The sequence below is a fragment of the Terasakiella brassicae genome, from assembly GCF_014641495.1.
GTDB lineage: Bacteria > Pseudomonadota > Alphaproteobacteria > Rhodospirillales > Terasakiellaceae > Terasakiella > Terasakiella brassicae.
Genome location: NZ_BMHV01000002.1, coordinates 57,672 through 115,342 on the forward strand (window position 1 = coordinate 57,672; position 57,671 = coordinate 115,342).

General features: G+C 49.5%; 51 protein-coding genes and 1 other RNA gene (2 of these 52 cut by a window edge). 18 read left to right on the forward strand and 34 right to left on the reverse strand.

Going from position 1 to position 57,671, the window contains the following annotated elements; genetic code table 11:
* Nucleotides 1-887 carry the 3' portion of a zinc-ribbon domain-containing protein gene (locus tag IEW74_RS01505; protein ID WP_188660446.1) on the forward strand. The gene continues 79 nt to the left of window position 1, outside the view, so the window shows 887 of its 966 coding nt (coding positions 80-966); its start codon lies off the left edge, out of view; its stop codon occupies nt 885-887.
* 425 nt (nt 888-1,312) lie between these two features.
* Here IEW74_RS01505 and IEW74_RS01510 read toward each other — a convergent pair whose 3' ends face one another.
* The 4 genes from IEW74_RS01510 to IEW74_RS01525 form a co-directional block, all read right to left on the reverse strand.
* A complete protein-coding gene (locus tag IEW74_RS01510; RefSeq protein ID WP_188660449.1) occupies nt 1,313-2,338 on the reverse strand; it encodes an aspartate-semialdehyde dehydrogenase in 1,026 nt (341 codons plus the stop codon).
* 366 nt (nt 2,339-2,704) lie between these two features.
* Nucleotides 2,705-3,337 carry a cation efflux transmembrane domain-containing protein gene (locus IEW74_RS01515; protein WP_188660452.1) on the reverse strand — a complete coding sequence of 211 codons (633 nt, stop codon included), beginning with the start codon at nt 3,335-3,337 and terminating at the stop codon, nt 2,705-2,707.
* On the reverse strand, nt 3,334-3,633 hold the full coding sequence (locus tag IEW74_RS01520) for an ArsR/SmtB family transcription factor (RefSeq protein ID WP_188660455.1): 300 nt from the start codon (nt 3,631-3,633) through the stop codon (nt 3,334-3,336). The genes IEW74_RS01515 and IEW74_RS01520 overlap by 4 nt, the downstream gene beginning before the upstream one ends.
* A gap of 91 nt (nt 3,634-3,724) precedes the next feature.
* The gene (locus IEW74_RS01525) at nt 3,725-4,894 is read right to left on the reverse strand and encodes a DNA recombination protein RmuC (RefSeq protein WP_229734202.1); all 1,170 of its coding nucleotides are present in this window, start codon (nt 4,892-4,894) and stop codon (nt 3,725-3,727) included.
* Between the two features lie 128 nt (nt 4,895-5,022).
* On the opposite strand from IEW74_RS01525, the gene IEW74_RS01530 reads away from it, so the two are divergent.
* A complete protein-coding gene (locus tag IEW74_RS01530) occupies nt 5,023-6,432 on the forward strand; it encodes a DUF4139 domain-containing protein (RefSeq protein WP_188660457.1) in 1,410 nt (469 codons plus the stop codon).
* Here IEW74_RS01530 and IEW74_RS01535 read toward each other — a convergent pair.
* Both IEW74_RS01535 and IEW74_RS01540 read right to left on the reverse strand, forming a co-directional pair.
* Nucleotides 6,429-7,739, reverse strand: a complete 1,311-nt coding sequence (locus tag IEW74_RS01535; protein ID WP_188660460.1) for a DUF2336 domain-containing protein — start codon at nt 7,737-7,739, stop codon at nt 6,429-6,431. The genes IEW74_RS01530 and IEW74_RS01535 overlap by 4 nt on opposite strands.
* A 31-nt stretch (nt 7,740-7,770) precedes the next feature.
* Complete coding sequence (locus IEW74_RS01540) at nt 7,771-9,417, reverse strand: sensor domain-containing diguanylate cyclase (protein ID WP_188660474.1); 1,647 nt, start codon at nt 9,415-9,417, stop codon at nt 7,771-7,773.
* Nucleotides 9,418-9,764: 347 nt separating this feature from the next.
* Between IEW74_RS01540 and IEW74_RS01545 the strand changes: the two genes are divergently transcribed.
* On the forward strand, nt 9,765-10,781 hold the full coding sequence (locus IEW74_RS01545) for a glucosaminidase domain-containing protein (RefSeq protein WP_188660477.1): 1,017 nt from the start codon (nt 9,765-9,767) through the stop codon (nt 10,779-10,781).
* Between the two features lie 38 nt (nt 10,782-10,819).
* Here IEW74_RS01545 and mutS read toward each other — a convergent pair whose 3' ends face one another.
* Nucleotides 10,820-13,429, reverse strand: coding sequence for a DNA mismatch repair protein MutS (gene mutS, locus IEW74_RS01550; RefSeq protein ID WP_188660954.1), 2,610 nt, complete (start codon nt 13,427-13,429; stop codon nt 10,820-10,822).
* A 364-nt stretch (nt 13,430-13,793) separates the two neighbouring features.
* Here mutS and IEW74_RS01555 point away from each other — a divergent pair, with 364 nt between their 5' ends.
* Together IEW74_RS01555 and IEW74_RS01560 are read left to right on the forward strand one after the other, a co-directional pair.
* Nucleotides 13,794-14,285, forward strand: a complete 492-nt coding sequence (locus IEW74_RS01555) for a hypothetical protein (protein WP_188660480.1) — start codon at nt 13,794-13,796, stop codon at nt 14,283-14,285.
* 51 nt (nt 14,286-14,336) lie between these two features.
* On the forward strand, nt 14,337-16,613 hold the full coding sequence (locus IEW74_RS01560) for an NADP-dependent malic enzyme (protein ID WP_188660484.1): 2,277 nt from the start codon (nt 14,337-14,339) through the stop codon (nt 16,611-16,613).
* A gap of 62 nt (nt 16,614-16,675) precedes the next feature.
* Here the strand turns inward: IEW74_RS01560 and IEW74_RS01565 are convergent, their stop codons facing one another.
* Nucleotides 16,676-18,241, reverse strand: coding sequence for a methyl-accepting chemotaxis protein (locus tag IEW74_RS01565; protein WP_188660487.1), 1,566 nt, complete (start codon nt 18,239-18,241; stop codon nt 16,676-16,678).
* A gap of 339 nt (nt 18,242-18,580) precedes the next feature.
* On the opposite strand from IEW74_RS01565, the gene IEW74_RS01570 reads away from it, so the two are divergent.
* Both IEW74_RS01570 and IEW74_RS01575 read left to right on the forward strand, forming a co-directional pair.
* Complete coding sequence (locus IEW74_RS01570) at nt 18,581-19,201, forward strand: hypothetical protein (RefSeq protein WP_188660490.1); 621 nt, start codon at nt 18,581-18,583, stop codon at nt 19,199-19,201.
* 21 nt (nt 19,202-19,222) lie between these two features.
* Entirely contained in the window at nt 19,223-20,128 is a 906-nt protein-coding gene (locus IEW74_RS01575; protein WP_188660493.1) for an OmpA family protein, read from the forward strand.
* Between the two features lie 90 nt (nt 20,129-20,218).
* Here the strand turns inward: IEW74_RS01575 and IEW74_RS01580 are convergent, their stop codons facing one another.
* Nucleotides 20,219-20,647, reverse strand: a complete 429-nt coding sequence (locus IEW74_RS01580; protein ID WP_188660496.1) for a MarR family winged helix-turn-helix transcriptional regulator — start codon at nt 20,645-20,647, stop codon at nt 20,219-20,221.
* A gap of 227 nt (nt 20,648-20,874) precedes the next feature.
* Here IEW74_RS01580 and IEW74_RS01585 point away from each other — a divergent pair, with 227 nt between their 5' ends.
* Nucleotides 20,875-22,641 (forward strand): SulP family inorganic anion transporter, encoded by a 1,767-nt coding sequence (locus IEW74_RS01585; protein ID WP_229734203.1) that lies wholly within the window; start codon nt 20,875-20,877, stop codon nt 22,639-22,641.
* A gap of 17 nt (nt 22,642-22,658) precedes the next feature.
* Nucleotides 22,659-22,946, forward strand: coding sequence for a hypothetical protein (locus IEW74_RS01590; RefSeq protein ID WP_188660499.1), 288 nt, complete (start codon nt 22,659-22,661; stop codon nt 22,944-22,946).
* Nucleotides 22,947-22,976: 30 nt separating this feature from the next.
* Here the strand turns inward: IEW74_RS01590 and ccmI are convergent, their stop codons facing one another.
* The 8 genes from ccmI to IEW74_RS01630 form a co-directional block, all read right to left on the reverse strand.
* Nucleotides 22,977-24,158, reverse strand: coding sequence for a c-type cytochrome biogenesis protein CcmI (ccmI, locus tag IEW74_RS01595; RefSeq protein ID WP_188660503.1), 1,182 nt, complete (start codon nt 24,156-24,158; stop codon nt 22,977-22,979).
* The gene (locus IEW74_RS01600; RefSeq protein ID WP_188660506.1) at nt 24,155-24,640 is read right to left on the reverse strand and encodes a cytochrome c-type biogenesis protein; all 486 of its coding nucleotides are present in this window, start codon (nt 24,638-24,640) and stop codon (nt 24,155-24,157) included. Before IEW74_RS01600 ends, ccmI begins: the two co-directional genes overlap by 4 nt.
* Nucleotides 24,637-25,179, reverse strand: coding sequence for a DsbE family thiol:disulfide interchange protein (locus IEW74_RS01605; protein WP_188660509.1), 543 nt, complete (start codon nt 25,177-25,179; stop codon nt 24,637-24,639). The genes IEW74_RS01600 and IEW74_RS01605 overlap by 4 nt, the downstream gene beginning before the upstream one ends.
* Entirely contained in the window at nt 25,176-27,164 is a 1,989-nt protein-coding gene (locus IEW74_RS01610; protein ID WP_188660512.1) for a heme lyase CcmF/NrfE family subunit, read from the reverse strand. Before IEW74_RS01610 ends, IEW74_RS01605 begins: the two co-directional genes overlap by 4 nt.
* A gap of 1 nt (nt 27,165) precedes the next feature.
* Nucleotides 27,166-27,660: a cytochrome c maturation protein CcmE gene (ccmE, locus tag IEW74_RS01615; RefSeq protein ID WP_188660515.1), complete on the reverse strand. Its 495-nt coding sequence runs from the start codon at nt 27,658-27,660 to the stop codon at nt 27,166-27,168.
* On the reverse strand, nt 27,657-27,827 hold the full coding sequence (ccmD, locus tag IEW74_RS01620; RefSeq protein ID WP_188660518.1) for a heme exporter protein CcmD: 171 nt from the start codon (nt 27,825-27,827) through the stop codon (nt 27,657-27,659). Before ccmD ends, ccmE begins: the two co-directional genes overlap by 4 nt.
* An 18-nt stretch (nt 27,828-27,845) precedes the next feature.
* Nucleotides 27,846-28,577, reverse strand: coding sequence for a heme ABC transporter permease (locus IEW74_RS01625; RefSeq protein WP_188660521.1), 732 nt, complete (start codon nt 28,575-28,577; stop codon nt 27,846-27,848).
* 189 nt (nt 28,578-28,766) lie between these two features.
* A complete protein-coding gene (locus IEW74_RS01630; RefSeq protein ID WP_188660962.1) occupies nt 28,767-29,561 on the reverse strand; it encodes an enoyl-CoA hydratase-related protein in 795 nt (264 codons plus the stop codon).
* Nucleotides 29,562-29,830: 269 nt separating this feature from the next.
* On the opposite strand from IEW74_RS01630, the gene IEW74_RS01635 reads away from it, so the two are divergent.
* The gene (locus IEW74_RS01635; RefSeq protein WP_188660524.1) at nt 29,831-30,415 is read left to right on the forward strand and encodes a hypothetical protein; all 585 of its coding nucleotides are present in this window, start codon (nt 29,831-29,833) and stop codon (nt 30,413-30,415) included.
* Nucleotides 30,416-30,464: 49 nt separating this feature from the next.
* Here IEW74_RS01635 and IEW74_RS01640 read toward each other — a convergent pair whose 3' ends face one another.
* The 4 genes from IEW74_RS01640 to IEW74_RS01655 all read right to left on the reverse strand — a co-directional run bounded on the left by IEW74_RS01640 (nt 30,465) and on the right by IEW74_RS01655 (nt 38,051).
* Nucleotides 30,465-30,965 (reverse strand): DUF4410 domain-containing protein, encoded by a 501-nt coding sequence (locus IEW74_RS01640; protein WP_188660527.1) that lies wholly within the window; start codon nt 30,963-30,965, stop codon nt 30,465-30,467.
* Between the two features lie 65 nt (nt 30,966-31,030).
* On the reverse strand, nt 31,031-31,699 hold the full coding sequence (locus tag IEW74_RS01645; protein ID WP_188660530.1) for a glutathione S-transferase family protein: 669 nt from the start codon (nt 31,697-31,699) through the stop codon (nt 31,031-31,033).
* Between the two features lie 376 nt (nt 31,700-32,075).
* A complete protein-coding gene (gene gltB, locus IEW74_RS01650; RefSeq protein WP_188660532.1) occupies nt 32,076-36,593 on the reverse strand; it encodes a glutamate synthase large subunit in 4,518 nt (1,505 codons plus the stop codon).
* Between the two features lie 21 nt (nt 36,594-36,614).
* The gene (locus IEW74_RS01655; protein WP_188660534.1) at nt 36,615-38,051 is read right to left on the reverse strand and encodes an NAD(P)-dependent oxidoreductase; all 1,437 of its coding nucleotides are present in this window, start codon (nt 38,049-38,051) and stop codon (nt 36,615-36,617) included.
* 337 nt (nt 38,052-38,388) lie between these two features.
* Between IEW74_RS01655 and IEW74_RS01660 the strand changes: the two genes are divergently transcribed.
* Nucleotides 38,389-39,189, forward strand: coding sequence for an undecaprenyl-diphosphate phosphatase (locus IEW74_RS01660; protein ID WP_188660537.1), 801 nt, complete (start codon nt 38,389-38,391; stop codon nt 39,187-39,189).
* Nucleotides 39,190-39,231: 42 nt separating this feature from the next.
* Here IEW74_RS01660 and ffs read toward each other — a convergent pair.
* Nucleotides 39,232-39,331, reverse strand: an RNA gene (gene ffs / locus IEW74_RS01665) — signal recognition particle sRNA small type.
* 88 nt (nt 39,332-39,419) lie between these two features.
* Between ffs and IEW74_RS01670 the strand changes: the two genes are divergently transcribed.
* Both IEW74_RS01670 and nudC read left to right on the forward strand, forming a co-directional pair.
* Nucleotides 39,420-39,755 carry a hypothetical protein gene (locus IEW74_RS01670; RefSeq protein ID WP_188660540.1) on the forward strand — a complete coding sequence of 112 codons (336 nt, stop codon included), beginning with the start codon at nt 39,420-39,422 and terminating at the stop codon, nt 39,753-39,755.
* A gap of 25 nt (nt 39,756-39,780) precedes the next feature.
* Nucleotides 39,781-40,704, forward strand: a complete 924-nt coding sequence (gene nudC / locus IEW74_RS01675; protein ID WP_188660543.1) for an NAD(+) diphosphatase — start codon at nt 39,781-39,783, stop codon at nt 40,702-40,704.
* A 2-nt stretch (nt 40,705-40,706) separates the two neighbouring features.
* On the opposite strand, the gene IEW74_RS01680 is transcribed toward nudC, so the two are convergent.
* Nucleotides 40,707-41,621 (reverse strand): LysR family transcriptional regulator, encoded by a 915-nt coding sequence (locus IEW74_RS01680; RefSeq protein ID WP_188660546.1) that lies wholly within the window; start codon nt 41,619-41,621, stop codon nt 40,707-40,709.
* 123 nt (nt 41,622-41,744) lie between these two features.
* Here IEW74_RS01680 and IEW74_RS01685 point away from each other — a divergent pair, with 123 nt between their 5' ends.
* Complete coding sequence (locus IEW74_RS01685) at nt 41,745-42,680, forward strand: DMT family transporter (RefSeq protein WP_188660548.1); 936 nt, start codon at nt 41,745-41,747, stop codon at nt 42,678-42,680.
* 65 nt (nt 42,681-42,745) lie between these two features.
* Here IEW74_RS01685 and IEW74_RS01690 read toward each other — a convergent pair whose 3' ends face one another.
* The 6 genes from IEW74_RS01690 to IEW74_RS01715 form a co-directional block, all read right to left on the reverse strand.
* Nucleotides 42,746-43,099 carry a YdbL family probable chaperone protein gene (locus IEW74_RS01690; protein WP_188660550.1) on the reverse strand — a complete coding sequence of 118 codons (354 nt, stop codon included), beginning with the start codon at nt 43,097-43,099 and terminating at the stop codon, nt 42,746-42,748.
* Nucleotides 43,099-43,320: a YnbE family lipoprotein gene (locus IEW74_RS01695; protein ID WP_229734204.1), complete on the reverse strand. Its 222-nt coding sequence runs from the start codon at nt 43,318-43,320 to the stop codon at nt 43,099-43,101. The genes IEW74_RS01690 and IEW74_RS01695 overlap by 1 nt, the downstream gene beginning before the upstream one ends.
* Entirely contained in the window at nt 43,317-45,476 is a 2,160-nt protein-coding gene (locus IEW74_RS01700) for an intermembrane phospholipid transport protein YdbH family protein (protein ID WP_188660552.1), read from the reverse strand. The genes IEW74_RS01695 and IEW74_RS01700 overlap by 4 nt, the downstream gene beginning before the upstream one ends.
* Complete coding sequence (locus tag IEW74_RS01705; RefSeq protein WP_188660553.1) at nt 45,476-46,147, reverse strand: nucleotidyltransferase family protein; 672 nt, start codon at nt 46,145-46,147, stop codon at nt 45,476-45,478. Before IEW74_RS01705 ends, IEW74_RS01700 begins: the two co-directional genes overlap by 1 nt.
* Before the next feature lie 51 nt (nt 46,148-46,198).
* Complete coding sequence (locus tag IEW74_RS01710) at nt 46,199-47,086, reverse strand: DMT family transporter (RefSeq protein ID WP_188660555.1); 888 nt, start codon at nt 47,084-47,086, stop codon at nt 46,199-46,201.
* Between the two features lie 69 nt (nt 47,087-47,155).
* Nucleotides 47,156-48,520, reverse strand: coding sequence for a TrpB-like pyridoxal phosphate-dependent enzyme (locus IEW74_RS01715; protein WP_188660558.1), 1,365 nt, complete (start codon nt 48,518-48,520; stop codon nt 47,156-47,158).
* A 206-nt stretch (nt 48,521-48,726) separates the two neighbouring features.
* Here IEW74_RS01715 and IEW74_RS01720 point away from each other — a divergent pair, with 206 nt between their 5' ends.
* Nucleotides 48,727-49,452: a Crp/Fnr family transcriptional regulator gene (locus tag IEW74_RS01720; protein ID WP_188660561.1), complete on the forward strand. Its 726-nt coding sequence runs from the start codon at nt 48,727-48,729 to the stop codon at nt 49,450-49,452.
* Between the two features lie 29 nt (nt 49,453-49,481).
* Nucleotides 49,482-50,897 carry an ankyrin repeat domain-containing protein gene (locus IEW74_RS01725; RefSeq protein ID WP_188660564.1) on the forward strand — a complete coding sequence of 472 codons (1,416 nt, stop codon included), beginning with the start codon at nt 49,482-49,484 and terminating at the stop codon, nt 50,895-50,897.
* A 145-nt stretch (nt 50,898-51,042) separates the two neighbouring features.
* Here the strand turns inward: IEW74_RS01725 and IEW74_RS01730 are convergent, their stop codons facing one another.
* The 4 genes from IEW74_RS01730 to hflK all read right to left on the reverse strand — a co-directional run bounded on the left by IEW74_RS01730 (nt 51,043) and on the right by hflK (nt 54,929).
* The gene (locus tag IEW74_RS01730; RefSeq protein WP_188660567.1) at nt 51,043-52,521 is read right to left on the reverse strand and encodes a DegQ family serine endoprotease; all 1,479 of its coding nucleotides are present in this window, start codon (nt 52,519-52,521) and stop codon (nt 51,043-51,045) included.
* 157 nt (nt 52,522-52,678) lie between these two features.
* Nucleotides 52,679-52,864, reverse strand: coding sequence for a DUF2065 domain-containing protein (locus IEW74_RS01735; protein ID WP_188660570.1), 186 nt, complete (start codon nt 52,862-52,864; stop codon nt 52,679-52,681).
* 104 nt (nt 52,865-52,968) lie between these two features.
* Nucleotides 52,969-53,826 (reverse strand): protease modulator HflC, encoded by an 858-nt coding sequence (hflC, locus tag IEW74_RS01740; RefSeq protein WP_188660573.1) that lies wholly within the window; start codon nt 53,824-53,826, stop codon nt 52,969-52,971.
* The gene (gene hflK, locus IEW74_RS01745) at nt 53,826-54,929 is read right to left on the reverse strand and encodes an FtsH protease activity modulator HflK (RefSeq protein ID WP_188660576.1); all 1,104 of its coding nucleotides are present in this window, start codon (nt 54,927-54,929) and stop codon (nt 53,826-53,828) included. Before hflK ends, hflC begins: the two co-directional genes overlap by 1 nt.
* A 175-nt stretch (nt 54,930-55,104) precedes the next feature.
* Between hflK and apbC the strand changes: the two genes are divergently transcribed.
* A complete protein-coding gene (apbC, locus tag IEW74_RS01750) occupies nt 55,105-56,211 on the forward strand; it encodes an iron-sulfur cluster carrier protein ApbC (protein ID WP_188660580.1) in 1,107 nt (368 codons plus the stop codon).
* A 6-nt stretch (nt 56,212-56,217) separates the two neighbouring features.
* On the opposite strand, the gene IEW74_RS01755 is transcribed toward apbC, so the two are convergent.
* Nucleotides 56,218-56,838, reverse strand: coding sequence for a substrate-binding periplasmic protein (locus tag IEW74_RS01755; RefSeq protein ID WP_188660582.1), 621 nt, complete (start codon nt 56,836-56,838; stop codon nt 56,218-56,220).
* Nucleotides 56,839-57,015: 177 nt separating this feature from the next.
* Between IEW74_RS01755 and IEW74_RS01760 the strand changes: the two genes are divergently transcribed.
* Nucleotides 57,016-57,671: the 5' portion of an MFS transporter gene (locus tag IEW74_RS01760; RefSeq protein ID WP_188660585.1), read on the forward strand. Its footprint extends 604 nt past the window's final position; only the first 656 of its 1,260 coding nucleotides appear in the window; the start codon lies at nt 57,016-57,018; the stop codon falls past the right edge of the window.

The window sequence follows — 57,671 nt, forward strand, 5'->3', positions numbered from 1 at the left end:
GTTGTGCGAAATGCGCACATACATGGGAGCAACCGCCCTATGAAGATAGCATCCTAGAGTTGGATGAACACGAGGTAACGACGGCCCCGCCGCCGCCGCCGCCAGCACCGGAACCTATGCCGGAACCGGAACCCGAACCCATGTTCGAACCGGAGCCGATGTTTGAACCTGAGCCAGAACCAAAACCGGAGCCAATATCCGCAAGCGATCGATTTGACGCAGACGATATGCCCAGTGACGAGGAATTAAACGATATCTTCGGTGATGATGATATCGAACCGGTTCAATCTATGACCGAGTCAATGTATAGCAAGGACGATATCCTTGACGATCTGGATGATCTGGATGACCCGGAACCAATCCCGGAAGTCTTTACAGCCCCCGTGCGCCATAAAGAGAAGAAGAAAAAGAAAGGTGGATTTTTTAAACTCCTCTTCTGGCTGGTTGTCATTATTGCCTTACTTGGCAGTACGGTCCATTTTGGCCGGGGTATGATTATGCAATTCGTTCCCCAAGCCGCCCCGGTTTACAAAATTTATGATGACTATTTCGGGATGGTTCAGGGCATGCTTGGCATGAAACCTGAATTGCGTGATTTGATGGAAATCCGCGATGTCCATTCATCACGACGCACAGAAGGCAACGACAATATTTTGATCGTTGCCGGCGATGTCGGCAATATTTCTGAAACAACTCAAACCGTCCCACAAATCCGGGTATCCCTGTTTGATGCAACGGATGCGGAAGTTCAGTTCCTGATTGTCGACACCAAAGACAAAGAAGTTGCCGCAGGCGGGACAACACCGTTTGAAGCCCAAATCAAAAACCCGGCAGCCAGCGCACGCCGTCTGGAAGTCACATTTGTTGACCCGGAAACAGAGCAATAAAGAAGATTTAAATCTAACCTGAAAAAGCCCTGCCCCAATCAAACGGCAGGGCTTTTTATATCAAATCTTGACACATCACGGCCCACCCTTTCTGGCGCGCAAAGATTACAGAAATTCATTTTGCCCCTTAAATACAAAAGCACCCCGACAACATGTCGCTGCCGGAGTGCTTTTTTTAAGAATACGCTTTTAAGATAAAAGCTCAGATTATTGACAAAGCCCCTAAACTGTCATCCCCGACCCTGATCGGGGATCCATCTTTGTCCAATGAGTAACATCTAATCCATTGATTTTAAATGGATCCCGCATCAAGTGCAGGATGACGGCTTTTGGTCAATTATTTACTGAAAACACTTTGTCAGCAGTCTGAACCCCCACCAAAAATGATGGGGGTTGTCAGCCGTCTGCGCTTTTAAGATATAAGCTTATTTTTTCAAGTGGTCACGGACCAGAACTTCTGCGATTTGAACGGTGTTCAACGCCGCACCTTTGCGCAGGTTATCGGACACACACCAGAAAGACAGACCGTTTTCAACAGTATCGTCTTTGCGGATACGAGAGACATAAGTCGCATCTTCACCCGCACATTCAACCTGAGTAACGTAACCTTCGTCTTCGTGATGATCGACAACAACCAAACCATCTTGGGCCTGCATCACTTCACGTGCACGGGCAACATCAATCGGCTTTTTGGTTTCGATGTTGATATATTCAGCATGACCAATGAACGCAGGAACACGGCAACAGTTGGCGTGAACCTTGATATTCGGGTCGAGAATTTTTGCAGTCTCCACCTTCATTTTCCATTCTTCCTTAGTCGCGCCGTCATCCATAAAGACATCAATATGCGGGATGCAGTTAAACGCGATTTGTTTGGTGAATTTCTTTTTGGTTTCAGACGCCGGCTTATTCATAAAGATGCCTTTTGTCTGTTCAAACAGTTCATCCATCGCATCTTTACCACCGCCGGAAACGGACTGGTAAGTGGAAACGATCACGCGCTCGATACCGAATTCGTCATGCAACGGCTTCAACGCAACCATCATCTGAATGGTCGAGCAGTTCGGGTTCGCGATGATGCCTTTTTTCTTGTAATCCGCAATTGCTTCCGGGTTTACTTCCGGAACGACCAACGGAATGTCCGGATCCATACGGAAATGGGATGTATTATCCACCACAACCGCACCGGCTTCAGCAGCGCGCGGGGAATATTTCGCAGAAATTGCACCGCCCGGTGAAGACAGAACAATGTCGGTCCCGGTGAAATCAAACGTATCCAGATCCTGAACTTTCAGGATTTGATCTTCCCCATAGGAAATTTCACGTCCGACCGAACGACGAGATGCCAATGCGACAACTTCGTCCGCCGGAAAATTACGTTCCGCCATAATCTGGAGCATTTCACGGCCTACATTACCGGTGGCGCCCATAACTGCAACTTTATAACCCATCTTGCTTTCCTTTGTATTGTGGCCCAGCGGTGTCTTCCGCCTGTTCCATTTCCCGATTGATGTTGCACATACGAAAAAAGGCCCGAAGCGGTCATTCCCCGCGAGGGCCTTTTTTCGAATATACGATCCGTTTTCAGTCCCCGCAGGCTACGCTTTAGTCGTCGTAGTCGTCTTGGTTTTCGTGAAGCCGGTGAAGAGCGTGCATGCAACATCACCCGCAAAACCTTTTGCGGTGGTCTTTTTCACAGACATGATGTTTTGTGCGTTCAACATTTAAGGACACTCTTCAAAAAAATCGTAGCCCCTTCATACTGAAATTTGCACCATTTGTCTAGGGGCTGTTTTCGCAAATGCACAAAAGTTCTTCTAAACGTTTTGATCGGACAGTCGCATTTCCGCAAGGGAGCGCGCAATGATTTGAGCAGCCCCCCATAGGCCCAAACCGGCAATTCCCAAACCAACAACAATATCCGGCCAGCCCGTCTGCGAAACCCAAACACCGGCACCGGCCAGCATGACCGCAATATTGCCAATGGCATCGTTGCGCGAACAAATCCAGATAGACTGGCGATTGGCATCCCCGCTGCGATGTCGAAACAAAAGCAAGGCCACAACAACATTGGTGATTAGCGCCATAAAGCCAATAACACCCATGACCTCTGCGCGTGGAACCGTACCATTTATGATATGGGAAACCGATACAAACAAAACATAAGCCCCGACCGCACCCATGCAAATGCCTTTAAACAAAGCGGCCTTGGATCTGGCTTGCAAGCTCATACCCAGCACAATCAAGGTAATGGCATAATTCGCCCCGTCAGAGAAAAAGTCCACCGCATCCGCTGTCAACGCCAGAGAATTCCCCATTGCCCCGGCGATGATTTCGATAAAGAACATCCCCAAATTCACCACCAGCGAAAACCACAGAATTCGTCGATATGTTTTATCAACAACGGGCGCATCCTGAGAAGAACAACAACTGGAACATCCGGCACTCATAGTTCATCTTCCTCATGGACGTGGTCAATCATATCTTTCAAGGTGCAGCTGATATGGGCATCATGGGCCTTGTAAAACACTTGCCGACCCGCCCGACGCGGGCGTACCAAACGCGCCCCGCGTAACAGGCGCAAATGGTGAGACACCAGAGATTGCGACGCCTGTGTCATCAAAACAATATCACCAACGGACTTTTCTTCTTCCATACAGGAAATCAAAATGGCCAAACGGGTTGGATCCCCCAGCAGTTTGAAAACTTCGGACAGTTCTATAAGCTGGTCTTGCTCAATCTTCATATCAATAACTCCAATTAATGAATATGTATTCATGTATTTGAATTATGTCAAGACTGACCTGCAAACTGGATTGGAAAACAGGTTCGTTTCCTTAAGAAGATTCAATTCTGTCTGTCGGCGGAGCAAGGTCTTCTGCCGGGCTTTCATCGCCGATCTGAATTTCCTCGATCTTCTCGCCCCGTCTGGTGATTTTGCCGGTCGTGATTTGGATATCGCGGATATCTTTTGCCGTCTGGCCGAAATGGCGATCCAGATTCTCGACCCGTTTGTCCAGACGTTCCACATCTTCCAACAAGGTCATCACTTCTTTTTGGATGCGCCCGGCTTCTTCGCGCATGCGTGCATCTTTCAAGACCGCCCGCACCGTATTCAAGGTCGCCATTAAGGTTGTCGGGGACACAATCCAGACTTTTGCTTTATAGGATTTTTCAACCACATCCACGAAATTAGAATGCAATTCCCCATAAATGCTTTCACTGGGTAAAAACATCAACGCGCTTTCCGCCGTTTCCCCGGGGATGATATATTTTTCGGAAATATCTTTAATATGTTTCAGCAAATCCGCCTTAAACGTGCGTGTCGCCAAAAGTTTATCCTGATCGTTTTCCGCATTTTGTAAGGCCTGATAACTTTCCAACGGAAATTTCGAATCGATACAGATGGACCCCGGTGGATTGGGTAGATGCAGAACACAATCGGCCCGTTTGGTATTGGACAAGGTCACCTGAAAAGCATAAGCCGAAGGCGGCAAGGCATTGGTCACCAGCATTTCCAACTGCACTTCCCCAAACGCCCCACGGGTTTGTTTATTGGACAATATATCCTGCAACCCGACCATTTGTTGGGACAAGTCCATAATATTTTTCTGAGCAGTGTCAATAACCGCCAAGCGTTCCGTTAAATTTGACATATGCTTGGCTGTTGATTTTGTCTGTTCCAACAAGCCTTCCCCCATCCGGTGTGTCAAATTCGCCAAACGCTCATCCAAAGTCTTGGTTATAGCCCGTTCCTGTGCCTGCAAACGTTCGTTCACCGCCTGCTGGGCACGGTCTTGCGTTTCATGCAACTGAGCAAGACGGCCTGTCAATTCGCTGTTGGCCCGGCTGAGTTCCATCATATGTCGGCTCAGCACATCGGCTTGTGACTCGTCCTCTTCCTTTGCCGGTTTGCGTAAAATCGCCCAAAGCGCAAGAATAAGGCAAAAGGCTGAGAACCCGGCAAGTCCCGCGATCAACAGATCGTTATTTTGCAAAAAATCCAAGTGAATATTCCCTATCGTCTATCAGTGTCAGACATCCATAGCATGTTTTTTTCGATGCGCAAGCTTGCCCCTTTTCCACAGAAGAGGCAACATGCAGAAAAAGAGATTTCATACTGGAGTTGTCAGACATGTCCTTTTCACGCCCCTTTTTGTTAAGTGCCGCTGTTCTTGCCCTTGGTGCCGGTGCCCTGCATGCCGAAACCGTTCTTGATCAACGACAGCGCAATGATCTTTCCTTGACCCTTTATCAAAACGGTCTGGGGTTTGTGCGCGATGTCCGCAAAGCAAACTTGACAGGCGCTGAACAGACCTTTGTGTTTGAAGATATCAGCACCCAGCTTACACCGGACAGCCTGCTCATTTCCGGGAAGGGCTTTCGTGTGTTGGAGCGCCGTTTTGATTTTGATTTGCTGACTCCCGGCGCCCTTTTGGAAAAATCTGTCGGTCAAACCGTTCATTTTCGCCGATTTAACAGCGTCAGCGGGAAAGATGATCTTATTGAAGCAAAGATTCTTTCCGCACAAGGCCAAACCATTATCGAACGCGATGGTCGTATTGAAGTTGGGCAACCCGGACAATTGGTTATTGAAAGCCTGCCCGAAGGATTACGCGCCAAACCCGCTCTAACCGCCAAAGTTGATGCGGCAGAAAAAGGCGAAACCACAATGGCTTTGGCCTATCTGTCATCCGGTTTGAAATGGCATACCTCCTATAGTGCGGAATTGGCAGGCGATGGCAAAAGCCTCGTCCTGCAAAGTTGGGCCAACCTGACCAATACAAGTGGGGTCAGTTACCGTGCCGCCAATCTCAGCTTGGCTGCCGGGCAAGTCAACCGCCAAACCGTCACACGTAATTTTGAACGTATGGTCCGTGCCGAAGCCGCCCCGATGATGGATATGGCGGGTGCCGCCGCAAAAACCGCTGAAGCCCCACAAGCCTTGGGCGCCATTCATTTATATAACCTGTCAGATAAAGTTGACCTCAACGACAACGAGACCAAACAAGTCGCGTTAATGCAACCACTTAGCTTTAAAAGTACACGCGAGCTTGTCCAGCGTTTTGGCCCCACCTATGGCGAAATGAATTTTGACAGTCCGCCAGTACATCCACAAGTCGAGCTTACCTTCAACAACACATCTAATAATCCGCTCCCTGACGGCATTTTGCGCCTCTATAGACGGGACACGCAAGGCCAGCTTCAGTTTGTCGGTGAAGACAACCTAACCCGCACCCCGAAAGACGGCGAAGCCACCTTGCACCCCGGCGAAAGTTTCGATGTGACGGTTGAACGCAATCAAACTGCTTTTGAACGCAAAGGCAAAGACAGTTTCGAAGCCGCTTATAAAATCGTCATCAAAAATGCCAAAGACAGTGCAGAAACGGTACGGATTGAAGAAGTCTTCCCCGGTCAATGGTCCTTAAGTGACACAAGCACAAAACCGGACAGCCAGAAAAACAACACTGCGACTTGGAAAATTAACGTGCCGGCTGGAAAGGAAAAAATCCTGACTTATCAGGTCAGTGTCCGGTTACGTTAAACTGCCATATTATTAAAGAAATCGATCTGCCACTGCATTTCATCATCTGACAGGGCGTAATTTCCATCGTTTGCGCGCAAAATATCATCCGCTGCAATATGGGCAACCTTCGCCTGAATAAAGGCGGCGGTTTGCGCATCCATACCCGCTTTCCAACACAGCGCAACAACCCCGCGCGCGCTGCGCATGGCAATCATACGCAAGGCAACAGAAAGATGGATATGCGCACATTCCGACAAACCCGCAACGACAAAATCATTATCGCCTTCCATCAGGGCATTAATGATCACCTGTGGGGTCAACCTGTGCATCCGTTTCAGGTTTTTGGCAATGACGTGGGGTGGCTGTTGAAACAGCCATGCATATTCGCGTCTTAAATCCGCGTTTCCGCCTTCATCGGGTTTCGGCGTTGCCAATTTGTTATTATTGGCATTATGGGTTTGCTTGATCCGGCGATTGACTTCCTCGCGGACAATCGACAAGGTTTTGGCGCTCAAGTCTTTGCGGTGTTTCAGGCTATCCAGCAGATTACCCGCAACAAATTCCGCCAGTCGTTGCGCGGCATATTCGCTCAGGACCGGGCGATACACCAGCGGGCCTTGCCAGTCTTCAACATTGCGCGATTGTTCAACCAGTTGATCCAGCGTTTCTTCGCGGATTTGGGCGCTTTCGTTACAAAGCAGTGTCGTAATCGCCGCGACATCGTGGGTATCCACAATCGCATCGGAAACCTTGATACTGACGGTTTTCCGGTTGGAAATTGCCCCAAGCGCCCCTGAAGAAATCCCGCTGGAAATAATATCAAGAAGGTCTTCATCCCTTAAAACCGGCGAATGTTCCAGAACCGGGCAGGCAACCGATAATTCAGAATCGCGCGCCAATCGGTTGATCAATTCTTCCGGGGCCTGTGCAACGTCTTTTAACGTTTCGGCCAAAATGGTTCGCACGTTGGATAACTGATCGGAGGCGAGAATTTCCAGGGCTTGAAAGGCATAACTTTGCACCCGGTCCACTTCATAAGCGGTCAATTTAGGGGCAAGGCGCGCAATTTTCTCCGCAAGGTCCGAGCGGATTTCATCGCTGCTGTCTTTGGCAAGTTCGATATAGGCCCGCGCTGGCGTTGCCTTGTTATGGGCAATCGCTTTGCGGACTTCCGGTGCGGGATCACCGGCAAGGTAAAAGAGAATTTCCGGGCGAATATCCTCACGTTCAGCCAAAGATTTGCGCACAGCCACATCCTGATGGCGCGCAAGCTCTTTTGCCTCCTCGTATGTTAAAGGAGCATCATGCACCGGGTCTCGCTTCATCTGTTCAGGGCACCTTGTTTATTCATTCTCATTACTCGGCATCCGTGGGTGTATAATCTTCAGCGACGCAAAACTTACCCCGACCGGAACGCTTGGCCTCATACATAGCCGCATCTGCGCGCCCGATCAACATTTCAACAGATTCATGTGTATCCGGGCGGTAGATTGCCAACCCCAAAGAAACGCCCAATGGTTTATTAGGCAACCCTGAATAGTCCTTCAAAAACCGGCTGGCTTCCAAAAGGCGTTCACAACGACGAGACGCAGCATCCGTATCGATCTCATTCAACCAAATCGCAAATTCATCTCCGCCTAATCGGGCAACCACATCGCCCGGTCGCACCTGATTGAGCAAAAAGTCGCGAATCAGCAAAAGAACATCATCGCCTTTTTGATGGCCAAAGACATCGTTCACCTGCTTAAAATGGTCCAGATCAACATAGATCAGGGCCGCAGGACTGTTGTTAAAGTGCAAACGATCAATATGGCGGGGCAGTTCATCTTCAAAAAAGGCCCGGCGATTTAACAACCCGGTTAAGGCATCGGTGCGCGACAGCTCCACAATCCGTTCATGCCCGGAAATCTGTTCATTGGCGATTCCCAACTGGTTGGCAACGTCGATGGCAAGAATTTTGTCATCGTCATTCCAGGACCCACGCACATTTTCGCGCCACAGACATATGGCCCCATTCACCGTGCGCCGATACCGGGTTGCAGAATAAATCGCCAGCCAGTCCTTAATTTCAAAGACACCGACTTCATTTTCACCCAATTGTTCCAGCCGCCCAAACAAGTCGGGAATTTCATCGGGAATTTCGCCAAAGGCCGCACTAACGATCATGCCGCTTTCCGGCTTGCTTCTGAAAATCTGACATCCATTTGCACTGAGTGCACGTGCCGTGGCATTGGCTGCCGCACTCAACATATTGCTGGGTTCGACCTCGTCGCGAATGGTTTTCACAATATAGGCCAGCAACTGATCGCGGTGATAAGCCCGCGCCAACGCCGCATCGCGTTCACGTTCTTCGGTAATATCACGGCAGACCCCGCGTGCCCCCACCCAGTTATTTTTTTCATCAAACAACGGGACACACGACACCATCAGGCAGGCGGGTTCCCCATTGGGGCGCAAAACCCACGTTTCTTCACGTTCCAATTTGGTTTTGGATAAAAAGGGATTCTGTGAATGTTTTTTATCCCGCTTTAAAACAATGTCGTCACAGTGCTTGCGGATCAATTCATCTGGTTCATATCCAACCGCGCCCCGTTGAGAAACGAAAATAAAATAGCCGTCCGCCCCGACTTCCCAGGCAAAATCACTGGAAATTTCCACCAAATCCTTAAATCGTTGGCGAGAATCCATTAAAGCCGCGCGCAAATTATGTTCAAGGCTGACATCTTTTGCGAAAAGTAAAAAGCCGTTTTGACAAGGACTCAGTGTCAAATCATAAAACACCACACCTTTGTCCGTTTCCACACCCGCTGTTTGTATATGGGGGGCATTCTTGGCATTTACTTTATCAAACAGGTCCGAAATATTCGGAAGGTTAATATTTTTAACCAAAACTTCAGCGGCGGCACTATGAGCGGCAACACTGCGATCCTCATGCAACAATACCGCAGGAAAAGGCGCATTGCTCACCCAGTCCGCAGATATTATAGCCGACGTATCAGACATGATTTTTCTTTTCGTTTTTAATGTTACACAACAAAACGTCTATCCCCCAGAGTGACGTACCCTTTATCCTATTAGGGTTTTGGATGGAAATCAAATAGAGACTTTCGCCTGAAAGTTAAATAGGACAATAATCTTATATCATGCCTTCCCCCCTTAAACTGCTGATGAATCCTGTGGTTTTCCTAAGAATATTATCAACTGGATTAAAAACGCCAAATCTGTAGAATCCGGCTCACAGCATGTCGATCCATAGGCTGAGAAAACATGATCGACACTGCGCGTGAAAATAGCCGTAAAAGCTGAGACAGGCTTGGGCCGCGCTTTTGTTAACAGATTTTGATTTTAGTATGGCTGATATGAAGGAAAGCAAGGGCTTCCAATGGACTGTCCTCACGCTTATGGGCTTTTGTCTGGCATTACTGATTGCCTTGCATATTAGTGCCCCGACCAATACAACCAGCAAAGCACCGAAAGCTGTTTTGAAGCTGCCGGACGAAGTTGCAAAACGCCCGGAAAATACAGAAGAAGACCTCAAGCCTTTGCAGGGTGGTAACACCCCGAAATCATTAAGTGCCAACGACTTGACGACTGCCTTTGACAAACTTGGCTATCGTCTGAAGGATGTCCGCGAGGGCGAAATCAGCGTTCCGCGCCTTTTCCTTGCGAGCTTGCCGCACGATTTGGCAAACCTCACCCAAACGGAAGAACGCAAGACGCTCTTTTTCAAAGCTCTGCTTCCTCTGATCCTTAAAACCAACGAAGAAATCCTTGCAGAGCGCGCCCGTATCCTTCGTCTGCGTCACCGCTTGAATTTGGGCCTTGATATCATTGCCCAGGATCAAATCTGGCTGAAAGCAACCTTTGAACGCTATAAAGTGCGCGGACAGAAATTTGATCAACTGCTGCAAAAGGTTGATATCGTACCACCATCACTGGCCTTGGCACAGGCGGCGGAAGAAAGCGGATGGGGGACATCGCGCTTTGTGCGTGAAGGCAACGCCCTTTTTGGTCAATGGACATTCAACGAAAATGACGATGGCATTGTGCCCGCCCAACGCGGTGACGACCAAAACCACCGCATCAAAGCATTTGACAGCATTAAAGACAGTTTACGTGCCTATGTGCATAATCTGAATACACATACAGCTTACAAGTCATTGCGGGTCAAACGGGCCTTTATGCGCAACACACGACGACCGATCAAAGGAAGTATCCTTGCGACAACCTTGGATAAATACTCCGAACGCGGCGAACAATATATCGTATCGCTAAAAGCCATTATGGATAAGAACAACTTGTCGCTTTATGACACAGTGACATTGGCAGATAAAATGATGCTCGCCAGCGCAGAGCCCGTTATTTAAGCTTAAGCAAGCAACCACACCTCAAAGCACTGAGGGGGTCAACCTCTCAGTGCTTTTAATTTATAAAGGGCTTCCAAGGCTTCACGCGGGCTGAGATCATCGGGCTGGATATCATCCAATGCCAGTTCCACATCGCATGGCCCGCTTGGTTCTGATACTGGATCTGGTTTGTCGGCAAGGGCGGCAAACAAGGGCAAATCATCTGCCAGTTTGGTGACGGCACTGCTCTGTTCGCCTTTTTCCAAAGTTTCCAGAACTTGTTCTGCCCGTTTAATAACGGCCTTGGGCAAGCCTGCCAGACGGGCAACATGAATCCCGTATGACCGATCCGCTGCCCCGGCCCCGACTTCATGCAGGAAAATCACTTCGCCTTTCCATTCTTTCACCCGCATGGAATGGCAAGACAAGCAATCAAGCTTGGACGTCAATGCTGTCAATTCATGATAATGGGTGGCAAACAATGCCCGGCATTTATTCAACTCATGTAAATGCTCCACCACCGCCCAGGCAATAGACAAGCCATCAAATGTTGCTGTCCCGCGCCCAATTTCATCCAGAATGACCAGTGATCGATCACTGGATTGATTGAGAATCGCTGCGGCCTCGACCATTTCCACCATAAATGTTGATCGCCCACGGGCCAGATCATCCGCCGCCCCCACGCGGGAAAACAAACGATCAACCACCCCGATATGGGCAGAAGCCGCCGGGACAAAGCCGCCCATTTGCGCTAAAATGGTAATCAGGGCATTTTGGCGCAGGAACGTCGATTTACCAGCCATGTTCGGACCGGTGATTAACCACAACCGTTGATCTTGTGAAAGATCACAATCATTGGCAACAAAGGCCGCTTCGTTGGCGGCTTCAAGGGCGGCTTCCACAACCGGGTGGCGCCCGCCCTTGATATCAAATTCGTAACCTTCACTTAAAACCGGGCGATTGTAATGACGTTCCACCGCAATTTGTGCCAAGGCGCTCAAAACATCCAGACGGGCAAGGCTGTTGGCGGCCAAGGCAATGACATCCGCATCCTGTTTGACATCTTCGATCAATTCATCAAACAGGCGGGTTTCCAATGCAAGCGCCCGGTCTGCTGCGGAACTGATTTTGCCTTCCAGTTCCGATAGTTCCACCGTTGAATAACGAATGACGTTTTTCATGGTTTGACGGTGAATAAAATCCCCGTCCGCCGGCATACGTTCAGCCTGTTTTGCCGTCACTTCGACAAAATAGCCTAAAACATTGTTATGCTTGATCTTCAAGGTTTGAATGTCGGTAAGATCTGCATATTTGGCTTGCAGGTTCAGGATCAGACGTTTGCTTTCCGAACGCAGACTGCGCAATTCATCCAGTTCCGGGGCATATCCGGGTGCAATAAAATCACCATCACGCGCCATCAAGGGCAAATCTTCGCCTAAGGCCCGGCGCAGTTTATCCACCAGTTGTCCATGATTGCCCAGATCATGGATACAGGTTTCCAAAATCGGTGGCGGTGTTAAGGAAATCAAATGTTCGCGCAAATCAAAGCTGGCGGCTAATCCATCACGAATAGCCGCCAAATCACGCGGCCCGCCCCGGCCCAATGTGATACGCGAAAGGGCACGTTCCATATCCGGGCATTTTTTTAAGGCCTGTCGGATATCTTCACGTGCGCCCAAATCTTCGCTAAAGAACTGCACCCCATCCAAACGGCGATTAATATCGTCAACATTGGTTAAAGGGGAAGAAAGCCAAACGGACAAAAGACGTGCACCAGCACCGCTGACGGTCCGGTCAATCACATCCAGTAAACTGCCCTTGCGTTGACCGTTTAAGGTGACGGTGAGTTCCAGATTACGCCGCGTTGCCGCGTCAACTTCAAGGGTCGCCCCCTGTGCCAGTTGTTTCGGAATTTCAAGACGCGGTAATTTGCCTTTCTGCGTCAATTCCACATAATCAACCAACGCGCCTGCCGCCGATGTTTCGGCGCGTGAAAAATTGGCAAAGGCATCCAGTGTTTTCACCGCAAACAATTTTTCCAACCGTTTGGCCGCATTGGCACTGTCAAACCGACTGTTAGGTTGCGGTGTCAGGATGGATTTAAAATCGCTGAACGTGTCAAAATGTTCCGGTGCTTGTAATAACTTATCACCAACCAGCAATTCCCCTGGATTTAAACGGGCCAAGACAGCAGGTAACATCACCGATGGACAGGCTTGTGTATAAAACGCACCGGTGGAAATATCCAGCCAGGCCACTCCGGTTTCGGTGCGATTTTGTGCCACAGCCGCCAAAAAATTGTTCCGCCGCGAATCCAGTAACGTGTCTTCGGTAATGGTTCCGGCGGTAAACAGACGGACAACTTCGCGCTTCACAACGGCTTTTGATCCGCGTTTTTTAGCTTCTGCCGGGTCTTCCATTTGTTCGCACAAGGCAACACGAAACCCTTTGTCCACCAGCTTGGGCAAATAGCTTTCATAGGCTTTAACCGGCACACCGCACATGGGAATGTCATCCCCATTATGATGCCCCCGCTTGGTCAGTGTGATTTGCAAAGCTTCGGATGCCGCCACCGCATCATCAAAAAACAATTCGTAAAAATCACCCATCCGGTAAAACAGAAGATAGTCGGGGTGACGTTCCTTGATCGCCATAAACTGCGCCATCATCGGGGTCGCCCCGTCACGCATGCGGGTTTCGATCTCTTCCTGTGTGACGTCTGCGGGCAGATGTTCTGTGGCGGCAACAAGGGTGGTCATGGGTAAAGTTCGATTGCTGATGTAATTTTAAGAGAAGGGCAATACTGATAGCACATCCCCTAGGCCCGAATGAAGCCCCTCAAGTGACTCTTTCGCCTGATTTCTATAATTTCAGGAAATTGCCTTAGATTTGACATGGTAGCCTTGCTATACATGCATGGCACCGATGCACAGATTAGTCTGTTCTTTTTCCGCAATTGAGGCTAGTAATCTGTCCCCTTTTGGTGCATATTGCGCAATATAAATACTCAACTCACCATACTGGTTAAAATAAATGAACTCAAATACCGTAAATACAGAAGTCGTCGGCCTGCTGAACAGCCGTGAAACTTTCGAAAAAACAATCGAAGCCCTTTTGAAAGAGGGATTTGAGCGTACGGATTTGAGTGTCCTGAGCTCGCATGAATCCATTGACGCCGCCGGAAAGCCTGCAAAACCGTTGAAAGACGTGTTAAGCGCACTGGTCGGTGAAATTAAATTCGAAGGACCAATGGTTGCCAGCGGCGCCATTTTTCTGGCGGGCGGACCGATTGGGGAGTTGATCGGTGCTGTTGTGGGAGCGACAGTCGGCGGTGTTGCCGTGAAAGAAGTCCTCGATGAAGTGACCGCAACACCCCATACCGAGGATTTTGCCCGTGCAGTTGACGCCGGCAGTATTATCCTGTGGGTTCGTGCCGATGGTATAGAGAGAGAAGCCAAAGCCAAAGAAGTTTTGCAAAACCAAGGTGCAGAAAACGTCCATATCCATAAAAACACGTCAGAATAAATCTGGCTTCGCCATAAATGTATATAAGACCAAGCAAGAGACATAGATAGCATGGACGATCAATCTATTCGGGTTACCGAGCGCGAAGCGCTTTTGATGCACGCCTCGGGACGACCGGGCAAACTGGAAATTCATCCGACAAAACCGCTGACAACACAGCGCGACCTGTCGCTGGCCTATTCACCGGGTGTGGCTGCACCCTGTGAACAAATCGCACGCGACCCCAATCTGGCCTACGACTATACAGCCAAAGGCAACATGGTTGCCGTCATTTCAAACGGGACAGCCGTTCTTGGCCTCGGCAACCTCGGGGCATTGGCGTCCAAGCCTGTCATGGAAGGGAAAGCCGTTCTTTTCAAACGGTTTGCCGATGTGGACGGCATTGACCTTGAAGTCGATACCGAAGACGAAGAAGAATTCATCAACTGCGTACGTTTTCTTGGAAAAACCTTCGGCGGGATCAATCTGGAAGATATCAAGGCGCCGGAATGTTTCACCATTGAAACACGCCTGCGCGAAATGATGGATATTCCTGTTTTCCACGATGATCAACACGGCACCGCGATTATTTCTGCGGCCGGTCTGATCAACGCCTGTGATTTAACCGGACGTGACTTGAAAGACGTCAAACTTGTCGTCAATGGCGCCGGTGCGGCGGCCATCGCCTGCTGCGAACTTGCCAAAGCACTGGGTGTTAAACACGACAACGTTATCATGTGCGATTCCAAAGGCGTCATCTATAAAGGACGTAAAGAAGGCATGAACCAGTGGAAATCCGCCCATGCCTCCGATACAGATGCCCGCACGTTGGCCGAAGCACTGGACGGCGCTGATGCATTCTTTGGGCTGAGCGTCAAAGGCGCCGTCACACAGGAAATGGTCGAGAAAATGGCACCCAAGCCGATTATTTTCGCAATGGCCAATCCGGACCCGGAAATTACGCCGGAAGATGTTAAAGCTGTACGTTCCGATGCCATTACCGCAACAGGGCGTTCCGATTATTCCAACCAGATCAACAACGTTCTGGGCTTTCCTTATATCTTCCGTGGGGCTTTGGACGTTCGTGCCAGCACCATCAACGAAGATATGAAAGTCGCCTGTGCCCATGCCTTGGCAGAACTCGCCCGTGAAGATGTGCCGGACGAAGTGGCGGCTGCTTATTCCGGTCGCCGTCTGCGTTATGGTCCCGACTATATTATTCCGGCCCCGTTTGATCCGCGTTTAATTTCATCCATCCCACCTGCCGTTGCCGAAGCTGCAATGGCGTCCGGTGTCGCGCGTCGCCCCATTATTGATATGGACGAATATCGCAACGAATTGTCTGCCCGTCTGGACCCGACAGCTTCCAGCCTACAGGTCATTTGCGATAAAGTCCGTGGTAATCCGCGCCGCATCGTCTTTGCTGAAGGCGAAGAAGAAAAAACCATCCGCGCGGCCTATGCCTTCTTGAATGCCGGGTACGGCACACCGATTTTGGTCGGCCGTGAAGAAAAAATTCAGGCGAGCATGAAACATCTCGGCCTGATAGATGCCAAAGGGATTGAGATTAACAATTCCAGCATCGGCCCGCGCACACGCGAATATAGTGAATATCTCTATCGTCGCCTGCAACGCAAAGGTGCGCTAATGCGCGATTGCAACCGTTGGGTCAACCAGAACCGCAACATCTTTGCCGCTGCAATGGTGGCGTGCGGGGATGCCGATGGGATGGTTTCCGGCCTGACCCGCAGTTTCTATTCGACCTATGATGACGTTGCCCGCGTTCTGGACCCGGCAAAAGAAGAATTACCGATGGGGGTTTCCATCGTGGTTTCCGGTGGCGGACATCAAACCGTTTTCCTCGCCGATACCCGCATTCACGAAACGCCGGATGCCTTGGAAATGGCAGATATTGCTGTTGCAGCCGCCAATAAAGCCCGCAAGCTGGGCCACGAACCCCGCGTTGCCTTCCTGTCTTATTCATCCTTCAGCGGACGCGAAGGCGGACGTTGCGAAGAAGTTCGCAAGGCCGTTGAGATTTTGGCCGAACGCAATGTGGATTTCGAATTTGACGGCGAAGTCACGGTCAATACCGCACTGGATAAAGAAATGATGAAGGATTATCCCTTTACCCGTTTGTCCGGCCCGGCCAACGTTTTGGTTATGCCCGGCCTGCACACGGCGGATATTTCTTCGAAACTTCTGCAAAAACTCGGCGGTGGCACAGTCATCGGTCCCATCCTGATGGGATTGGAAAAGCCAGTTCAAATCGTTCCGCGCGACACCACTGTTTCTGAAATGGTTAATATGGCTATTCTTGCCGCACACGATGCGATTGTCGGCCGTTAAGAAACAGATACACCAAAAAAAGGCGGTACGTTGGTAAACGTTACCGCCTTTTTTTATCTCTCTCATAAAGAGCGCACCCGGCTGAGAAATTGATCGACCTCGCACTGAATTTCCTGTGTTTCTTTTGCCAGACTATCTGCCGCCTTGATCATGGCATCCACTGCATCGGATGTTTCTTCAGCAGAGGCATCGACTTCCCCCAAACGTCCGGACAAATGTGTGCTGTCATCAGCAACCGTTTCAATACGTGTCGCCACATCACGGATGGTATGGCCCTGTTTTTCAACAGCCCCGACGACATCATGCGAAATATTGCTTAAATCACCAATGGTCTGGGCAATTTCATTCATTGCCTGAACGGCTTCAGCCGTTGCCGTACGAATGGTCTGCACCTGTGACGAAATTTCACGGGTGGCTTCACTGGTTTGATTGGCCAGTGTTTTAACCTCGCCTGCCACAACGGCAAAGCCTTTGCCGGCTTCGCCCGCACGCGCGGCCTCAATCGTTGCATTTAAGGCCAGCATGTTTGTTTGATCGGCTATGCTATCAATCAATCCGACAATTTCACCAACTTTGTTCGATGCATTGATCAACGAGTTTACGGTCTCGTTTGCACGTTCCACATTCTCATTGGAAGATCGCGCAATCGCTGCACTTTCCGACACACGCGCATTCACATCGGACAAGGACGACGATAAACCACGCGCCACTTCGGCAACATCCTGCATCCGATTACGCATGCCACCCGCACCCTGTGTCACTTCCCGTGTCCCATTAACGGATGATTGCACCGCACCGTTGGCGTGATCAGCCTGAAACCGCATGGCTTGTGCCACTTGATCCGCACGCGCCAAGATCGCGGAAATGGTATTTTCAAATTCTTTCGTTAGCCCCTGTAGAACTTCCGTTCGTTCGACTTGTGCGTGTTTGTCAGCCTCGATTTCCTGTGTGGTGCGTTCCATATTCTGCAACAAGGCATCATTTTGAAAGCGCAAGGTCAAGGCTTCTTCCATCTGGCTGCGACTGGCTTTTGCCAATCTCATTTGCACGCCAAGAACCAATAGAAACCCAAACCCAAAGATAATGCCGCTTAACGTCAGACTGGAGGCAAAGAAGCCGCCCAGCGTCAACAGGATCGGCGGGACAAACAACATAAACGCCTTGCGATTAACCGACAGGGAAACCGTCCCTGCCGATGTCAGGATCAGTAAAAGCATGCCGTGCAAGGTCTGTGTTGCAATATCGGCGTGGATAAAGAACAACGGCAAAGTCGCAATCCAACCAACACTGGCGGCCCCGGTTAACACCTGCGTGATAACCCCTGCCTTTTTCTGTATTCCCAGTCCTTTTACCGCCTTAAGCCCTCTTTTGACGACAATCAAACGGGCCAATCCGATGATAACCGTGACAACCCCCCATGAAAATAACAGGGTGTGATTGGCCACGTCCCAATAAAAGACGGTAAATAAAATAGCCGCGATAACGGTCGGCAAGGTTGTCGTACTGACATTGGATAAAAAGATATTGTTAACCGCATGATAGACCTCACGCGTAAAGTCTTGTTCTATTCGCACCTCTTGCGTTTCCACGCTCAAAGGTTGCGACACAGCAAGGCTGGTAGCAGACATGGTCTTGGATCTCCCTGGGTGAGATTCGTTGATCTCGCTTGTCCATTTTTACGTATAGGTATTTTTACTGACGTAAAGGTAATCGAAAATCAATGAACGTCAAGGAAAGATTCTTCACGCCGAGAACGATTTAAAATTCAGGGACTTGGCAATAACACATCCTTAAGAAGGCATGCTTCCTCTCTCTATAGACAAATGGAATCTACTTTTAGCACTTCCATAGCTGTCTTTTTTCGCCAGACATGGAGACATACGTGCCGCTATACCCAAGAGAAAATATAGAAAAATGCAATGAAATATGCTAGGGTACTGCAATATCTGAACAGAGGGTTTCACTAAATGCAAAAACGCTTATCTTTCATTGCGTTACTCATCGTCTTGACTGTACCTGTTTTAGGGGAAGCGGCGTCGAAATCCAAATCCCTGCCGGCTTTACCGTTTGAACAATATTTTGCAGGCAAGCGCGGCGACCGTGACGTTCTGAAATTCAATGATTTTTCCGGCAAGATTAAAGCGCATCGCATCAAAAAGTTGTTGCGCTCCGGTCCCATTCTCGGGGATCGTGTTTTATTGCAAAACAACACCGCTGTTTATTTCCCGGAAGGCTATATCGTTTCCGCAACGGCGCAGTTTGAAAAATGGCGTCCCAAACGCGGCATCAAAGTTGACCATGTCGCCTCGTCTCACGATATTGAGATTAATCCGGATTACGGTTTGGTTAAATCGATCGACAATCAACTGGGGCAGGTTTGTGCAGAAATCCCGTCACAAACACCTGAAACGATCCTTCAGTTGCGCAAAAGAACCGATGGGCTTATCTCGTTAGTCAAGAAAACCCAAGGGCGCTTTGACCATATTATCGGGCAGCCCAGTGAAACAATTGAGGTGACAAGCGCACTCAGCCCGTCTTACCTGTCAAGCGATCACAAAATTCAGGCCATCGCTTCTCGCTGTATTTAAAACAAGCATTGGATTTTCCCCATGAAAAAAAATCTGACACGAACCGTTTCGCTTTTCCTTTCCGCCGCTGTTTTGGCGGGCTGCACCAACTTCCCAAAAGCATTTGACCATTCCGGTAACCCGTTTACTCAGCCGTTTAATTACGAAGAAGCCCAAGCCCTGCAAACCGATGCCGCAACATTTAAAGGCGCGCTGGTGAAAGAATATCAGGCACTTGCCACCAAAGAAGGGGTCGAATGGGCCGACTGGTTTGATTCTGACTTTTTTGCAAGAAAAGCCATCAAAGTTGCCGCCTCTGAAAACGGTCTTCCCCCGGAAGATCCTGCCTTGTGGCGTTTTTCAAAACAGGAACAGGCACAATTTACGGACGGCTATAATGCCTTGAATGCTGCCTTGGAAACAAGCCGTTCCAGCTTGCCTGTTCTGTCGGCAAAGGCACAAGCCAGCTTTGACTGCTGGGTAGAAGAACAGGAAGAAGGTTGGCAGCATGATGAAATTGCCAAGTGTAAAGATCAATTTGCCGAAGCTTTGAATCGTCTGACCGGAGCGCAGGAAAAGCTCACCCAACAGCCGGCACCAAAAATGGAACTGGATCTGGCAAAACTTTATACGGTCTTCTTTGATTTTGATTCCGCCGTCATCACACCGGTCGGTCAGCAAGTCTTGCAAGCACTGGTTCAGGACTGGGGTGCACAAGCGGTTAATTACGCCCTTATCGGTCACACAGACCGTGCCGGGAGCCAAGCCTACAACAAATCTTTATCCGAGCGTCGTGCACAATCGGTGAAGACATTTATCTCGGAACTCGGCCTACCCGGTGATAAAATTTCGACAACAGGCATGGGGGAGAGCGCCCCGGCTGTTGCCACCCAAGACGGTGTCCGCGAAGCGAAAAACCGCCGCGTTGTTATCGAAGTTCAACAGTAAGCCTTTACGCGTTACGCATAAAGAGGCGGAGCATTTTGAAAAGTGCTCCGCTTTTTTTATATTTAAAGCAAACATAAAAAAGGAAATTGCCTATTTGTCCAAATTGTTTTTCACAACCAATAACAGATTGAGCAAATCATCCTGTTCTTTAACGCTCAACCCGGTCAAAGCCTGATTACGTATTTCATCAGATACTTTTTTCAGTTCCTGCAACAAGGGACGGGCTTCCTCTTTAATAAAGACCCGAAGGACTCTGCGATCGTTTTCATCGCACACCCGATGGATCAAATCACGTTGTTCCATCCGCGTCATAAGCCGGGCAATTGATGAATTATCAACATCCAGTTTGGCCGCCAGTTCGGATTGTGACATACCGTTGTCCCGTTCCAGAATAGCAAGGGTCAGCCATTTCATCCTTGTCAGGTTATAAGGTTGAACTTTTGCGTCAATGCGAACCCGCAGGCGGTTTGCAACTTCGTGTAAAACAATCGGAATCGTATTTTTATCTTCATCTATCATCGTATCAAGGTAAACGGCTATATGGAATTTTGGTACAAATATCTTCTCTGCAAAAAAGACTATTCTCAAAATAAAAGTTATAGATGGATGTGGCAAGGAACACAGCCATCAGGATTTGCAGACCGTTTCCGATAATCTTTGATATTTGATCCATTTGATATCTCCATTCCCTGTAAAGGGGTTTACACAAAAATTAGTTGATATGTCAATGATTGATATGTCATACATTGAGCTTCCGCACAAAATCGATCATTCGCCAGCATTTAACAGGGGAGTTACAGGAAATGCCGCACAAGCCGAACTGGCACTTCTATATTCCGAAGGCCTATACCACGCTTAAAAGCGGTTATAACCTTTCAATGTTGCGAGATGATTGTCTTGCGGGGTTTACCGTCGCCATTGTTGCCTTGCCTCTGTCGATGGCCTTGGCGATTGCATCCGGTGTCAGCCCGGACAAGGGGCTTATTACCGCCATTATTGCCGGTTTCCTGATCTCGTTACTTGGCGGCAGCCGCTTTCAAATCGGTGGTCCAACCGGGGCCTTTGTTGTCGTTGTTTTTAACGTTATTCAGCAATTCGGATATGACGGCCTTGTTCTGGCAACCCTTATGGCAGGCGGCATTCTCATTTTGGCCGGGCTGCTGCGTCTGGGCACCTATATCAAATATATCCCCCACCCCGTTGTAACAGGTTTTACATCCGGCATTGCCACCCTTATTTTCGTCAGTCAAATCAAGGATTTCCTAGGTCTGGATATCGACAACATCCCGGCAGACTTTCTGGATAAAGTAGAACTCCTGTTTTTAAATCTGCAAACCTATGATGCATATGTTCTAGGGACAGCTTTGTTGAGCATTGCCATCATTCTTGTCAGTCAAAAGACCTTGCCGAAATATCCATCCTTTCTTATTGCGATTGCCGGTGTCAGCCTTTTGACATGGATCTTTGCCTTGCCCATTGAAACGATTGGTACAAAATTCGGTGGCATTCCCGCAACCCTTTCACTGCCACACCTGCCTGTTTTTTCATGGGAACAAGCGGCAAAACTCCTGCCCAGTGCTTTTACCATCGCCTTTTTGGCCGGGATCGAATCTTTACTGTCTGCTGTGGTCGCGGACGGTATGACAGGGGCAAGGCATCGTTCCAACTGTGAACTGGTTGCACAAGGGGTCGCCAATATCGGATCCTCGCTTTTTTCTGGCATTCCCGCAACCGGTGCCATTGCCAGAACGGCAACCAATATTCGTTCCGGGGCGCATTCGCCGGTTGCCGGAATGATCCATGCCCTTGCTCTTCTGGCATTTGTCCTGTTATTTTCCCCCCTTGCCTCTTTTATCCCCCTGTCTTGTTTAAGCGCCGTTCTGATGATCGTTGCCTGGAATATGAGTGAGTTTGACAAATTCATTCATTTGTTCAAGGCACCGATCGGAGACCGGATCGTGTTAATCGCTACTTTTCTGCTGACCGTCCTTGTCGATTTAAACCTCGCAATTGAAGTTGGCTTTGTCTTGTCCGCCGTTCTGTTTATGCACCGTATGGCCAATGCTGTTGAAGTTGAGACACATATCAACATCATTCAAAATGACGAAGATGACGACACCGAAGACCTGTCCCCCAATGATGCAACCCGTTTGCCCGATGGCGTGCTGAGTTACCAGTTTAACGGCCCCTTTTTCTTTGGTGCCGCCGAAAGATTGATCGACACATTGGGACGCACCGGAAAAACACCTGATATCATCATTTTACAGATGCACGATGTCCCCTTTATCGACGCAACGGGATGCAGTGCCCTTGCAACCTTTATTCAGAAATCCATGCATTCCGGCGTGTGGCTTATTTTCAGTGGCAGTAACCCCAATGTCCTGAATACATTAGAGAAAATGAATTCCCTGACCCGCAAACCCAACATCAAAATATCTGACACATTTGCGCAGGCGCGGACGTTGGCAGCAGAAATTATGCGCAACCGCACCCCGCAATTCTACGACATTTAAGACAGGACTTTATAAATATGAATTCATCGCAAATTGCTGACGATATGGAAAGATGGACCGAGCTTTTTTTCATCATGTGCGAAGGTGAAGCCCCTCATAACAAGCCACACTGGGATTTGCGTCTAGCATTGTCCACATTCGCAAAGGATGTGGGCGGGTTTACCCGTCAACAAAACGAGGACGCGCGTGTTTTAATCACCAAATTTGAAAAATTTATCGCCAAAAAAGACTATGAAGCGGCCAAAAAAATGCAAGGCGAACTCTTTTACTTTATCCTTGCCATCGCAGAGGAAAAAGCACACTGAACCACAATGCGCCTTTTCCATCCCGCATTATCAACTGCCGCTCAGTTCTTTCACTTTATTGCGGGCTTCAAGGGCTTTGTCTTTTTCACCCAAAACCATATAAACCTTGGCCAGACGTTTCCAGCCTTCAATATCGTTCGGGTTTTCCTTTAGACGATCGGCAAGTTTTTCCACCATCCCCCGGATCATTTCTTCGCGTTCTTCCGGTGTCATTTCCGATGCGGCTTCCATATCTGCCTGACTTGGCCCGGAAGTTTGCGAGGCTTGTTCTTGGCGTTGTTTCTTTTCTTCTTCCCATTGTAGTTCAAATTGCTTGGAAAGAACCAAAGCTTGCGCGCTTGGTTTAAAATCATCACGGTTTAGATTACCGGCCTTTGCTGCCATATCAATCTGTTCATTGACTTGCGCCAACCAACCGATCTCTTTCGGGGCCATTGCCGCCAGATCGGTCCATTCTTGGATCGCGCCTGCATAATCCTGTGTTTTCATCTTGGCAAAACCAAGATAGAAACGCGCCTTCATTTGGCTTGGATCATTGTCCACAGCCTCTTTTAACGCAGAAAATGTTTCATCATCCACCTGACCTTCGCTGGCATAAATCTTACTTTCTGCAAAATCAGCCAAGACACTGGGATGACGCTCAGACGCTTTCACCGCACTGCGATACGCATCAACGGCTTCAGCCGGACGACCGGTTAAACGCAGGGTACGGCCCAACAGCATCCAGCCATCCACATCACCCGGTTCATCTTCCAGATGTTTTTTCAATTGTGCGATTTCTGCCGCCATCCCTTCAGAACTTGCCATTTGGCGTTCTTTTTGCAAATCGCGTGACGCAAAGGGCACATCCTCATACCCGGGCATTCCGATTTTCAGATAAAGCGCCAAGGAACCTGCGACAAGACCAAGGCCAATCACCGTGCTGACAATCAAAGTCCCCGCACCAATTTTTTGACCGCTAATCGTCGTTTTTCCCCGTTTTTCATCTGCCGCCAACAAACGGCGCTGAATTTCCACACGCGCGGTTTCAGCTTCTGCCTGATTGATCAGGCCGCGTTCCAAATCCCGATCCAGTTCTTTCAACTGATCTTTAAAAACGTTCAGCTCATAATCGGCGCGTTCGCCTTCTTCCTTATTTTTCCGCCACAAAGGGGCGGCCAAAAGAAAAAGGGTGATTGCACTCAAAACGGCAACCGCAATCCAAAAACTCATTTATCGCTTCCTTCTTCTTTCATCAAGGCATCCAGTCGCGCCTGTTCCTGCGCAGTCAAAGGCACTGCGACCCCTTGACCTTGTGCAGCTTGCGCACTGCGGCGGCGGTAATAAAACACAATTCCCACCAGTCCGATAACAACCATCAAGGCCGGGCCAAACCACAGCACCATCGTTTTGGCCTTCACCGGTGGCTTCAACAAAACAAAATCACCGTAACGCGAGACCAGATAATCTTTGACTTCCTGATTGCTATCACCTTGCGCAATCCGGTCACGCACCAAAACACGCATTTTCTTGGCAATGCCGGAATTGGAATCATCAATTGACTGGTTTTGACAAACAACACAGCGTAAATCTTGTGAGACTTCACGCGCACGCGCTTCAAGAACCGGGTCATCCATAATCTCGTCCGGTTCCACCGCAGACACCTGCACCGTCCAGACAAACAGGGCAGCCCATAAAATCAGCCAAAATCTCATTGTTTGCGCAGCTCCTCAATCAAAGGCAGCAGGGTATCGTTCCACGCCTGTGGGGAAATCGGGCCGAGGAATTTGTAACGGATCACCCCTTGCTTATCGACGACGAAGGTTTCCGGTGCCCCGGTAATGCCCCAGTCAATAATGGTTTCGCCCGTGTCGTCCACACCGATTTTTGTGTAAGGATCACCATGACGGGCCAACCAACGCACCACGTCATTGGGGTTTTTCTCGTCCCAATCCACACCGTACACCGGGATCACGTTGTCACGCTTTAATTTCACGAGGAAAGGATGTTCCTGCAAACAGGCCACACACCACGATCCAAAGAAATTAACCAACGAGACTTTGCCTTTCACATCTTCGGCACTTAAACCTTCTTCACGGCCTTTAACCGGAACCAGTTTAAATTCCCCCATCGGCTGATTGAGCAAAACATCCGTATCCAGCTTGGACGGGTCTTTTGTCAAACCAATGGCAAAATAAATGGCAAGGACAACAAACCCGATTAACGGGATTAAAAAGAAGATACGCGAATTCATGCTTTTGCTCCCTCGGCTATTGCTTTGTTCGCCAATGCAGAACGTTTAGGTGCCCCTACACGGTGACGACGATCAGACAGACTGACCAAACCGCCCAGTGTCAACAAGCCACAACCAGCCCATAACCATGCAATCAGCGGGTTCCAGTACAGGCGTGTTACATAGCCATCACCGGATTTATCCCCGACCACGGCATAAAGGTCCCCCAAAAACATCGGGTAAATTGCAGCTTCTGTCGTCGGCATACCACCGGTATCATATTCACGTTTTTCCGCCTGCAACGTTGTAATGAATTCACCATCTTTATGAACCGTAAACGTCCCTTCCAGCGCATCATAGTTCGGCCCGCGAATATCGCGCACCCCTTCGAAAGTGTATGTAAAGCCCGCAACATCCAGTTTGTCGCCAAAGTTCATCACTTGAATTTTTTCGACTTTCCAGTTTCCGGCCCCCGTCATCCCGGCAATGGCAATCGCCAGACCAAGGTGGGCAATCGTCATGCCCCATGTTGCGCGGGGTTGACGCGCCAACCGTTTCAGGCTTTGTCCAAAGGGTGTTTTACCCAGCTTGATCCGGTCAGCCACATCCCAAAGGGTACCAACCGCCAACCATGTGGCAAGGCCCATACCGAAATAGCCCCCCCAGCCTTCTTCGCCTTTCAGGATAAAGGTCAGGATAACAGCAACCAGTGTCGCCCCGTAAACAAGATACATACGGTTGAGAATACCCTTGGCATCCGCGCGTTTCCACGACATCAAGGGACCCAACGCCATCAAAATGACCAGCGGAGTCATAATCGGAATAAAGACGCGGTTATAAAACGGTGCACCGACCGATACCTTGCCCGCATCAATGACATCAATAAACAGCGGATAAAGTGTTCCCAGCAAAACCACGCCGGTCGCCGTTGTCAAAATCCAGTTATTGAACAGCAAGGCCCCTTCGCGTGACACAGGTTTAAACAACCCGCCGCCCACAAGGCTCGGCCCTCGCACCGCATAAAGGGCGAACGAACCACCAATTGCGATAATCAGCAAAATCAGGATAAAGACCCCGCGTTCCGGGTCCGTTGCAAAGGCATGAACTGATGTCAGAACACCGGACCGTACAAGAAACGTTCCCAACAAAGACAGGCCAAAAGCAATAATCGCCAGGAAAATGGTCCAGCTTTTTAACGCATCGCGTTTTTCTACCACGATAGCCGAATGTAACAAGGCCGTTCCAGCCAACCACGGCATAAAGGATGCGTTTTCAACTGGATCCCAGAACCACCAGCCCCCCCAGCCAAGCTCGTAATAGGCCCACCAGGACCCCAGCGCAATCCCCACGGTCAGGAAGACCCAGGCCGCCAACGTCCACGGACGCACCCAGCGCGCCCAGCTTGCATCCACACGCCCTTCAATCAGGGCCGCAATGGCAAAGCTATAGGCAATGGAGAACCCCACATACCCCAAATACAGAAACGGCGGGTGGAATGCCAGCCCCGGGTCCTGCAACAACGGGTTCAGGCTTTGACCGTTTGCAGGCACATCAAGCAAACGTTCAAACGGGTTGGAGGTAAACAGAATAAACATCAGAAAACCGACAGTAACCAAAGACTGCACCGCCAATGTGCGGTTTTTCAACCCACTGGGCAGATTGCGCCCAAAGACCTGAACGGCACAACCGAATGTCGCCAGAATCAGGACCCATAACAGCATGGATCCTTCGTGGTTCCCCCAGACACCGGAAATCTTATAAAGCAAAGGTTTGTCGGTATGAGAGTTTTTCGCCACGTTCAAAACCGAGAAATCCGAGGTCACAAACGCATGCGTCAGAGCCGCAAAAGCCGTCGCGATCAAGATAAACTGCGCGATGGAGGCCGGGCCTGCAATATTCATCCAGCGCCGATTGCCCATCGGACCTGCCGCCAAGGGGACGACACCTTGGACCACGGCAACAAACAGTGCCATGATCAACGCAAAATGTCCTATTTCTGCATACATGTTATTTGTCTTTCAGTTCGTCGGGAACATGACCTTGTTTCAAGGCCTCTGTAATCGGCTGGCCTTCTTCCCATTTGCCGGATTTTTTCAGTGCATCGGCAACTTCGGGCGGCATATAATTTTCATCGTGTTTGGCGAGAACTTCATCGGCAACCAAAACATCGTTTTGGAAATAGCCTTCCGCCACAACACCTTGGCCTTCGCGGAACAAATCCGGTAACAGACCTTTATAATGAACCGGGATTGTATTGGCCATGTCCGTCACCACGAAAATATTGGTGACACCATCGGCTGCTTTTTCAACAGAGCCAGCTTCAACCAATCCGCCGATTCGAATGCGGCGATCGGGTTCAATTTTTCCTTTTTCAATGACTTCGGTCGGGCTAAAGAAAAAGACGATATCATCTTCCAAAGCGGCCAGCACAAGGGCAGCAATCGCCCCCAATGCACACAGGCCCACCAGCGCGATATAAAGGCGACGCGTTTTCTTTTTCATGCGTTTTTCCCTTCGCTTGTCATTTGTTCCATGATCGAGAGGTCTTTCTTACTTTTGGCCAATGCCTTGACACTGGTCATCAACAGGCCAATCAACAAAACAGCAGCCAATCCGTAACAAGGCCAGATGTATATGCCGTGACCGCCCATTTCAAAAAATTCGTTCATTTTGTCCCCTCCCCTCTATCAGCCGTGCACGTGACGCAAACGCAAGGCGCGCACTTTGGATGAGATAATTTCGCTGCGCATACGGATAAACAGGACCAGCGTGAAATATCCGGTAAAACACAAAAACATCAGCCCCAGCGGGATCAACATATCCGGGTGAATCGCCGGACCACCCGCCTTGACCAAGGACGCCGGTTGATGCAACGTGTTCCACCAATCCACAGAAAACTTGATAATCGGGATATTGATCACGCCGACCAAACACAGAATTCCGGCTGATTTCGTACCGCGTGCCGGATCATCAAAGGCGTTTAACAATGCCATATGCCCCATATAGAGGAACAACAAAAGCAATTCAGAGGTCAAACGCGCATCCCACACCCACCATGTTCCCCACATGGGTTTTCCCCAGAAAGACCCGGTGAATAACGCCAAAAAGGTAAAGGCCGCCCCGATCGGTGACATGCATTTTGCCGCCAAGTCAGACAACGGGTGTTTCCAGATCAATCCCATTGCGGACGCCACCGCCATGGAAATGTAAATAATCATCGACATACTGGCCGCTGGCACATGGATATACATGATACGCACAGTTTCGCCCTGTTGATAATCCGTCGGCGAATCGAACAGGGCAAAATATAGCCCCGCTGCCGTTGTGATGATCGTGATACCAATCACCCAAGGCAATAAAAGGCCGGAAAGCCACATAAAGCGTTTCGGGTTTGCAAAAGCGTTGATGTTAAAAGCCATCGTTTTCGGGTCCTGATCCCTACGTGTTTTATTCGCATTGCACGCTTTATGGCCTTTAAGTTAGGCACCATTAAGGCAAAGTTGACCACATAGAGCCATATTTCGCGCGTGTTTCGAACCATTCGCAACTTCCAAAACAAAAGCCCCTCATTCAGGCTCGAATGAGGGGCCCTATTAATAAGTGTGGATTTATCTCTTCATCATTGCGATCATTTTTTCAACCGCTTCCATATGTTCATCGGAATTATGACACATCCCCTGAAAACAGGCACAAAGATCAAGAAAGTCCTGCAATTCCATACGTTGTCCCATTTTCATCAAACGCTTGGTGAACCGCAGGGCTTGCGGTGGTTTTTTCGCCATTTGGTTGGCTAAATCCTGTGCGGCCTCCATTAATTTATCCGGCTCAACCACCTGAAGTACAATCCCGAGGTCCAGGGCTTCCTGCGCGTCAATTACTCGTCCGGTGAAGGTCAGTTCTGCCGCTTTTTGATATCCGATCAGGCGTTGCAGAAAATAAGCCCCGCCGTCCCCCGGAATAATGCCCAAATTTACAAAGGTCTCCCCAAACTTGGCTTTACTTGAAGCCACACGTAAGTCTGCCATATTGGCAAGATCAAATCCGGCCCCCACCGCCGGACCGTTGACGGCCGCGATAATCGGAACTTCACATTTATTCATCGCCACCGGAATACGTTGGATACCTTGGCGATAACGGGTTTGGACCTCTTCCACATTCCCGGCAAAATCACCGCCACGTTCCTGCATATCCTTGATATTGCCCCCTGCACTGAAGGCGGCCCCATCGCCTGTTATAATCAGAACACTGACATGATCAGCCGCTTTATTCACCCAATCCAATGACGTAATGATATCTTCAATCAAGGCGGTCCCTGTCAGAGCATTGCGCACATCATTGCGCATGAAAGTCAGGGTCGCGACACGGTTTTCAACACGTAAATCGGCATCTTGCAGTTTGGGCATATCAGACACGGATCAATTCCTCTTTTTAAACAAAAAAAATGCGGCACACCTCGGTCTGGGGACGTTAGGGGCCGCATATAGTTTTCCTCACACCTCTAGGGAGTGCAAGAGTCTTTTCAGAAGTCACCTTATACAGAATGTTCGCTTTCCAAACATTTAAAGAATTGTAAAAGATTGTCAGCCTGCAAATGTTTCATAAAAAAGCCATTGACAAACCCGTTTAATTATCGCAATTAATAATCATTCGCATAAATAAACGGGTGCCAATCATGTCCTTCCTGCAAAACCTCCATCATCGTCTGGAAATTCTGGAAATGAATGATATTTCCGATCTCTGCGTTCTCGGTTTTTTGTTTGACGATGCCCGCAATCTTAATGGCTTGCTGGCTGCTATTCGCATGCTCGATATACCCACATGGCAACCAACACTCGAAGTTATTGAGACCACACTTGAACGATTGCTGGACAGTGCGGCTGTCGTCAAACTGCAAGCCGGGAACGAGATTTATTTTTCCATCACGGGCGTTGGCATCCGTCATTTTTTTACCCTTATGAAACGCCCGATGCCCACCAATCAACGTATGCGAGATACCACTTTATCTTTAAAATCCGCCTTCGTCGAAAATTTACCGCAACCCATTTGCACCAAAGTTGTCGAGGAACTCATCGGTTTTTACAACTGCCAACTGAACTGCCTTGAAAACCAATGCACCAATTGCCCTTTAAAATCCCAACGGGCCCAAATCCAAAACGACAGACAACTTTTTCATATACAACAGGAACTGGAATGGCTCGGTCGCATGACGCGAAACCTCAGCCTACCGAAAGCCTATCCTTTTCAGAGCGTGTCTTAACAAAAGGGGAAGAAAACGACCCTGCTTCTTCCCCTCCCTGACGATTAAATCAAGATCCCTTAATCGTTTGCCATGTCAGTTCAGCAAACTTCGCATACAGCCAGTCCATACGCATCCCATCTTGTCCTCCAATGAGACCTCCAGCAGCGTAACTCGCATCAACATCGAATTTATTTATGATCTGATTATTTGCATCCAGCAACGTGACCGTTCCTTCAATTGTGTCAGACCCCGCCAAAAATCCTAATAAAACGGCAGCCCCTTGCGAGCGTAAATTCACATTTTTCAAATCTACTCGAAGTGCTGTTTTTTGCCCATCAGATATCAAACCTTGCTCTTTTAAAGCATTCTCCAATGTTGTCTTAAACGCCTGTGCGTTAAAAGACCCTTCATCAGAAACTTTTGCCTGCTCAAGAGAAATTGTAACCGTACTGTATTGCTCGCCATTATATTTATAAGAGCTATTTTCCGGCATCGTTTTAACCGTACCGGAACAAGCTGATATCAGTGAGACAAGACCCAATACAGCAACAACTTTAATAAAATTCATTCCACTTCCCCATTTCTAAAAAGAAGTAAAATATATAAGTAATTTTACCTATAGTAAACAGGTTGTTAAAAATCCAGATCGGCGTAATGGCGGGCGGCGGGGATGCCGCTGACGCTGTCTTTTAGAATGTCACGCATGGAAGGCCGGGATTTAAAACGGGCATACCAGGCTTGCGCGCCGGGATGGTCCGCCCAAGGGATATCGCCTAGATAATCCACCGCCGAAATATGTGCCGCCGCGCAGATATCTGCCAAAGACAGGTTTTCGCCCGCCAGCCAATTGCGTTGATCGCTGAGATAGCCGATATAATCCAAATGATAATGGACGTTTTGCTTACCAGCCCGAATAGCCCCCGAGTTTGGGGTTGCGCCCGCAATAAAACGTTTCGTAATCTTTTCCCCGACCAGATTGCGGGTTACTTCTTGTGCAAATTTTTTATCAAACCACGCCACAAGACGGCGCACTTCGGCCCGTTGGTCCGGCGTGGTGCCCAACAGGTTATATTCTGGATAGACTTCTTCGAGATATTCGCAAATGGCATGGTCATCCCAGATGGGTTTACCTTCCGGTTCAACCAGAACCGGGACTTCGCCTGCCGGGTTTAGGGCCAAAAAAGTTTCTCGACGTTCCCAAACCGGTTCATGCACACAAGTAAACGCGAGTTTTTTTTCCGCAAGTAAAATACGGACCTTGCGCGAGAGGGCATCAAAGGGAAGGTGATAAAGTCGTCTCATGCTCGTCTAGGGGGTTTATTGCACAGTAGAGAACTTGGGATAGCGAATTTCGCACCGCATTAAAAGAGCAAATACACCATACAGCTTAAAAAAGGTTATTTTCCACAAGGCAATCAACCACAGATAACAAACTTAAACCTGAGAGTTAAAAAAAAGGCGAAGCTTTGTAAAAAGCTCCGCCGAGTTTTGGTTAGGGATGAATGTCTGAAACCAGACATTCGGTCGGATGAAACGAATTCCACCCTAGCAATCAAGTCACGAGAGAGATGTAACTTGAGCCTCTGCTCGCACAGATGTGCGAATTCTAGAGCAAATTCCGAACAGGTTGGCACAACCTGCGACAACGTATTTGCGTTAAATAAATCCTCTATATGGATCAGGCTGTCTTTTTAATGGCAACTTCCTTGGTAACCGGAATATCGAGCTTGTCGATCATTTCCTTAGGCACCACTTGCCAGATTTTACCTTTCTCCATTTCCCAATCCTGCAAAATTTGTTCTGCATACTGGGAATGCGTTTCTTTCACGTGTTCACGGATCAAACCTTTCAGAAGGTTTTCATAGTGATCGACTTCAATGCGTTGCCAAATCACGTTATCCGGGTTCACACGATGTTCAAATGTAGCGTCTTCGTCGTAAACAAAGGCCATACCGCCTGTGAAACCAGCGCCAAAGTTGGCCCCGACTTCCCCCAGAACAACCACGGTGCCGCCGGTCATATATTCACAACCGTTTGACCCGATACCTTCGACCACCGCCGTTGCACCAGAATTGCGAACCGCAAAGCGTTCCCCACCCTGACCGGATGCAAACAGTTTACCGGCTGTCGCCCCATACAGGCAGGTGTTACCGACAATGGTGTTTTCATTCGATTTCAACGGACTGGACACCATCGGGCGCACAACAATCGTCCCGCCAGACAGACCTTTACCCACATAATCGTTGGCATCACCAAAGATTTCCAATTTCAAACCTTGCACTGTGAAAGCACCCAGCGAGTTCCCTGCAGAACCGCGCATACGAACCGTCAGGTGGTCCGGCTCCAACCCGGTCATGCCGTATTTACGGGTAATGATCGAGCTGGTGCGTGTTCCCACAGAACGGTGCGTGTTTTTAACCGTGTAGAAGAGCTGCATCTTCTCGCCGCCTTCCAACGCATTCTTGGCATCCTTGATGATTTGCGCATCCAGCGTATCCGGTACCGGGTTACGTTCTGTCAATGTGCAGAAACGCGGTGTATCGCCTGTATCAGCCTGTGCCAAAAGCGGGTTCAAATCCAGATCATCCAGGTTTTCACGACCACGACCAACCTGTGTCAACAGATCAGATCGACCGATAACGTCTTCCAGTTTTTCATAACCAAGTGACGCCAGAATTTCAGTGACTTCTTCGGCAATGAATGTAAACAGGTTGACCACCTTGGCCGCAGAACCGGTAAATTTCTTACGCAGTTCAGGGTCTTGTGTACAAACGCCGACCGGACAGGTGTTGGAATGACACTGACGCACCATAATACAGCCCATCGCAATCAACGATGTCGTACCGATACCGAATTCCTCAGCCCCCAACATGGCGGCAATCACCACGTCGCGCCCTGTACGGAAACCACCATCGGTGCGCAGCTTCACACGGTGGCGCAGCTTGTTCAAGGTCAGAACTTGATTGACCTCGGACAGGCCCATTTCCCACGGCAAACCGGCATATTTAATGGAAGACTGCGGCGATGCACCCGTCCCGCCATCATAACCGGAAATGTGGATCGTATCAGCACCCGCCTTGGCAACACCGGCAGCAATCGTCCCGACACCGGAACGGGCAACCAGTTTCACACAGACACGTGCAATCGGGTTGATTTGTTTCAAGTCGTAAATCAACTGCGCCAAATCTTCGATGGAATAAATATCATGGTGCGGCGGTGGTGAAATCAGGGTCACACCCGGTGTGGAATGACGCAGTTTGGCAATTTCAAGCGTTACCTTGAAGCCCGGCAGCTGTCCACCTTCACCCGGTTTTGCCCCTTGGGCCACCTTGATTTCCAACTCCTGACAGTTGTTCAGATATTCCGCAGTTACACCGAAACGACCAGATGCCACCTGCTTCACCGCAGAGTTCGCATTGTCACCGTTTTTGCGTGGTGTGAAACGTTCACGATCTTCCCCACCTTCACCAGAGTTGGATTTCGCACCGATCCGGTTCATGGCAATCGCCAATGTTTCGTGAGCTTCACGTGACAAGGCACCGATTGAAATCGCCGGCGCACACAGACGACGACGAATTTCCGTGATCGATTCCACTTTATCCGTAGAAATGCTGTCCCGATCAGATTGGAAATCCAGCAAATCGCGCAGCATCATCGGCTTGCGGCCATTCACGCCATTGGCATATTCGCGATAGGTCGAATAGCTTTCGGTCGCCACGGCTTCCTGCAATTTGTGGATCAGCAACGGATCATGCGCGTGACGTTCCCCATCCGCGCGGTAACGGTAAAAACCGCCTTGCGGTAAAGGTGTGGTTTCGGAATATGCTTTTTCATGCATTTCCAGAATTTTATCTTCCAGACCTTTGATCCCGATACCGGAAATCCGTGAGGTCATCCCCGGGAAGAAATCCGCCACAACAGAACGCGACAAGCCAACCGATTCAAACGCATAGCCGCCACGATAAGAACTGATCACGCCAATGCCCATTTTAGACATGGTTTTCAGCAAGCCCTTATTGATGGCTTTCTTATAATTTTCCACCGCTTTTTCAAACGGCAAATCACCATAAATACCTTTGGCATGTTGAACGGCAATCGCTTCTTCGGTCATGTAAGCGTTAACAGTGGTTGCGCCTACACCGATCAGAACCGCAAAATACTGTACATCCAACGCTTCGGCAGAACGCACGTTGACAGAAGTAAAGGTCCGCAATTGCTGACGCACCAGATAACTGTGTACACCACCGGCAGCCAAAATCATCGGGATCGGCGCTTTGTCTTTACCGGTATGTTCGTCAGTCAGGATGATATGTTTTTTCCCGCCGCGAACCGACATTTCCGCTTCATGGCGGATGCGTTCGATGGCTTCGCGCAGGGTTTCCTTACCCGGCTTGAAGGTACAATCGATTTCAACCGCATCTTCGCCCAAATAGTTTTTCAGGGCATGAAATTCAGTCGAGGTCAGGAACGGTGATTCCAACTGAACAACCTGACACTGATCCGGGCTTTCATCCAACACGTTACCCAGGTTGGACAAACGCGTGCGCAAAGACATCACACGGGTTTCGCGCAAACTGTCGATCGGCGGGTTGGTCACCTGTGAGAAAGCCTGACGGAAGAAGTGATGCAAACCACGGTATTTATCAGACAAAACAGCCTGTGGCGTATCATCCCCCATAGAACCTGTGGCTTCCTGACCGGTTTCAACCATCGGGCGCAGGATCAATTCAAAATCTTCCTGTGTGAAGCCGTATAATTGCTGATGTTGCATCAGGATATCTTCCGGCCACGGGCAAGGTTTGGGCGAGTCTGCCTTGATGATTTGATCAACCTTGACAATGTTATCTACCCATTTGCCATAAGGCTGGCGGCTCGCTGTCCAGTCTTTAAGCTCGCGGTCATGGAAGAATTTACCTTCGTGTAAATCCACACCGATCATACCGCCGGGGCGTACATGGCCTTTTTCAACGACTTTGGACTCATCAATTTCAGACATGCCGGTTTCAGAACCGACCAGCAAAATCCCATCACCCGTGATGGAATAACGCAATGGGCGCAGGCCGTTACGGTCCAGACCCGCGACAATCCAGCGACCATCCGTCCCGCAAATCGCAGCCGGGCCGTCCCACGGTTCCATAACCGAGTTACAATAAGCAAACAGATCTTCATGTTCTTTCGGCATCAGGGCATTTTGACCGATGGACTCAGGCACCATCAGGGCTTTTACCGCCGGGGCCGGACGGCCTGCGCGAACCAGAATTTCCCAAACCGCATCAAGGGCCGCAGAGTCAGAAGACCCATTGGCAACCAACGGCTTCACATCTTCGATATGTGCGCCAAACACAGGTGAGGCCATGCAGGTTTCGTGTGCTTTCGTCCAGTTTTGGTTCCCGGTAATTGTGTTGATCTCACCATTATGCGCAATCATGCGGAACGGTTGCGCCAAACGCCATTGCGGGAACGTGTTGGTCGAATACCGCTGGTGATAAATCGCAAAGTTGGAAACAAAAAGTTCGTCATTCAAATCCGGGTAGAATTCGGTAATCTCACCCGCCATGAACATGCCTTTATAAATGACACTGCGACAAGACAGGGAACAGAAATAAAATTCTGTCAGATTTTCCGCCAGACATTTGTTTTCAATCCGGCGACGAATAACATACAGATCGTTTTCAAAATCATCATTGGATTTACCAAGCGTATTGGCAATCATAATCTGTTCGATTTCCGGGCGCGTTGCGTTGGCTTTTTCACCAATCACTTCGATATTCACCGGAACCTGACGCCAACCGTAAATGCGATAGCCATATTTCAGCACTTCGGCTTCAACGATACAACGACACCGTTCCTGCGCCCCGAAATCAGTTTTCGGCAAGAAAACCTGACCGACCGCCAAGGCGCCTTCTTCCGGCTCGTGACCGGTGCGGCGGATATGACGTTTGAAAAATTCCTGCGGGATTTGCACATGGATACCGGCACCATCGCCTGTTTTGCCATCGGCATCAACAGCCCCACGGTGGTCCAGTGCGCGTGTCGCCTGAAAGGCATGGCGCAGAACCTCACGGTTGGGTTTTCCGTCAATAGAAGCCACCAGACCGACACCACAGTTTGCCGTTTCAAAAGACGGATCATACATGCCGTTTTCGGCCAGAAAACGGGCGTTGCGTTGATATTCTGATACGTAATTATTGGTCATTTTCTCTCTCACGCCTCCTGATTATTCAGCTGCGCTTGCGCGCGCTTGTGTACGGAGGTATTTATGAATGGCATCGGATGCATCGCGGGCGTCTTTAATACAACTGACGACCAAAGAGGCACCGCGTTCGATATCACCGGCCGCAAAAACCCCGTCCAGATTGGACATCCATGTTTCTTTATTCACATCCACTGTGCCCCAACGGCTGACAGCCAAATCAGGCTCACCGAACAAAGTGGGGATATCTTCCGGCTCAAACCCTAGTGCCTCAATCACAATATCGGCATCCAGTTCAAATTCCGACCCGGGAACTTCCTTAACGCTTTGACGGCCAGACGCATCGGCAAATCCCAAATGCATGGAAACGGCTTCCACTTTTTGAACTTTACCCAAACCTTTGAAAGATTTCGGTGCAGACAACCACTGGAAATTCACGCCTTCTTTTTCAGCATTTTCCACTTCACGCTGCGATCCCGGCATATTGGCCCGGTCACGACGATAAAGACAGGTCACAGACTTGGCACCTTGACGAACAGATGTCCGCACACAGTCCATCGCCGTATCACCACCACCGATAACAACGACATTTTTGCCTTCAGCGTTCAACGTACCGTTATCAAAGGCCTCAACCTCGTCGCCAAAACCTTTTTTGTTGCTGGCAGTCAGGAAGTACATCGCCGGGAAAATATTTTCCAGATCTGCCCCCGGTGCCTCCAGTTTACGACCGGCATAGACACCCACGGCGATCAGGACAGCATTATGTTTGGCGCGTAACTCTTTCAAAGAAGCATCGCGGCCCACTTCAAAATTCATATGGAATGTGACACCGCCGTCTTCCAACAGTTTGGCGCGGCGTTCCACCACATCTTTTTCCAGTTTAAAACCCGGAATACCGTAAACCATCAAACCACCAACACGGTCGTGACGATCATAGACATGAACCTCATATCCTTTGCGGCGCAAGCGATCTGCGGCGGCCATACCTGCGGGACCAGCCCCGATGATACCGACACTTTGGCCCAGTTCTTTCAACGGTTGCGGCGGCTTGACCCAGCCTTGTTCCCACGCATTGTCGGTAATGAATTTTTCAATCGCACCGATGGTAACGGCATTATGGTCAGACTGTTCCAACACACAAAGACCTTCACATAGACGGTCCTGCGGACAGATCCGTCCACAAATTTCTGGCAGGGTATTGGTTTCCTGTGACGTATGATACGCATCTTCCAAACGGCCCGCAGCCACAAGGCGCAACCAGTCCGGAATATTATTGTTCACAGGGCAAGCCACAGAACAATAGGGAATACCACATTGTTCACAGCGTGACGCTTGTTCCTGTGCTTTTTCGATGGTGAAGCGCGCATAAATCTCGTTGAAATCTTTTTTGCGTTCTTCCGCAGTGCGTTTGTCCGGGTAGTTTTGCCCGATCGTGACGAACTGCATCATTTTTTCAGCCATCAGTCTCTCCAATCCCTCGTTTTCGGGTTCGTCTTTTTTCCTTGCCGGACCTGCCTTTAATTTGTGCGTTCCGACGCCGCGCCACTCACATTGAGCAACCCGGATGCATGGTATGCGATAAAAAAACGCAGATTTCAAGGAAAAAAATAAATATAGGTCAGGTTTGCTGACTTATATCGTAAAAAAACAGTCCGAACAACCTCTTCCTCCGCCCTCCTTCCCGTCTGTTTTTTCATCATTTGGTACCGAAATGGTACTATTTTTTCATTTTGGGCCTCGAATCCAGACGTGTTATACAAAATCGAACAATAAGCAAAAGCCTGTCTTGGGGGAAAACGTGACTGAACTTCATATACTCGTTCTCGCACTTGTGCAGGGAATCACAGAATTTTTGCCGATCAGCTCTTCCGGTCATCTGGTTTTAGTCCCCGTCTTCGGTGACTGGCCCGACCAGGGGTTGCTCATGGATGTTGCCGTCCATGTCGGCACATTAGGGGCTGTGATGATTTATTTCTGGCGCGACATCTGGCATATGCTGCGTGGTTTGATCCGTTTTACCAAAGGGCGACGCGACCCCGGCGCAAAACTCGCTGCTATGGTCGTGCTTGCGACTTTACCTGTTCTGGCTGCGGGTTATTTCCTCAATGAATATATTGGGGATGAATATCGCACCGTCGAAGTCATCGGCTGGACAACCCTTGGATTCGGTTTCCTGCTTTATCTGGCGGATAAAACGGGCCTGACCATCCGCCGTGTCGAACATACAACGGTCGTCGATGCGATTCTCATTGGTTTGGCCCAATGTCTTGCTTTAATTCCCGGAACATCGCGTTCCGGCATCACAATCACAGCCGCGCGTTTTTTAGGGTACGAGCGCGTTGATGCGGCGCGTTTTTCCATGTTGATGTCCATTCCTGCCATTTTAGGGGCCGGCGCATTAAAGGGGCTGGAACTTTATCAAAGCGGCAACGCCCAACTGACAAACGATGCCCTGACAGCCGCCGGATTATCCTGCATTGCCGCCCTTGTTGCCATTGCTATTATGATGGCGTGGTTGCGCAAGGCATCCTTTACACCGTTTTTCATCTATCGAATATTTTTGGGGTCTGGTTTGCTTTACTACGCCTACTATATGTAAGAGGCGATATTTCCAGTAGATTATATTGGGAAATGAAGCAAGAGGTGAGAGGTTGAATACGACCCGAGCCGAAAACTCGTTACGGCTGCTTCCTTCCGGACCTGACCGGGTTGGCGAGGAGCTCGTCCGCACCAACCTCTCAAGCGCGGTTTCTATACCCTGTTGACATTGACTTCAAGCGAAATCTGAACCTACCATAACCAATACATCAAAAAACTAGGCCAAATAAAATGATCGACGCCGTCGAAATCTATATTTGCAAACCGGGCCAGAAGATCGAAGACGGTCAAATGGTCATGTCCAACGATATCGATTGCAAGGAAGCCGCACAGGAAGATGCGGAAAAACGCTGTAAAATCATGCCATCCATTGAACGCATTGTTTACTACGATATCAGCGGTGGCGGGTTTAAAGTGCTCCATTCCTATACAAACCCCAATGTCGTAAAATCCGGTGCGAAACGTCATCCACGCCCTTTAGGTGGTCAAGTACCCGTAAAAAAGAAGAAAAAACCCGCGCCGCAAAAAGGAGTTTGGGCCAAAATGAAAAAATCTCTCGGGCTGTAAACGATTTTCCAAGACAGGACACTTTATGAAACTGACCTCTGACCATCTTTTTTACACCACGGGCGAACTGGACCGCCAAGCCCATCTGCGTACCGATACTGGCTGGCTGGAAGAAGCCCTCCATAAACCCGACACACGTTTTTTGATCCTGCATCAGGATCGCAATCTTTTTACCCACGTGAACGATGTATACCGCCCCGCCCTTCTGACAGGGGAGGCCATTGCAGGCTGGTGGCAAAAGAATCCGCCTTGGGCCTACCTTGGACATGCAAAGGGAAAAGATTATTTCGTTCTGGATCTTTCTTTGTTTCCCGAAAATAAAATTCTGATGCCGCTGGGCACCCAATTTGTTTTTGAAGATTTACGCCGGGCCGGACCCATCGCCGAACGGGAACAAGCCGCACGTTGTGCCTATGCGCGTGGTTTGATGTTTTGGCACAAACGTCATCAATTTTGCGGACATTGCGGATATCCCAGCCATATGGAACAAGCCGGGCACGTCCGGCGTTGCAGTAACACAGACTGCGCACTTGAACATTTCCCCCGCACGGATCCGGCTGTGATCATGTTGGTACATGATCGTGAGAAATGTTTATTGGCCACCCATCAACGGATTAAAACCGGGATGTATTCCACCCTTGCCGGATTTGTCGAACCGGGCGAAACGCTGGAACAGGCCGTCAAACGTGAAGTCATGGAAGAAACCGGCATTCAGGTTGGTGCTGTCGAATATGCAGGCTCTCAACCCTGGCCCTTTCCAACGTCCCTCATGTTGGGGTTCTATGCCACGGCAGAAAGTTATGACATTCACATTGATTTGAACGAACTCAGCGATGCCCAATGGTTCACCCGCGAAGACCTGCATGCCTTCCCCCAATCCGGTAAACTTTTACCAAGCCGGGACAGTATCGCACGCAATATGATCGAAGCCTGGTTAAAAAGTGCTTAGGTCTAAGTCACTTTCGGGGTGGATGAAAACATCACACCGGCAATCTCGGTAATAACATCTGCCATTTCATGCGTTGCCCGTGTCAGGGAATAATCGCGTGACCAGACCAGACTGCACACCCGTTCGATATCGGGGTTGACGATGGGAATCGCGATTAAGCGGCCCGCATCAATGTGATTTTTACAGGCTTCAAACGATAAGATCGTACAGCCCAATCCCCGACAGACCAGTTCCATTTGCACAGCCAGCGATTCTGCCTCCACCACCACATTCAGGCATTTATCAATTTTCCTTGTCGCTTGTTCCAGTACTTCGCGCAGGCCATGTTTTGGACCCGGTAAAATGAAGGGATGCGATAGACAGTCGGCATAATCAATCATTTCCACGCCCTGCCATCGTTCATGCGGCGTGGTAATAAAAAACAGTCTTTCCGACCATAACGGTTGGCTGCGCAGGGCGGGGCTCACGTTGCCTTCAAACAAAATTCCAATATCCAGACGGCCATTGAGCAAACTTTCCTGCAAAGCCCCGCTTAACAATTGTGTCACGCGTAATTTCACATTGGGATAGTCGCGATGGAAACGTTCAACCACCGGACCTGCCAACACGCTGCCCACACTCGGGGGTAGGCCGAGGCGAACCCGGCCATGCAATTCACCGGCAAACGCTGTCATATCCATGCGCAGGCGTTCCATTTCCTCGATCAACAAACGCGCACGCGGTAACATTTTTTCACCCGCTTCGCTTAATCGGACCCCCCGTCCGGTACGAATGAACAAGGGACTGCCGCTGTCTTCTTCCAACAAACGGATTTGGCGACTCAGGGCGGGTTGAGTCACATTCAAGCGTTTCGCCGCATCGGAAAACGATCCGGTTTCCGCCACATTCAGAAAGATACGTAGTTGCTTGATATCCATCACAACCCAGATATAACAAAATTTAATATCTTTTAGTATATTATTGAAATTGGATTATGTCACGGCAAGGCGTATCTAAACTATATTATCATTACAAGCCACCCGGTACAGGACCGTACGCTCATGCCAAACCAACAGACCGAACCCGTTGCCATCTTTTTCGTCTTTATGGCCACCATTGCGCTTTCGTTTAAAGGTGTTTTTGCCAAGTTTGCCTATATGGCGGGGATCTCTGTCGACTCGCTTCTGCTGTTACGATTTGCCATTGCAACGCCTTTATTCTGGCTCGGCGTTTATATGCTGGCCCGCAAATCAACGCCTTTAAGCTGGGCACAATGGAAAGCCTGTAGTTTTGCCGGATTAATGTTCTTTTTTGCCACCTATTGCGATTTTACAGCCATTGAAAAGATCGGTGTCAGCGTTTCCCGGCTGATTTTGTTCACATTCCCCATGCTGGTCATGTTGATCAATGCCTTTTTAAACAAAACAGCGCCGAGTGCGCACCAATGGTTTGTTTTTGCAACCACATATTCCGGCATTGCCCTTGTTATGGCCCCTAATGGATTGGCAGGCTTCGAAAACTTTGACTGGGTTGGTGCCGGATGGGCGATGGGGTCGGCCTTCACATACGCCCTTTATCTGATTGCCAGTCAGCAAATTATGAAAACACTGGGTTCCGTTCGCTTCACCGCTGCATCCGGCACCATTACCTTGGGTGTCATGCTGGTGGTTATCCCCCTGAGTACCGACCTCAATAACCTGACCTTCCCGCTTGAAGGTGTGTTGTGGGGATCCGTCATTGCGACCTTATGTACAGTTTTGCCCTTCTTCATGTTGTTCGAAGGTATCAAGCGGTGTGGTGCAACCCAAGCCAGCCTGATCACCCTGACTGGCCCGATCTTAACCGTTATTGCCGCTTGGTTGATCTTGGGCGAAACCCTGAACGGTGTTCAAATTATCGGGGCGGCTATCACAATCGCCGGGGTTGCCAGTTTAAAAGGGGCCTGGGCCATTGAATATGTGCGCAAACTTTTCATCCGCCCTAAAGCCGTCTTATAGTAAGAACCGAAAAGGCCCCGTTGGTTTTCACAACAGGGCCTTTTCAAATCACAATATTCGCTACCTTATTTTTGGCGCCATGTCCCGTCTTGTGACAGCAACCATGTGCCTGCCGGGGCTTTCTCGATAATTTTTGCGGCATAGACCTGACCGACTTGAGCAGCAGAAATCCCTTGTTGCTTGGCCCGGTCCTGATAAATAGCGCGGCGTTTGGCGTTAATATCATCCACAATAGCTTTCACAGATTGCGCACGTGCCCGCGCATAGCCATCAAAGGCTTCGCCCATTTGACCACTGGCACGCAACTCATCCAGTGACTGCGCCTGTGCCTGCCCCATGCCGACAAGCAAAAAACCACCCAACAGGATGACAAGAACGGACAGCTTCCAGAAACGATTCGCTTTTACGATTGCAGACATTAGAAGACCTCCGGATTTTCTTTGATATCGTTGGTAGCGGTTTTTTCCAGTTTCAAACGAACATCAGCATCCAGCTTGATATTCAGATTGATGGTAATCGGTTCCGACGGTGCAGCGACTTGTACCGTCGGGGTACAGGCATTGAGCCCCAGCAGTGCAGCAAGGCAAAGCCCGCCCAAAGAATGACGATGGATCATCGCGTCGGCCTCTCGTTTAATCATTGTTCATCCCCAACGGTAGCGCGAATTGCCCGGTCTGACAAGCGATAGCCTTCCAGCACCGTTCCCAGAATACGATCCAGATTGGCTTCCAGATTAATATTGAGGTTAAAGGGCCGCGCGTTCATCACCTCAGGGTTTTTTCCTTCAATTTTTAAATTGAGGATCGCATTTTGCCCGGCGCGTTGGTTGATCCGCAGAGAAAGACGTTCATAGTGAAAATTGGTCAAGACATTCAGCAATAATTCCACCTGTTCGCCCGCACCTGCCAACGCTTGGCGGGCTTTTTGTGATTCAAAATGTAACGTCCCGCCCCCCGTACTTTCCAACAAACCATCCTGCACATTGATCTCTTGGCCTTTCAGCCGGATCGGCAGTTGCCCGCTCAACTGCCCTGTGCCGCTTAAACCATCCAAGGCGATCAGGCGGAAAAGCTGGCCCAGTTCAATTTTCTTCAGGTTTAGAACAACCTCATGGCTGTCCGTATCTGTTTCAAATACCGTGTGTCCAATATGTGCCGTACCCCCCATGACCCCGGTCTGAAAATCATCAATATGAAATTTTTGACCCTCCAGCGTAAACACCAGACGGGGGTGTGCCAACTTTACCGCACTATCAACTTCCCCAACCGTAACAACCTGTTTGGGCTTGGTTCGCAGGGGCCAGATATTATCAATCACCAAATCAGTCGTGATATCACGTACCTGCACCGTATCGGTTTCAAACGACAGCTTCGCAACCGATATATCCGCCCAGCCCGATAATTGTTCCCCGACCACATCCAGACGGGAAAAAGCAGAAAATTTACCGCTGACACGACTTAACAAAGCAAAAAGCGGGCTGATATTGCTTGGCTTTAACCCGGCAGGCGAAAAATCAAGAACGGGAACACGGACATCCATTTGCCCCCGGCGAGCCTGAACATCATATTCTCCCTTCCCCGTAAGAATCCGTACAGGGGTCGATTGATCCAGCATGACCTCGCCCTCAAAAGAAAGTTGCCCATCTTCGTGTAAACGGGCCTTGCTTTGGATATACAGGGGATGAAACAGCGCCGGTGTCGCCGGATGATGCAGCGATAGTTTTGTGACATCAAGCGTCCCGCTTTGCGTTAAGGGAAACAAGGTAAAACCGATCTCGCCTGCGATTTCCACCGTGCGTTCTTTTTCAGAGGGAAGCGCAAAACGGGCCTGTTTAATCGCAAGACCGCCCGTTAGCTTTGCCACCTCATCGTGCCAATTTAACTGCGCGGATAGTCCAAGCGTTGCATCCAGTTTTTGTGGCAAAGCCGCCAAAGGGCTGAGATCATCCGGTTGTAACCCTGTGGGGGAAAATGTGATATCAGCGACTTTGACATCCGCCTGAACAAGACGATTAACCAGATCGGCCTGCCCCTCCATATCCACCACAACAGCCTGATCCTTGTCTGATATGTTCAAGGAAAATACGGCCTTTTGTTCAGCCACCTGAAAACGCCCATTGCCTTTCATCGTAAAGGGGCGCAGCAACATGCCTTTTTGACGATCCAGAAAACGGGCCTGTTCGACCTTGAACAAAACCGTCTCGGCATCCTTCATCAAAGAAATATCAAGGGAGATATCCTGCACCTCAAAGGCTTGATAGCCGCCTTTTCCTCTCACCTGAAATTCACCGGATAAATCAGGAGACACCTTTCCAGAAACTTGAATATCAAGGGATATATCCTCGTACCGCCCGGTAATTACCATATCATTAATGATAATTTCAGGCGGTGATATTTGTGTTTTTGATCCCGCCGTATTTCCCTGCAAAAATGTTTGAAGCTGCCCCAGAAAACCGGTGTCCGGGGCACTGATATCAACGGCAACACCGGACAAAATCACCTTGTCGATACGGTTGTTTAACAGGTTGGCAAAGGAATAATCGACCTTCACCTGTTTTAAAGACACATCAGGTCCAAGGTGAACATCGTGTAATTCAAAACCAGTAAAATCCAAGCGGTCGATCTTGAGACGATGCCCTTTCAAGCCAAGTTCTTTTGCCGCTTTTTCAACCGCCCAGTAGGCCAGTTCAATGCGCTGTACATAGCCCAATACGCCAGCGCCAACCAGTGCAAGACACAAGACAACGACAAACCACAAGCCCCATCGTTTTGCGGGCGCTTTCTTCTGTTCCCCCATTATTGCCACGCATGCACGGTAAGATTTGGCCAGATATCTTTCCAGCGTTTGGTTTTTGCCTCGTAAATATCGGGGAATTCCAGCGCATGATTAGGCCGCACAATCATACGCAACAAATTTTCAAACCCAAAAGGCGCGTCATAGGAAATGCGCGACCCGCCGCGACCCTGTAATGCAATCGCCTGAACCTTGGATGGATAATAATGTAACGATTCGCAAGCATGAGTCAGTTCCGGGTACGGCTGCCCGAATTTCGGTTGATACCATAAATGCACGCGAGACTGATTTTTTACCTGAATTTTAATATTCAGATCGCTGTAAAGCGCCTGTACACGCAAGGCGACGACCTCTTCAGCTTCCCGGCTTTGATCCGGGTCGAAATAAATCAAATCATAATCCAGAATATCCGCGCACGGATTGCGCCCTTCCATCACATTCCACACTGTCTGGAACAAACAGCCCGATACCAGCCAGCAATCAGATGCATTCAACATATGCATGCGTTCAAGAATGATCTTGTTATAGGGGTTCATCTGTACAAGTTTGATCAGGGTATCGGCATTGCGCGCCACATCATATCGCGGCAGATTATCGGCAAAAAGCGGGGCGTCTTTCCCTTGATTGGAAAGTTTACGGCGATAACGATTGACGATATGGCCCTTGCGACGCATCCACCTGTCCTTATGATGATGGACAAAGGATATCAAATTCATCCGATAAAATCAGCCGCTTTTACGTTTCAGGTTGCTGACAAAGATTCCGACAAAGATAATGCCAAGCGCACTCAGCATTTCCGGCGGGACAGTCTCGCCCAAAGTCAGTGCGGCAATCGCAATACCAAAGACCGGTACCAGATAATTATTCAACGCAAGGAAACTAACCCCGCTGCTGTTGATCACCTGCAACAACAAGATATTGGCCAGTGCAGTTGGAAACAGACCAAGATAGACAATCGCTGCAACCTGCATCATCTGCGGTTCCACCTGCCACGGCTGTTCCACCACCAATGCGGTCGGTGCCATTATCAAGGTGGCAATAGACATGGACCCGGCCGCCACCACCATAAACGGCATATGTGATAAACGCCGCGCCACCAATGACGCCCCGCCATAACACAGGGCAGCCAATACAATCGCACCTTGGCTGATGACATCCTCGCCCAATCCATAAAGGACACTGGGCCCCACCAGAACCAACAGGCCGCTAAACCCAATCAAAACACCAACCACCATATAAGGGGTGAGTTTCTCATCATCCGTGAAGAAATGAGCCATAATCGGCACACTAAGCGGGATGGTAGACATCAAGACCGCCGTCATACCGCTATCCACATTATGTTCGCCCCAGCTAATCAGGAAAAATGGGGCTGCATTACCCAAAATCGCCAACCAGAACAAATGGATCCAGACCGTGCGTTCACGTGGGAATTGTTCACGTCGCCACAGGGCAAGGCTGCATAAAATAACCGCCGCCAATGTGATCCGTCCAGCCGCAATCGTCAGCGGACCAAACGCCCCCAGCGCAATTTTGATAAAAGTAAAACTGGATCCCCACATCATCGCCAGAACGACAAGCATGAGAAAGGCCGTCACCGATAACGACTTCGCCATAAAGCAGACTTCCAAATATAAATAGCCCCTGCCTTGGACAGGGGCTATTTCTTTTTAGATTACAATATCTTAACCGACATTCGGCAACTTCGACAAAGCGGTCTGTAAAGCAGCTTCGTCATATTGCTTGTCTTCCAGTTTTCCGTCGAAGAAATCTGTATAGGCCTGCATGTCGAAGTGACCGTGACCGGACAGGCAGAACAAGATGGTGCGTTCTTCGCCTTTTTCCTTTGCATCCAATGCTTCGGCGATTGCCGCCTTAACCGCATGGCTGGATTCCGGTGCCGGAACAATACCTTCAGCTTGAGCAAATTGAACAGCTGCGCTGAAACATTCCACCTGATTATAAGAAATCGCATCCATCAGGCCGAGTTCCTTACAATGGCTGACCAGCGGTGACATACCGTGATAACGCAAACCACCGGCATGGAACCCCGGCGGCATGAAAGACGCACCCAATGTATGCATCTTGGTCAACGGTGTCAGTTGTGCCGTATCTCCAAAATCATAAGCAAAGGTCCCGCGTGTCAGGGTCGGGCAGGCCGCCGGTTCCACCGCCAGAATACGGGTGTTTTTACCTTCGCGCAGGTTCCGCCCGATATAGGGGAACGCAATCCCGCCAAAGTTAGACCCACCACCGGCGCAACCGATGACCACATCCGGGTCAGCATCCGCCATTTCCATTTGTTCCATTGCCTCAATCCCGATAACGGTTTGATGCAATAAAACGTGGTTCAAAACAGACCCAAGTGCATATTTGGTATCATCACGTTGCGCCGCCAGCTCAACCGCTTCGGAAATCGCAATCCCGAGGGAGCCACGGCTTTCCGGGTCCTCTGCCAGAATTTTACGACCGGCTTCGGTTTCCATAGACGGAGACGGGACGCAACGCGCACCATAAGTTTCCATCAAGGCACGGCGGTATGGTTTCTGACCATAGGACACCTTCACCATATAGACATCGACTTCCAAGCCGAACAAGGAAGCTGCAAATGCCAAGGAACAACCCCATTGACCCGCCCCTGTTTCTGTCGTCAGTTTTGTAATGCCGGCTTCCTTGTTATAAAAAGCCTGCGGTACAGATGTATTGGGTTTGTGTGAACCTGACGGGCTGACGCCCTCATATTTATAGAAAATTTTGGCTGTTGTGCCCAATGCCTTTTCCAGACGGCGTGCGCGATAAAGCGGGGCTGGACGCCATTGTTTATAAACTTCGCGGACCGGCTCGGGGATTTCGATATCACGCTCAGTCGCCACTTCCTGTTCGATAATCGACATGGGGAAGAGAGGTTCCAGATCGCTCGGCCCCACCGGTTGTTTTGTCCCCGGATGTAAAACCGGTGCCGGCATTTCCGGTAAATCGGCCACAATATTGTACCACGATTTCGGAATGCGGTTTTCCGGTAGAAGATATTTTACTGTATCGTCACTCATTATATATTCCTCTTCCCAAACAGTGCGACGAACTTAGCAACTGTTTGGGGACTGAGCAATATTCTATTCACATGAAAAACAATCCCCTTGGCAAAAAATCATCTGCGAAATTGAAAAAATACACATTCGACTTCACAAATTGACAAGAGTAAATGATTTACGATCCCGGTTATGTTATTTAAAGGGCCAGAAAGGTTAGGTGATTTATGGACGCACTGCATTCCAATATTCATTGCCACCAATGTGGCTTTTCCGGCACCGATCAATTGCGCGATGCCTCCAGAGCGGAGACATGCACCACAACGGCGCGCAAGAAAATCCACTATATACATGCGGGCGAACCCATTTTCCGCCAAGGCGACGATGCATCCGGGATTTATAACCTGATCTCCGGGATCGTGATGATTACGATGGTCGATTCGCGCGGTGCTATGTTTGCCCCGCGTCTGGTCGTCCCGGGCGAAGCTTTTGGCTATCGATCTTCTTTGGAAGGCGGGCGTCATACCTGTACGGCACTGGCCTTGCGCGATTGCTGTTTTTGCCAAATCACCCAGGACGATGCCGCCCGTTTGATTGAACGCGATGAAAAAGTCCGTCAAGCAATGGTCAACAGCTGCACGCGCGATATTTTCAATGCTCGTGAGGAAATGATCGCCTCTGCCAGTATGAACCTGTCCGAACGCCTGTTAAAATTTATGACCGTCAAACTCCTGCCCTTGTTTGGCAAAGAACGCGCCAATGGCAGTGCGCAATTACATCTCCCCCTGAAACGGGCGGAACTTGCACTGGCTTTGGGCGTACAAGGTGAAACCCTGTCCCGTGCCATCAAGCGCATTGAAAAAGCGGACCTTGCCCGTTTTGATAAACGCTGCGTGACCTTCCCATCTCTGCGTGATGTCGAACACCATCTGGAACAAAACCTGACGTGTTAATCGTCTTGAGATAAGGAAAGGTGCCCTGAATGCGTTTATCTTTTCAATGCAGAATGGGGACACTTTTGTTTTTATGCCTGCTTCTCACCTGCACCACCACAGGCGCCGTGGCAGCACAGCGCCCACAAGCAGAAAAATTTCAGGAACAACTGCAACGCGCCCTTGATCTGGGGAGCCAATCCCCGCCAACACCACAAATCATTTCTGAAATTCGACTTATTTTTATAGACTTGGAACGTCAGGTTCGCGACAAAGGCCGCAATCAGGGATTTTTTGAATTTTTTAAGGAAGTCGTTGAGCAACCAACACCCTACGACGGTACCATCGACAGTCTGGTCAAATGGTTGCGCTTTCTATCCGTTGCCGGGGATGGTCGCATCGATTTGATGACAGAAGAACTGGTCATTCCTTGCGAACGCGTTCTTAAACACCCCAATTTAAAAAATGTGTCCGAACCCGTTTTTGGCAGCAGTATGGATTTATATTTCCCCAATACAGATTGCGCAAAATTTCGAAAACAGATCCCGCAAAGCTTGATCCGATACGCCCAATTCATTGACCAATTCAGCGGGGATTATGGGCGCGATGGCACCATCCGGTTTGCCCATGCCCGATCAAATGCCCTGACATGGGATCGCATTGCCCTGTTCCCCAATGAATTAAGCCCGACACCACAAGCAAAAGACTGTCGTTACCCCTTGGAAAAATGGGCGTTAATGAGTCCTTGGAACTGGCAAAAATTTCAAAAATCAAAAACGCTTTTCCAGCAGGCCGAACGTGACATGACCCGCTATTACCAAGCCCATCACCATATGATGCAAGGCAAAGCAAAACAAGCCGCACGTAAGGCGCTTTGGGCACAGGCTTTCGAAGGGCAATGGGACGAAATTACATGCCTCAACAACAGTTTGCGCCATGCCCTTTTAACAAGACAGCCCGCCGCGCAAATTATACAGAAGATTACAGACGGCACCTATCAACTGGATGAATGGGAAAAGGGATTGCCCACGTTTAACCCACAACACCCAAATACATCTATCTGGTTCTATAGCAAAAAACAGGACCCTTTACTTCATTTCGCTGTCTTCCATACCGATATGCTCGCCTATGTTCTGGAACAGAACATCGTCAGCCAACAAACAAATGAAATCGGTAAAACGGCATTAATGACGGCCGCCCAATTCGACAAGAAAGAGGCGCTCCGTCTTCTTCTTGAAAAAGGGGCAAACCCCAATGTAACCACCCGGCACACAACCGAAGATTTACGCTTTAACGCACGAACCGCATTGATGTATGCGGCGGAAAATGCGTCCCAAGAAACGGTTGACCTTCTGGTGCAATACGGGGCCAACGCGGGCGCAAAAGACAGCGAGGGACGCACTGTACAAGATTACGCCCAACGCAACTCGCAACCGATTGATTTATCAACCCACCAAGCACGATAATTGGAATATTTTTCCCATCTGGTTTTGTCGAATTTCAATGGAAGCCTGCACCCCGCCTTTTAATCGCAAGGGATCTACGCCATAGAAAAAAGGCCGGATACAATTATGTATCCGGCCTTTTCTAATTCATCACCCCAATCGGTGATTATTTTTCCAATTTTACAGCGACAAATCGCAAACCTTCTTCACCATCGATCAACAACAGCAGAGATTTTTGATCATCCTTCATCGCCTTTTTAACAGCCTGTTTGACATCATCCGGGCTCGCGACTTCTTTTTGACTGGCTTCAACAATCAACTCACCAGCTCGCAACCCTTTTTCAGCCGCCGGGCCTTCGTTATCCACATCCAGAATGATCACACCGTTGGCCTCTTCCGGCAGGTTAAAACGAGCGCGCATTTCGTCATTCAAACTACCCAATGACAAACCAAGCTCTTCAACCGTTGCCGATGTTTTGGCAAATTTCGGTTTTTCAACATCGCCGTTCTTTTCAGCCACTTCCAGTTCACCGACTTTGGCCTTCAATTTAACGATTTTACCTTTGCGCCAGACTTCCACCGGGACAGATTTTCCGACTTCCGTTTCTGCCACAATACGCGGCAGTTTACGCATTTCCGAGACATCCTTGTTGTTAAACTTCAGGATGACATCGCCTTTTTCCATACCGGCCTTTTGCGCAGGTCCATCATCGGCAACACTGGTAATCAAGGCACCCGTGGCTTCTGTCAGGCCAAGACTTTCTGCAATTTCCGCAGATACGTTTTGAATACGCACGCCCAGCCAACCTCGGCGGGTGTGTCCATATTCTGCCAGATCGGCAATCACATTTTTCGCAATATTGGACGGAACGGAGAACCCGATGCCGACAGACCCGCCACTGGGCGAGTAAATCGCGGTATTGATCCCGATCACATTTCCATCCAGATCAAACAACGGACCACCGGAATTCCCTTTGTTAATGGCCGCATCGGTCTGAATGAAATCATCATAAGGGCCTGCCTGAATGTTACGGCCACGCGCCGAAACGATCCCTGCTGTCACAGAACCGCCCAGACCGAACGGGTTGCCGATTGCAACCACCCAGTCGCCGACACGGATCTCATCGGAATCACCCAATTTGACAGCCGATAGTTTGACGCCTTTTTTCAGATCAACCTGAAGCAAGGCCACATCGGTTTTGGGATCACTTCCCAACAGCTTGGCGTTCAGTTCGGTATTGTCCTGCAAAATGACTTTAATTTCTTCGGCATCTTTGATCACATGGTTATTGGTCACCACGTAGCCTTTTTCCGCATCAATCACAAAACCGGAACCCAGCGAGGTTGCGCGGCGTGGGTTGGGTTGCGGCATTTGCCCGCCACGGCGTTCAAAAAAATCGCGGAAGAAATCCGGTACGCCTTCCGGCATTTGCCCGTGGGCACTCACCGTTTGTGTCGTCGAGATATTCACCACGGCGGGGAGCAGTTTTTCAGCCAGATCTGCAAAACTTTCCGGTGCCGAACGCGCTTGGGATTGCGCCATCATGGCAATCAACAGTCCCAGCGCCGTCAACGTTGCCATAATCCACAAGGCCGGATTGACCGCCTTGGCTTGCGCATGAGGTCTTCTCTTTACTTGGTTCATTCGTTTAACCACCTCTGTCCTAATATAGCTGTTTTCCTAAATGTATCCTTTCGATGGAAATGTGCAAGCGACTTCCATCGTTTTGCCGAATATGACAAAGGAATGTGGATCCCTTAGGGCAATTTTGTAACGCAGTGTTTCAACCTGTTACAAATCGCTACCCGCGTATCAACCAAACCAACGTCACCCCGATCAACGCCGCCGTGATACCGGCGCTGCGTATATTTTGTGACGGCAGGGCCAATATTTGCATCATCATGCGTTTCATGCCATCCGGGAACAAGGCGTATAAAATGCCTTCCAGCGCAATCGCCAAACCAACCGCCGTAAAGAAATCGGACATAGACCAAAACCCCTTCTTATTTGGGAATAACCATAAAAACAAATCACCCCGCACGGGTGCCCATGCGGGGTGATTTTCAGATTGGTATAATCGAAGATCTACCCTTACTTACGGCTACCGAAGTAAGTGAAGAATTCGCTATCAGGGGATAGAACCATCGAAGTTCCCTCGCCCAACGCTTCACGATAGGCTTCCATAGAACGATAGAAACGGAAGAATTCCGGATCCTGACCATAAGCACTTCCCAAAATGCGGTTACGCTGGGCATCACCTTCACCACGCAGGACGTTGGATTCACGACGTGCCTCGGCCAGAATGACTGTTTTCTCACGCTCGGCTTCCGCCGTGATGCGTTGCTTGATCTCTTCACCTTCCGCACGCAGACGGTTGGCAACCTGCACACGGTCTGTGCGCATCCGGTCAAACACGTTTTGGGAAATCTGTGCCGGCAAGTCTGTACGACCAATACGGACATCGACCAAGGTCACCCCGTATTGCGGGGCCGCTTGGCGGACTTTTTCAACGATTTCGTTCATCACATCGATGCGTTTGTCAGAGAGCAGGTCGATCATTTCAACCTTCGCGACCGAGTCACGAACAGCCGCGTTCAGAACACTGCCAAATCGTTGAACGAACGCGCGTTCAAAACGAACCGACTGGAAAAATTTCAGCGGATCGATAATGCGATAACGGGCATAGGTATCAACCAAAATACGTTTCTGGTCCGCCAACAGAATTTCTTCGGGTTGCGGATCAAGGTTCAGAATACGTTTGTCGAAATATTCGACTTCCTGAATGAACGGAATTTTCCACGCAAGGCCCGGCTCGGTAATCACACGACGCGGATCACCAAACTGGAATACAATCGCCTGAACAGGTTCCGCCACTTTAAACAAGGTTCCGCTCAGCAAACCGCCGAAGCCAACCAGCAAGACTAATGTTGCGATAAGTTTCTTAGACATTACTGGCCTCCTTTACGCTTTTGGATTTCCGGCAAAGGTAAGTAGGGCACAACACCGGAACTGCCTTTTTCATTATCAATAAGCACCTTATCGGACTTGCTTAAGACATCTTGCATGGTTTCAAGATACAGACGTTCGCGCGTCACATCCTTGTTGACCACATAAGAATCATAAACCGATTTAAATCGATCAGCTTCACCTTCCGCATCCTTGATCACACGTTCTTTGTAGGCTTCAGCTTCCTGAATAAGCTTCTGCGCCTCACCACGTGCGGTTGGAACGACACGGTTACGATAGGCTTCGGCCTCGTTTTGTTTACGTTCTTTATCCTGACGGGCCGCCTGTACATCGTTGAAGGCCTCAATAACAGCCTGAGGCGGATCAATCTTCGCCATGTTGACCTGCTGGATGGAAATACCGGCGTCATATTCGTTTAAAATTGCCTGAATAAGATCGCGCGCTTCAGTCGCAACCCGATCCCGGTCTTTGGTGTTTACATCCGCAAGGCTACGTTGCCCGATCACTTCACGCATCGCGCTTTGTGCGGCGGCACGTACCGTGGTTTCCGGGTCGCGGATATTAAACAGGAATTTTGCCGCATCGTTAATCACCCACAGAACCTTATATTCTACATCGACGATATTTTGATCACCGGTCAAAATCATCCCTTCGCTGGTGCCGCCCTTCAGGCTGGATACACCCGTTCCGATGGCGACTTCCCGCACGGTCGTGACTTCGGGAATGAAAACATCACCGATCGGAGATGGGAAATTCCAATGCAAACCCGGAGGGGATGATTTGACAAACTTGCCGAAAACAAGCTGCACACCTTGGGATTTTGAATCTACCTTGTAGAATCCGGTTGCCATCCAAATCGCAAATAAAGCGATTAAGCCGAAAACAATAAGTTTCCCGCCACCTGCACCGCCGGGCATAAATTTCTTCATGCTTTCCTGGCCTTTGCGCAGCATTTCTTCCAGATCGGGCGGGGTCGGGCCACCGCCGCCGTTACCACCATTGGGTCGTTTTGGTCCCTGACCCCAAGGGCCCTGGTCTTTTCCACCACCGCCCCACGGGCCGCCGCCCTGATTGTTCCATGACATATTGGGTTTTTCCCTTTAATACTCTGTTCGTCAAAGGTCGATTTGATCAATGCACTTGGCAATTGACCGTTGCACTTGGCAAAACCTACCTAACAGTCTTATATGACAGCTACGGCTTTTGCAATGTGCGAACTGTTAAAGATTACATTTATCCGATGTGAAGGAGATTTCAAGGATGTCCGCCCAATTAGAACAAAAAGTTCTCGAGACCCTTAAAACAATCAAAGACCCGGCCAATGGCACTGATATCGTATCTGCGGGAATGGTTGTCGGCCTGCAAAGTAAAGATGGACATATCGCCTTCACAATCGATATCGGCGATCCAAAGCGAGCCAAGGATTTTGAACCGGTTCGTAAAGCCGCCGAACAGGCTGTTCATGCCCTTGACGGTGTTCTCAGTGTCACAGCGGTTTTAACGGCGGAACGCCCGGCCCAGCCGCAACAACAGGCCCCGCGCGGCAATCCGCAAGCCGGCCTGCCCCTGATGCCCGGCGTGAAATCCATTGTTGCGGTTTCTTCTGCCAAAGGCGGTGTGGGGAAATCCACCACATCAGTCAATATCGCCTTGGCCCTGGCAGGCAAAGGCTTAAAAGTTGGCCTGCTGGATGCCGATATCTACGGCCCCAGCATCCCGCGTATGTTAGGAATCACAGGCCAACCGGTCAGCCACGATGGCAAACGACTGGAACCGATGGAAAATCATGGGATCAAATGTATGTCCATCGGTTTTCTGGTTGAAGAAGACACTGCCATGATCTGGCGCGGCCCTATGGTGATGGGGGCGCTTGAACAATTGATGCGTGACGTGAACTGGGGCGAACTGGACATTCTGGTTGTCGATATGCCGCCGGGCACAGGCGACATTCAGTTGACAATGGCACAAAAAGTCCCGCTGACAGGCTCCGTCATCGTATCCACGCCGCAGGATGTCGCCTTGCTTGATACCCGCAAAGGGCTAAGCATGTTCCGCAAAGTGGAAATTCCGGTCTTTGGTATTGTTGAAAATATGAGCTATTTTGCCTGTCCGCATTGCGGGGAACGCACAGACGTCTTCAGCCACGGCGGGGCACGTAAAACCGCCGAAGCCCAAGGGGCAGACTTCCTGGGTGAAATTCCGCTGGATATCAAAATCCGCGTAACCTCGGATGAAGGTCACCCGATTGTGACACAAGAACCGGACAGCGAACATGCCAAGGCTTATCGTGATATTGCCGACAAAGTCTGGTTCAAGGTCATGGCACAAATGAACGGCAACAAAGGTCCGAACATTGTCTTTGACTGATCAAACTTAACGATAGCGGCTCAGGATGTTGGACAACGTCCCGTCCTGAGCCAATTTGTTTAGAACACGGCGTAATTCCCAAGATAAATCTTCGGGGAAATTTCTGGATGCTGCCACATAAAAAAACGACTGATCAATCACCGGACCAATTTGCAAATTGGTTTCACCCGTCTGTTTAATGAGATATTGCGCAAATCCCTTGGCTGTAAACCACGCATCCACCCGAGCGCGCACCAATAGCTTGATATTGGTTGAGGCCGCTTTGGGGAAAGCCCGCAGGTTGGTGAACCCCTGTTCCACCAGATAAGCTTCCGCCGGTGTACTTTTTTGAACGGCTATACGACCCAGTTTTCGAGCCTTCATCAGGTCAACCGGTCGATCCTGTGCACTGACAAAAACAAGCTCCATTGGGGCAACCGGCATGAGCCATTGATACTGGTCTTCGCGCGGGGCTGTGCGGGCTAATGGAAAAAGAATAACGTTATCCTGCTGTTCGGCAATCTTCTGCGCCCGTGTCCACGGATAAAATTCCACTTTTACCGTACGCCCCAAACGCCGCATGGCTTCTTGCACAAGTTCTACAAAAATGCCCGGCTGGATTCCTTTTTCAATGCTGTAAGGTGTCAAATCAGACGTCACCAACCGGATGGGCGCTTGCTCAGAAAAAGCCTGTCCAAATGTGCCAAAAAACAATACTGTGGCACATAAGAAACGATGTAAGAAAAGGGAAAAGCCTTTTTTATATCTAAGCAAAAATGACATCATAATCGTGACATCATTCCATTTTTTTGAAAGTAAATCCAGATGGCTGTAACAAATTTCCAAAGATTTTCATGGGCTTTGTTCGATTTTGCCAATTCTGCCTTTCCTACGGTTGTCACCACCTTTGTCTTTGCCGCTTATTTTACCAAGGGAATTGCCGTCGATGAAATCAGCGGCACCGCCTTGTGGGGATATGCCACCGGGGCGGCCGCCTTTCTCATCGCCCTGTGCGCCCCGATATTTGGCGCCATTGCCGATCATAGCGGACGGCGCAAACCGTGGATTTTTGTTTTTTCCCTGCTTTGCATTCTGCCCTCAGCGTTGCTTTGGTATGCCACACCGAACGAAAGCGTTATTTTATGGGTTTTAATCTGTGTCGGGCTGGCCACTTTCGGGTTTGAAATGGCAATGGTGTTTTACAATGCCATGATGCACGGACTGGCCCGACCGGGCGCTGAGGGTCGTCTTTCAGGTTATGCATGGGGGTTGGGGTATCTTGGGGGGCTTCTCGGTCTGGCCTTGGTGCTTGTCCTGTTTGTTCAAGCCAACCCGCCCTTGTTTGGACTGGATAAAGAACAGGCCGAACATCTGCGCATATCCGGGCCATTCGTTGCCCTGTGGTATTTTGTTTTTGCCTTGCCGCTTTTTCTATTCGTGCCGGATAAACCAGCGCAGGCAAGTTTGGGGCAAGCGACCAG

Coding starts and splice junctions, on each gene's coding strand:
- IEW74_RS01680 (WP_188660546.1), bottom strand. CDS start 41,621: ATGGATATCAAGCAACTACGTATCTTTCTGAATGTGGCGGAAACCGGA.
- IEW74_RS01510 (WP_188660449.1), bottom strand. CDS start 2,338: ATGGGTTATAAAGTTGCAGTTATGGGCGCCACCGGTAATGTAGGCCGT.
- IEW74_RS01575 (WP_188660493.1), top strand. CDS start 19,223: ATGAAAAAAAATCTGACACGAACCGTTTCGCTTTTCCTTTCCGCCGCT.
- IEW74_RS01705 (WP_188660553.1), bottom strand. CDS start 46,147: ATGCGTCGCAAGGGCCATATCGTCAATCGTTATCGCCGTAAACTTTCC.
- mutS (WP_188660954.1), bottom strand. CDS start 13,429: ATGATGGCGCAGTTTATGGCGATCAAGGAACGTCACCCCGACTATCTT.
- IEW74_RS01715 (WP_188660558.1), bottom strand. CDS start 48,520: ATGAGTGACGATACAGTAAAATATCTTCTACCGGAAAACCGCATTCCG.
- IEW74_RS01655 (WP_188660534.1), bottom strand. CDS start 38,051: ATGGCTGAAAAAATGATGCAGTTCGTCACGATCGGGCAAAACTACCCG.
- IEW74_RS01530 (WP_188660457.1), top strand. CDS start 5,023: ATGTCCTTTTCACGCCCCTTTTTGTTAAGTGCCGCTGTTCTTGCCCTT.
- hflC (WP_188660573.1), bottom strand. CDS start 53,826: ATGTCTAAGAAACTTATCGCAACATTAGTCTTGCTGGTTGGCTTCGGC.
- IEW74_RS01630 (WP_188660962.1), bottom strand. CDS start 29,561: ATGCCCAAACTGCAAGATGCCGATTTACGTGTTGAAAACCGTGTCGCG.
- IEW74_RS01520 (WP_188660455.1), bottom strand. CDS start 3,633: ATGAAGATTGAGCAAGACCAGCTTATAGAACTGTCCGAAGTTTTCAAA.
- IEW74_RS01540 (WP_188660474.1), bottom strand. CDS start 9,417: ATGTCTGATACGTCGGCTATAATATCTGCGGACTGGGTGAGCAATGCG.
- IEW74_RS01695 (WP_229734204.1), bottom strand. CDS start 43,320: ATGATTAAACGAGAGGCCGACGCGATGATCCATCGTCATTCTTTGGGC.
- IEW74_RS01645 (WP_188660530.1), bottom strand. CDS start 31,699: ATGAGACGACTTTATCACCTTCCCTTTGATGCCCTCTCGCGCAAGGTC.
- IEW74_RS01610 (WP_188660512.1), bottom strand. CDS start 27,164: ATGTATGCAGAAATAGGACATTTTGCGTTGATCATGGCACTGTTTGTT.
- IEW74_RS01710 (WP_188660555.1), bottom strand. CDS start 47,086: ATGGCGAAGTCGTTATCGGTGACGGCCTTTCTCATGCTTGTCGTTCTG.
- apbC (WP_188660580.1), top strand. CDS start 55,105: ATGTCCGCCCAATTAGAACAAAAAGTTCTCGAGACCCTTAAAACAATC.
- IEW74_RS01580 (WP_188660496.1), bottom strand. CDS start 20,647: ATGATAGATGAAGATAAAAATACGATTCCGATTGTTTTACACGAAGTT.
- ccmE (WP_188660515.1), bottom strand. CDS start 27,660: ATGAAAAAGAAAACGCGTCGCCTTTATATCGCGCTGGTGGGCCTGTGT.
- IEW74_RS01670 (WP_188660540.1), top strand. CDS start 39,420: ATGATCGACGCCGTCGAAATCTATATTTGCAAACCGGGCCAGAAGATC.
- hflK (WP_188660576.1), bottom strand. CDS start 54,929: ATGTCATGGAACAATCAGGGCGGCGGCCCGTGGGGCGGTGGTGGAAAA.
- IEW74_RS01560 (WP_188660484.1), top strand. CDS start 14,337: ATGGACGATCAATCTATTCGGGTTACCGAGCGCGAAGCGCTTTTGATG.
- IEW74_RS01635 (WP_188660524.1), top strand. CDS start 29,831: ATGTCCTTCCTGCAAAACCTCCATCATCGTCTGGAAATTCTGGAAATG.
- IEW74_RS01700 (WP_188660552.1), bottom strand. CDS start 45,476: ATGGGGGAACAGAAGAAAGCGCCCGCAAAACGATGGGGCTTGTGGTTT.
- IEW74_RS01515 (WP_188660452.1), bottom strand. CDS start 3,337: ATGAGTGCCGGATGTTCCAGTTGTTGTTCTTCTCAGGATGCGCCCGTT.
- IEW74_RS01640 (WP_188660527.1), bottom strand. CDS start 30,965: ATGAATTTTATTAAAGTTGTTGCTGTATTGGGTCTTGTCTCACTGATA.
- IEW74_RS01625 (WP_188660521.1), bottom strand. CDS start 28,577: ATGGCTTTTAACATCAACGCTTTTGCAAACCCGAAACGCTTTATGTGG.
- ccmI (WP_188660503.1), bottom strand. CDS start 24,158: ATGAGTTTTTGGATTGCGGTTGCCGTTTTGAGTGCAATCACCCTTTTT.
- IEW74_RS01555 (WP_188660480.1), top strand. CDS start 13,794: ATGAACTCAAATACCGTAAATACAGAAGTCGTCGGCCTGCTGAACAGC.
- IEW74_RS01590 (WP_188660499.1), top strand. CDS start 22,659: ATGAATTCATCGCAAATTGCTGACGATATGGAAAGATGGACCGAGCTT.
- IEW74_RS01730 (WP_188660567.1), bottom strand. CDS start 52,521: ATGAACCAAGTAAAGAGAAGACCTCATGCGCAAGCCAAGGCGGTCAAT.
- IEW74_RS01605 (WP_188660509.1), bottom strand. CDS start 25,179: ATGAATTCGCGTATCTTCTTTTTAATCCCGTTAATCGGGTTTGTTGTC.
- IEW74_RS01570 (WP_188660490.1), top strand. CDS start 18,581: ATGCAAAAACGCTTATCTTTCATTGCGTTACTCATCGTCTTGACTGTA.
- IEW74_RS01725 (WP_188660564.1), top strand. CDS start 49,482: ATGCGTTTATCTTTTCAATGCAGAATGGGGACACTTTTGTTTTTATGC.
- IEW74_RS01535 (WP_188660460.1), bottom strand. CDS start 7,739: ATGAAGCGAGACCCGGTGCATGATGCTCCTTTAACATACGAGGAGGCA.
- IEW74_RS01545 (WP_188660477.1), top strand. CDS start 9,765: ATGGCTGATATGAAGGAAAGCAAGGGCTTCCAATGGACTGTCCTCACG.
- IEW74_RS01600 (WP_188660506.1), bottom strand. CDS start 24,640: ATGAGATTTTGGCTGATTTTATGGGCTGCCCTGTTTGTCTGGACGGTG.
- IEW74_RS01690 (WP_188660550.1), bottom strand. CDS start 43,099: ATGTCTGCAATCGTAAAAGCGAATCGTTTCTGGAAGCTGTCCGTTCTT.
- nudC (WP_188660543.1), top strand. CDS start 39,781: ATGAAACTGACCTCTGACCATCTTTTTTACACCACGGGCGAACTGGAC.
- IEW74_RS01565 (WP_188660487.1), bottom strand. CDS start 18,241: ATGTCTGCTACCAGCCTTGCTGTGTCGCAACCTTTGAGCGTGGAAACG.
- IEW74_RS01720 (WP_188660561.1), top strand. CDS start 48,727: ATGGACGCACTGCATTCCAATATTCATTGCCACCAATGTGGCTTTTCC.
- IEW74_RS01685 (WP_188660548.1), top strand. CDS start 41,745: ATGCCAAACCAACAGACCGAACCCGTTGCCATCTTTTTCGTCTTTATG.
- IEW74_RS01735 (WP_188660570.1), bottom strand. CDS start 52,864: ATGTCCGATTTCTTTACGGCGGTTGGTTTGGCGATTGCGCTGGAAGGC.
- ccmD (WP_188660518.1), bottom strand. CDS start 27,827: ATGAACGAATTTTTTGAAATGGGCGGTCACGGCATATACATCTGGCCT.
- gltB (WP_188660532.1), bottom strand. CDS start 36,593: ATGACCAATAATTACGTATCAGAATATCAACGCAACGCCCGTTTTCTG.